Source organism: Streptomyces sp. NPDC015032 (assembly GCF_043080425.1).
Classification (GTDB): domain Bacteria; phylum Actinomycetota; class Actinomycetes; order Streptomycetales; family Streptomycetaceae; genus Streptomyces.
The window spans coordinates 1-55573 of the sequence record NZ_JBIBVN010000042.1; the positions used below are offsets into that span (position 1 = coordinate 1).

58 protein-coding genes, 1 pseudogene and 1 CRISPR repeat array (1 of these 60 cut by a window edge) are annotated in these 55573 nt (G+C 70.2%); of the genes and pseudogenes, 30 read left to right on the plus strand and 29 right to left on the minus strand.

Annotated features, from left to right (window positions below):
- Positions 1 to 97: 97 nt before the first annotated feature.
- The 20 genes from ACF08M_RS35095 to ACF08M_RS35190 all read right to left on the minus strand — a co-directional run bounded on the left by ACF08M_RS35095 (position 98) and on the right by ACF08M_RS35190 (position 17061).
- A complete protein-coding gene (locus ACF08M_RS35095; RefSeq protein WP_392189329.1) occupies positions 98 to 1171 on the minus strand; it encodes a hypothetical protein in 1074 nt (357 codons plus the stop codon).
- A gap of 94 nt (positions 1172 to 1265) precedes the next feature.
- A complete protein-coding gene (locus tag ACF08M_RS35100) occupies positions 1266 to 2072 on the minus strand; it encodes a hypothetical protein (protein ID WP_392189330.1) in 807 nt (268 codons plus the stop codon).
- Between the two features lie 93 nt (positions 2073 to 2165).
- Positions 2166 to 2693 (minus strand): hypothetical protein, encoded by a 528-nt coding sequence (locus ACF08M_RS35105; protein ID WP_392189331.1) that lies wholly within the window; start codon positions 2691 to 2693, stop codon positions 2166 to 2168.
- Between the two features lie 357 nt (positions 2694 to 3050).
- A complete protein-coding gene (locus ACF08M_RS35110) occupies positions 3051 to 3239 on the minus strand; it encodes a hypothetical protein (protein WP_392189332.1) in 189 nt (62 codons plus the stop codon).
- Positions 3240 to 3329: 90 nt separating this feature from the next.
- Positions 3330 to 5477: a chromosome segregation protein ParM gene (locus tag ACF08M_RS35115; RefSeq protein ID WP_392189333.1), complete on the minus strand. Its 2148-nt coding sequence runs from the start codon at positions 5475 to 5477 to the stop codon at positions 3330 to 3332.
- 80 nt (positions 5478 to 5557) lie between these two features.
- Complete coding sequence (locus ACF08M_RS35120) at positions 5558 to 5971, minus strand: conjugal transfer protein TraB (protein ID WP_392189334.1); 414 nt, start codon at positions 5969 to 5971, stop codon at positions 5558 to 5560.
- 16 nt (positions 5972 to 5987) lie between these two features.
- Complete coding sequence (locus tag ACF08M_RS35125; RefSeq protein ID WP_392189335.1) at positions 5988 to 8201, minus strand: ATP/GTP-binding protein; 2214 nt, start codon at positions 8199 to 8201, stop codon at positions 5988 to 5990.
- Between the two features lie 130 nt (positions 8202 to 8331).
- Positions 8332 to 8640 carry a hypothetical protein gene (locus tag ACF08M_RS35130; protein ID WP_392189336.1) on the minus strand — a complete coding sequence of 103 codons (309 nt, stop codon included), beginning with the start codon at positions 8638 to 8640 and terminating at the stop codon, positions 8332 to 8334.
- Complete coding sequence (locus ACF08M_RS35135; protein WP_392189337.1) at positions 8637 to 9113, minus strand: hypothetical protein; 477 nt, start codon at positions 9111 to 9113, stop codon at positions 8637 to 8639. Before ACF08M_RS35135 ends, ACF08M_RS35130 begins: the two co-directional genes overlap by 4 nt.
- 205 nt (positions 9114 to 9318) lie before the next feature.
- The gene (locus tag ACF08M_RS35140) at positions 9319 to 9480 is read right to left on the minus strand and encodes a hypothetical protein (RefSeq protein WP_392189338.1); all 162 of its coding nucleotides are present in this window, start codon (positions 9478 to 9480) and stop codon (positions 9319 to 9321) included.
- Between the two features lie 167 nt (positions 9481 to 9647).
- Positions 9648 to 11813, minus strand: a complete 2166-nt coding sequence (locus ACF08M_RS35145; protein ID WP_392189339.1) for a DUF2637 domain-containing protein — start codon at positions 11811 to 11813, stop codon at positions 9648 to 9650.
- A gap of 149 nt (positions 11814 to 11962) precedes the next feature.
- Positions 11963 to 12499 carry a hypothetical protein gene (locus ACF08M_RS35150; RefSeq protein WP_392189340.1) on the minus strand — a complete coding sequence of 179 codons (537 nt, stop codon included), beginning with the start codon at positions 12497 to 12499 and terminating at the stop codon, positions 11963 to 11965.
- 44 nt (positions 12500 to 12543) lie between these two features.
- The gene (locus tag ACF08M_RS35155) at positions 12544 to 12900 is read right to left on the minus strand and encodes a hypothetical protein (protein WP_392189341.1); all 357 of its coding nucleotides are present in this window, start codon (positions 12898 to 12900) and stop codon (positions 12544 to 12546) included.
- A 111-nt stretch (positions 12901 to 13011) separates the two neighbouring features.
- A complete protein-coding gene (locus tag ACF08M_RS35160) occupies positions 13012 to 13398 on the minus strand; it encodes a hypothetical protein (protein WP_392189342.1) in 387 nt (128 codons plus the stop codon).
- A 115-nt stretch (positions 13399 to 13513) separates the two neighbouring features.
- Positions 13514 to 14182, minus strand: a complete 669-nt coding sequence (locus ACF08M_RS35165) for a hypothetical protein (protein WP_392189343.1) — start codon at positions 14180 to 14182, stop codon at positions 13514 to 13516.
- 122 nt (positions 14183 to 14304) lie between these two features.
- Entirely contained in the window at positions 14305 to 14478 is a 174-nt protein-coding gene (locus ACF08M_RS35170; protein WP_392189344.1) for a hypothetical protein, read from the minus strand.
- 159 nt (positions 14479 to 14637) lie between these two features.
- Positions 14638 to 14775, minus strand: coding sequence for a hypothetical protein (locus ACF08M_RS35175; protein WP_392189345.1), 138 nt, complete (start codon positions 14773 to 14775; stop codon positions 14638 to 14640).
- Positions 14772 to 15074: a hypothetical protein gene (locus ACF08M_RS35180; RefSeq protein ID WP_392189346.1), complete on the minus strand. Its 303-nt coding sequence runs from the start codon at positions 15072 to 15074 to the stop codon at positions 14772 to 14774. The genes ACF08M_RS35175 and ACF08M_RS35180 overlap by 4 nt, the downstream gene beginning before the upstream one ends.
- Before the next feature lie 178 nt (positions 15075 to 15252).
- Entirely contained in the window at positions 15253 to 15843 is a 591-nt protein-coding gene (locus ACF08M_RS35185; RefSeq protein ID WP_392189347.1) for a WhiB family transcriptional regulator, read from the minus strand.
- Between the two features lie 102 nt (positions 15844 to 15945).
- A complete protein-coding gene (locus ACF08M_RS35190) occupies positions 15946 to 17061 on the minus strand; it encodes a hypothetical protein (protein ID WP_392189348.1) in 1116 nt (371 codons plus the stop codon).
- Positions 17062 to 17433: 372 nt separating this feature from the next.
- Here ACF08M_RS35190 and ACF08M_RS35195 point away from each other — a divergent pair, with 372 nt between their 5' ends.
- The 6 genes and pseudogenes from ACF08M_RS35195 (at position 17434) to ACF08M_RS35220 (ending at position 20964) form a co-directional block, all read left to right on the plus strand.
- The gene (locus tag ACF08M_RS35195; protein ID WP_392189349.1) at positions 17434 to 17769 is read left to right on the plus strand and encodes a GntR family transcriptional regulator; all 336 of its coding nucleotides are present in this window, start codon (positions 17434 to 17436) and stop codon (positions 17767 to 17769) included.
- A gap of 209 nt (positions 17770 to 17978) precedes the next feature.
- Positions 17979 to 18197, plus strand: a pseudogene (locus ACF08M_RS35200) (helix-turn-helix domain-containing protein); the annotation flags it as partial.
- A 213-nt stretch (positions 18198 to 18410) separates the two neighbouring features.
- Positions 18411 to 19397 carry a DNA-binding protein gene (locus ACF08M_RS35205; RefSeq protein ID WP_392189389.1) on the plus strand — a complete coding sequence of 329 codons (987 nt, stop codon included), beginning with the start codon at positions 18411 to 18413 and terminating at the stop codon, positions 19395 to 19397.
- A 40-nt stretch (positions 19398 to 19437) separates the two neighbouring features.
- On the plus strand, positions 19438 to 20115 hold the full coding sequence (locus tag ACF08M_RS35210) for a RibD family protein (RefSeq protein WP_392189350.1): 678 nt from the start codon (positions 19438 to 19440) through the stop codon (positions 20113 to 20115).
- Complete coding sequence (locus ACF08M_RS35215) at positions 20115 to 20579, plus strand: deaminase (RefSeq protein ID WP_392189351.1); 465 nt, start codon at positions 20115 to 20117, stop codon at positions 20577 to 20579. The genes ACF08M_RS35210 and ACF08M_RS35215 overlap by 1 nt, the downstream gene beginning before the upstream one ends.
- A gap of 151 nt (positions 20580 to 20730) precedes the next feature.
- Entirely contained in the window at positions 20731 to 20964 is a 234-nt protein-coding gene (locus ACF08M_RS35220) for a helix-turn-helix transcriptional regulator (protein WP_392189352.1), read from the plus strand.
- Positions 20965 to 21852: 888 nt separating this feature from the next.
- Here the strand turns inward: ACF08M_RS35220 and ACF08M_RS35225 are convergent.
- Positions 21853 to 22383 (minus strand): hypothetical protein, encoded by a 531-nt coding sequence (locus tag ACF08M_RS35225; protein WP_392189353.1) that lies wholly within the window; start codon positions 22381 to 22383, stop codon positions 21853 to 21855.
- Positions 22384 to 22484: 101 nt separating this feature from the next.
- On the opposite strand from ACF08M_RS35225, the gene ACF08M_RS35230 reads away from it, so the two are divergent.
- From ACF08M_RS35230 to cas7c, 9 genes are all read left to right on the plus strand, one after another.
- Positions 22485 to 24719: a hypothetical protein gene (locus tag ACF08M_RS35230; RefSeq protein ID WP_392189354.1), complete on the plus strand. Its 2235-nt coding sequence runs from the start codon at positions 22485 to 22487 to the stop codon at positions 24717 to 24719.
- Positions 24716 to 25555, plus strand: a complete 840-nt coding sequence (locus ACF08M_RS35235) for a DUF721 domain-containing protein (RefSeq protein WP_392189355.1) — start codon at positions 24716 to 24718, stop codon at positions 25553 to 25555. The genes ACF08M_RS35230 and ACF08M_RS35235 overlap by 4 nt, the downstream gene beginning before the upstream one ends.
- Positions 25556 to 25675: 120 nt before the next feature.
- Positions 25676 to 25942 (plus strand): hypothetical protein, encoded by a 267-nt coding sequence (locus ACF08M_RS35240; RefSeq protein WP_392189356.1) that lies wholly within the window; start codon positions 25676 to 25678, stop codon positions 25940 to 25942.
- The gene (locus ACF08M_RS35245; protein ID WP_392189357.1) at positions 25942 to 26340 is read left to right on the plus strand and encodes a hypothetical protein; all 399 of its coding nucleotides are present in this window, start codon (positions 25942 to 25944) and stop codon (positions 26338 to 26340) included. The genes ACF08M_RS35240 and ACF08M_RS35245 overlap by 1 nt, the downstream gene beginning before the upstream one ends.
- Positions 26312 to 27001 (plus strand): DUF721 domain-containing protein, encoded by a 690-nt coding sequence (locus ACF08M_RS35250; RefSeq protein WP_392189358.1) that lies wholly within the window; start codon positions 26312 to 26314, stop codon positions 26999 to 27001. Before ACF08M_RS35245 ends, ACF08M_RS35250 begins: the two co-directional genes overlap by 29 nt.
- A gap of 266 nt (positions 27002 to 27267) precedes the next feature.
- Positions 27268 to 28260: a CRISPR direct-repeat array (repeat unit 36 nt; unit sequence GTTGCGATCCTCGGCCGCCCCGAAGGGCGACCGCCA).
- A 255-nt stretch (positions 28261 to 28515) separates the two neighbouring features.
- On the plus strand, positions 28516 to 30789 hold the full coding sequence (locus ACF08M_RS35255) for a CRISPR-associated endonuclease Cas3'' (protein WP_392189359.1): 2274 nt from the start codon (positions 28516 to 28518) through the stop codon (positions 30787 to 30789).
- A gap of 492 nt (positions 30790 to 31281) precedes the next feature.
- Positions 31282 to 32046 carry a type I-C CRISPR-associated protein Cas5c gene (cas5c, locus tag ACF08M_RS35260; RefSeq protein ID WP_392189360.1) on the plus strand — a complete coding sequence of 255 codons (765 nt, stop codon included), beginning with the start codon at positions 31282 to 31284 and terminating at the stop codon, positions 32044 to 32046.
- A 3-nt stretch (positions 32047 to 32049) separates the two neighbouring features.
- Positions 32050 to 33843, plus strand: coding sequence for a type I-C CRISPR-associated protein Cas8c/Csd1 (gene cas8c, locus ACF08M_RS35265; RefSeq protein WP_392189361.1), 1794 nt, complete (start codon positions 32050 to 32052; stop codon positions 33841 to 33843).
- Between the two features lie 51 nt (positions 33844 to 33894).
- On the plus strand, positions 33895 to 34809 hold the full coding sequence (cas7c, locus tag ACF08M_RS35270; protein WP_392189362.1) for a type I-C CRISPR-associated protein Cas7/Csd2: 915 nt from the start codon (positions 33895 to 33897) through the stop codon (positions 34807 to 34809).
- Positions 34810 to 35337: 528 nt separating this feature from the next.
- Here cas7c and ACF08M_RS35275 read toward each other — a convergent pair.
- Positions 35338 to 35796 (minus strand): hypothetical protein, encoded by a 459-nt coding sequence (locus ACF08M_RS35275; RefSeq protein WP_392189363.1) that lies wholly within the window; start codon positions 35794 to 35796, stop codon positions 35338 to 35340.
- Positions 35797 to 36001: 205 nt separating this feature from the next.
- On the opposite strand from ACF08M_RS35275, the gene ACF08M_RS35280 reads away from it, so the two are divergent.
- Positions 36002 to 36256: a hypothetical protein gene (locus tag ACF08M_RS35280; protein WP_392189364.1), complete on the plus strand. Its 255-nt coding sequence runs from the start codon at positions 36002 to 36004 to the stop codon at positions 36254 to 36256.
- Positions 36253 to 36627 carry a PIN domain-containing protein gene (locus ACF08M_RS35285; RefSeq protein ID WP_392189365.1) on the plus strand — a complete coding sequence of 125 codons (375 nt, stop codon included), beginning with the start codon at positions 36253 to 36255 and terminating at the stop codon, positions 36625 to 36627. Before ACF08M_RS35280 ends, ACF08M_RS35285 begins: the two co-directional genes overlap by 4 nt.
- A gap of 99 nt (positions 36628 to 36726) precedes the next feature.
- Here ACF08M_RS35285 and ACF08M_RS35290 read toward each other — a convergent pair whose 3' ends face one another.
- Positions 36727 to 38643 (minus strand): hypothetical protein, encoded by a 1917-nt coding sequence (locus ACF08M_RS35290; RefSeq protein WP_392189366.1) that lies wholly within the window; start codon positions 38641 to 38643, stop codon positions 36727 to 36729.
- A gap of 399 nt (positions 38644 to 39042) precedes the next feature.
- On the opposite strand from ACF08M_RS35290, the gene ACF08M_RS35295 reads away from it, so the two are divergent.
- The 6 genes from ACF08M_RS35295 to ACF08M_RS35320 all read left to right on the plus strand — a co-directional run bounded on the left by ACF08M_RS35295 (position 39043) and on the right by ACF08M_RS35320 (position 43860).
- Complete coding sequence (locus ACF08M_RS35295) at positions 39043 to 39579, plus strand: hypothetical protein (RefSeq protein ID WP_392189367.1); 537 nt, start codon at positions 39043 to 39045, stop codon at positions 39577 to 39579.
- Positions 39576 to 40568: a hypothetical protein gene (locus tag ACF08M_RS35300; protein WP_392189368.1), complete on the plus strand. Its 993-nt coding sequence runs from the start codon at positions 39576 to 39578 to the stop codon at positions 40566 to 40568. The genes ACF08M_RS35295 and ACF08M_RS35300 overlap by 4 nt, the downstream gene beginning before the upstream one ends.
- 191 nt (positions 40569 to 40759) lie before the next feature.
- Entirely contained in the window at positions 40760 to 41107 is a 348-nt protein-coding gene (locus ACF08M_RS35305) for a GNAT family N-acetyltransferase (protein ID WP_392189369.1), read from the plus strand.
- Positions 41104 to 41475, plus strand: coding sequence for a hypothetical protein (locus ACF08M_RS35310; RefSeq protein ID WP_392189370.1), 372 nt, complete (start codon positions 41104 to 41106; stop codon positions 41473 to 41475). The genes ACF08M_RS35305 and ACF08M_RS35310 overlap by 4 nt, the downstream gene beginning before the upstream one ends.
- Before the next feature lie 12 nt (positions 41476 to 41487).
- Positions 41488 to 42969: a type I-E CRISPR-associated protein Cse1/CasA gene (gene casA, locus ACF08M_RS35315; RefSeq protein ID WP_392189371.1), complete on the plus strand. Its 1482-nt coding sequence runs from the start codon at positions 41488 to 41490 to the stop codon at positions 42967 to 42969.
- A gap of 36 nt (positions 42970 to 43005) precedes the next feature.
- Positions 43006 to 43860, plus strand: coding sequence for a helix-turn-helix domain-containing protein (locus tag ACF08M_RS35320; protein WP_392189372.1), 855 nt, complete (start codon positions 43006 to 43008; stop codon positions 43858 to 43860).
- A 225-nt stretch (positions 43861 to 44085) separates the two neighbouring features.
- Here the strand turns inward: ACF08M_RS35320 and ACF08M_RS35325 are convergent, their stop codons facing one another.
- The gene (locus tag ACF08M_RS35325) at positions 44086 to 44607 is read right to left on the minus strand and encodes a hypothetical protein (protein ID WP_392189373.1); all 522 of its coding nucleotides are present in this window, start codon (positions 44605 to 44607) and stop codon (positions 44086 to 44088) included.
- A gap of 233 nt (positions 44608 to 44840) precedes the next feature.
- Between ACF08M_RS35325 and ACF08M_RS35330 the strand changes: the two genes are divergently transcribed.
- A complete protein-coding gene (locus ACF08M_RS35330) occupies positions 44841 to 45125 on the plus strand; it encodes a hypothetical protein (RefSeq protein ID WP_392189374.1) in 285 nt (94 codons plus the stop codon).
- Here the strand turns inward: ACF08M_RS35330 and ACF08M_RS35335 are convergent.
- Positions 45122 to 46003, minus strand: a complete 882-nt coding sequence (locus ACF08M_RS35335) for a Ku protein (protein ID WP_392189375.1) — start codon at positions 46001 to 46003, stop codon at positions 45122 to 45124. The genes ACF08M_RS35330 and ACF08M_RS35335 overlap by 4 nt on opposite strands.
- A gap of 651 nt (positions 46004 to 46654) precedes the next feature.
- Between ACF08M_RS35335 and ACF08M_RS35340 the strand changes: the two genes are divergently transcribed.
- Genes ACF08M_RS35340 through ACF08M_RS35350 form a run of 3 tightly spaced genes read left to right on the plus strand, consistent with a single transcriptional unit; the run spans position 46655 to position 48242 of the window.
- Positions 46655 to 46813: a hypothetical protein gene (locus tag ACF08M_RS35340; protein WP_392189376.1), complete on the plus strand. Its 159-nt coding sequence runs from the start codon at positions 46655 to 46657 to the stop codon at positions 46811 to 46813.
- The gene (locus tag ACF08M_RS35345) at positions 46810 to 47379 is read left to right on the plus strand and encodes an RNA polymerase sigma factor (protein ID WP_392189377.1); all 570 of its coding nucleotides are present in this window, start codon (positions 46810 to 46812) and stop codon (positions 47377 to 47379) included. The genes ACF08M_RS35340 and ACF08M_RS35345 overlap by 4 nt, the downstream gene beginning before the upstream one ends.
- On the plus strand, positions 47376 to 48242 hold the full coding sequence (locus tag ACF08M_RS35350) for a hypothetical protein (RefSeq protein WP_392189378.1): 867 nt from the start codon (positions 47376 to 47378) through the stop codon (positions 48240 to 48242). The genes ACF08M_RS35345 and ACF08M_RS35350 overlap by 4 nt, the downstream gene beginning before the upstream one ends.
- 44 nt (positions 48243 to 48286) lie before the next feature.
- Here ACF08M_RS35350 and ACF08M_RS35355 read toward each other — a convergent pair whose 3' ends face one another.
- Together ACF08M_RS35355 and ACF08M_RS35360 are read right to left on the minus strand one after the other, a co-directional pair.
- Positions 48287 to 48622: a DUF6233 domain-containing protein gene (locus tag ACF08M_RS35355; protein ID WP_392189379.1), complete on the minus strand. Its 336-nt coding sequence runs from the start codon at positions 48620 to 48622 to the stop codon at positions 48287 to 48289.
- A 2-nt stretch (positions 48623 to 48624) separates the two neighbouring features.
- Positions 48625 to 48975, minus strand: coding sequence for a hypothetical protein (locus tag ACF08M_RS35360; protein ID WP_392189380.1), 351 nt, complete (start codon positions 48973 to 48975; stop codon positions 48625 to 48627).
- A 170-nt stretch (positions 48976 to 49145) separates the two neighbouring features.
- Here ACF08M_RS35360 and ACF08M_RS35365 point away from each other — a divergent pair, with 170 nt between their 5' ends.
- On the plus strand, positions 49146 to 49385 hold the full coding sequence (locus ACF08M_RS35365; protein WP_392189381.1) for a hypothetical protein: 240 nt from the start codon (positions 49146 to 49148) through the stop codon (positions 49383 to 49385).
- A 90-nt stretch (positions 49386 to 49475) separates the two neighbouring features.
- Here ACF08M_RS35365 and ACF08M_RS35370 read toward each other — a convergent pair whose 3' ends face one another.
- Positions 49476 to 52154 (minus strand): ATP/GTP-binding protein, encoded by a 2679-nt coding sequence (locus ACF08M_RS35370; protein WP_392189382.1) that lies wholly within the window; start codon positions 52152 to 52154, stop codon positions 49476 to 49478.
- A 93-nt stretch (positions 52155 to 52247) separates the two neighbouring features.
- Between ACF08M_RS35370 and ACF08M_RS35375 the strand changes: the two genes are divergently transcribed.
- The gene (locus ACF08M_RS35375; protein WP_392189383.1) at positions 52248 to 52604 is read left to right on the plus strand and encodes a hypothetical protein; all 357 of its coding nucleotides are present in this window, start codon (positions 52248 to 52250) and stop codon (positions 52602 to 52604) included.
- Here the strand turns inward: ACF08M_RS35375 and ACF08M_RS35380 are convergent.
- A complete protein-coding gene (locus ACF08M_RS35380; RefSeq protein WP_392189384.1) occupies positions 52562 to 54370 on the minus strand; it encodes a zeta toxin family protein in 1809 nt (602 codons plus the stop codon). The two genes, ACF08M_RS35375 and ACF08M_RS35380, sit on opposite strands and share 43 nt — an antisense overlap.
- 187 nt (positions 54371 to 54557) lie before the next feature.
- On the opposite strand from ACF08M_RS35380, the gene tap reads away from it, so the two are divergent.
- Positions 54558 to 55573 carry the beginning of a telomere-associated protein Tap gene (tap, locus tag ACF08M_RS35385; protein ID WP_392189385.1) on the plus strand. 1237 nt of this gene lie beyond the right edge of the window, so 1016 of the gene's 2253 nt are visible here — the first part of the coding sequence; its start codon is at positions 54558 to 54560; its stop codon lies off the right edge, out of view.

Sequence of the window (55573 nt, forward strand, 5' to 3'; positions counted from 1 at the left end):
AGGGCCGACAGATCCCGTTGAGGACCCTGAGTCAGTCAGGCGGTGGGTCAGACCTCGCCGGGGAACGCTCACGTACATCCTCACTGTCAGGCGGCTGTCAGGCCGGGGTGGGCGTGGCGGTGGTGTGCTTCGCGCGGCAGGCCTTGTCCTCGTCGCACCACTTCTGCGGGTCGTGGCCTGCGGCCTCGGCGGCGTCCCAGGCCCATTCGCCGATCGCGCCGTCGTCGAGCTGTTCGGCGGTTTCGGCGACCACGGCGGCGGCGAGGTGCGGGTCGGCAGTGCGCAGGGCGTCGAGGTAGCGGTAGGCGGCCCAGGCCATGACTCCTGCGGTGGCGTGCGCGGCGAACAGTTCGTCGGCGCGTTCCGCCTCGATCATGTGCTGCGTGGAGCGGAGTACCTGCTTGAGGAGTTCCTCGGTGGCGTCGCCAACGGTGCCGGGCGCTTCGTGGTGGGACCGGGGCGGGGTGGGGAGAGCGGCGTTCGGGGTGATTGCCGGGCTGGTCGTGAGGGTGTCGTGCCAGGCCGCGCGGACGTCGTCGAGGGTGATCAGGGTGTCGCTGTCGTGGCGGGCGCGGCAGGGCATCTGGGCGCCGAGGAAGTCCTCACCGGCCACGAGCAGCGGCTGCCGGTCGCCGGTGGTGCGGACGCGGACCACGGTGTCGGCGTTCTTCCACCGGGCTTGCAGCTGGGTGTCGAGCGCCGGGAACACCGGCGCGGTGTCGGCGCCGGTTTCGGGGGTCTGCTCGCTGATGCCGCGCAGCAGTCCGCGCCAGTCGATGAACTCGGCGTCGGGGTTGACTGCGATGTTGATCTCGCCGCTGGTGCTGGTGAACCGGAGCCGGTCGCCGTCCGGTGCCACGGTGACCGGGTCGTGGGAGGGCACGGTGTTGATCCACTCGCGCAGGGCGGGCAGGGCGGCGGTGGGCAGAGTGCGCGCGAACGGGACAATCGCGTTGGTGTCGGTGTCGTCTTGGTGCTCGTTGCCCGGGCTGTGGTGGCGGTAGCGGGCGGCGGCGATGGTGTACCGGTCGGTCGCGGCCGCGTACAGGAACGTGGCGTCGGCCTCCAGGCGGATGCCGTGCAGGGCGGGCGTCCGGTCGTCGTCGTCGACGTGGTCGACGGTCCGGGAGATGAGCCGGCCGAGCTGGTGCGCGTTGATGGTGACGGACACGAAGGACTCCTTGGCGGGAAGTGGTCATGCAGGCCGGTCGGCCTGTCCGGCCCTCGCCCGCACGGGGCGGGCGAGAGCCAGGCAGGGCGGCGGGTCAGCGCTTTTGGAGCGGGTGCACGTTGTCCGGGGCGTCTTCGGCGGGCGGGGCGGCCGGGGTGGGGACGTGGACCTGGGGGCGGATCTCGATGGCGGGGGCCGCGTTGTGGATGAACAGCGAGGGGCGCAGGGTCAGTCCGCGCAGCGCGACTGCGGAGGCGGCGGTCCATGCGAGGACGGCGAGCCCGGTGGTGATGGTGCGGCCGTCGGCGGGCGTGGTGCTGTAGACCATGGCGATGCTGGCGGTGCCCCACGCGGTCCAGGTGAGGCGGGCGCCGCTGCTGCGGAGGAAGCCGCCGACAAGTCCGAAGAGGCCGACCAGTTGCCAGACGGTGTAGACAGTGGAGGCGCTGATCGGGAGCGAGGCGGAGTGGGCGGCGATGTAGGAGCGGATCGGCTGGTCGACCACGGCGAACACGCTGTTGGAAGTGTCGGCGCCAACCTGGACGCGCGGTACGACGGTCAGGAGGCGGTGCGTCCTGTCGGCCAGGGCGTCGGTCGCACCGTCGAGCAGGATGATGGCCGCGCAGATTCCGGCGAGTCCGAGTGCTGCCTTCACCCAGTTCGCCATGCCGTGCCAGCCGAGCGCGGGGGCTCGGCGCAGGTCCTCCCAGTGGTCGTGGAGGAACCCGCCTGTCTCCCACGCGTGGTCCCACCATTCGCGGACAGCGGCGAGCTGCGGCCGCTTCTCCTCAAGCGCGGGCGGGGGCGGGACGTTGAGGTCCTGGTCCTGGTCGTGGTGGTGAGCCGGGCGCTCCTGGCGCTGGCCGGGGATGTTCGGGGTGCGGTCGCTGTGGTCAGCCACGGTGATGCTGCTTCCTGTTTGGTTGGTGACGGCCGGGCGGCCTGGCCCGCACCCGACCGTGTGGTGGTTCGGGTGCGAGGCAGGTGGTCCGGATCAGATGCCGCGGGCGCCGGCGAGGTCTGCGGCCTGGCCGAGCATCCGCACGGGGACGTGTCCGTCAGTTCCGCGGAAGGAGTCGTTGAAGGAGGGGACGGATTCGAAGCGGTCTCCGAACTGGTTACGGATCGCGTCCAGCAGCACCGCCATGGCGTTCATCTCCAGGCGCAGGTCGTGGTTGGCCTCGGTGCGGACCGCGCCGAACAGGCAGAGGGCGCCGTCCTCGTTCTGGAAGGTTCCGGCGCACCATCCGTTGGTGAGGATGCGCTGGTGCGCTCGTTGGAGCAGAGCTGTTACGGGTGTGGGGGAGGGGGCTGGGGGCTGGAGGGTCGGGGTGAGGGGAAGGGAGATCAGGTTGTTCAGGTCGACGGGTGTGGTGGGGATGTGGGCGGTGTTGACCTCGTGGGCGACGGCCGCTTCCTCCAGCCGGAGGGTCATCGCCGTGTTGGTGAACGCCAGGCGTTCCTCGAGGGACAGGGCCGGTGGCGTAGTGGTTGGGGTGGGGGAGAGCGTGGTGTGAGGCATCGGGGCTCCAGGCAGGACCCGTCAGCGGGCGCCACCGAAGGGGGATGTCAGTGGCGCCGGTTGACGGGCGCGGAGGGGTGACGTGGGTGGCCGGGGCTGTGTGTAACTCGCCTGCCTGGTGGCTCTGTTGCCGTCAGGCGCGCAGGGCGGGCAGCCTGTGCGGATACAGGCCGGACAGGGGAGAGGCCAGGATGGACTTCGTATTCGTGTGTGGCTGGTGTGGCGAGGAATGCGTGGTGTTCTGCGCCCGGGCGGGGTTCTGGGGGAATCGGTTCGAGGATCCCGAGGAGTTCGACTGCTGGGCCTGCGGGGGTACTAGCACGACTCCGTACAGCCCGTGGACGCCCGCGGACTGATTTACAGGCTGGAGAGCACTCCGGCGATCGAGGCGATGCCGGTGTTGATCGCTGGGGCGAGGCCGGTGGTGGCGAGGGTGAAGCCGAACAGGCTGCAGGCCAGCATGGAGCCGAAGCGGACGTGGCCGCCCTTGAGCAGGACGAACACGATGATGCCCAGCAGCACGGCGGCGGAGATGGACAGGGCCACGGCGGGGTCCTCCTTGATGAGGTCGGGTGGGGGCCGGCCGTGCTCGGGCAGGCCGGCCCCCACCGGTGACGGGGTTGGGAAGCGAGAGAGTCAGACGTTGTTGAGGCTCTTGATGGCCTCCAGCGCCTGGCGGGGCGAGGTGATCTGGGCCTCGCGGCTGCTGCCGGACTTCGGCCCGCGCTTGCCGCCACCGCCCTTGCCGCCACCGCCGCCGCGACGGCGGGAGCTGCCGTCGTCGTCGCCGTCGTCGTCCTTGGGCTCGGGCCAGAACTCGCCGGGACGCACGGGCTCGTTCCAGTCGAACCACAGGCCGCGCTTGGTCAGCTCGCTGACCTCGTGGTCGGTGAGGCGGTTGACCTCGTCGGGGAACAGGTCGGCGAGGTCGGTGTCGAAGTCCGCGTAGAGCGAGCGCATGAGGACCGCGCGGCCGTTGTCGAGGACTATGACTGCGACGCCGCCGGTGGAGACGCCGTTCTCGGGGTCGGCCTCGCCCTTCATGGCCCGCTCGATCGCGGAGCCTTCGTTGCGGGAGTAGCGGGCCGGGATGGTCGGCACGTCGTAGGCGTTCTCCATCGTGCCCTCCGCCGCCTTGCGGGTGGCGCCGGGGCTGCCCATGTTGAAGATGGTCGGCCGGCTGTTCTGCCGCAGGTTGTCCTTCATCTCGGTGGAGAACCCGTTGTGCGCGAACGGCGACTGACCGGCCGGGTTGAAGCCGATCCCGTACTTCAGGCCGGTGACCGTGAGATCGTCCCCGTCTTTCTGGATGAACTCCCCGAAGTCCCCGTCCTGGGCCGCGGTCATGAACTCGTCCGCGTACACGTTCAGCTGCCGGTAGGGGCAGCGCGGGTCGCCGGGCTTGTAGTCGTGCGGCTGGCCGTCGTGCGGCCAGGGCATGTCCGCCCTGATCTCGCACAGGGCCTTCGCCGCGCGCAGGGAGCGGGCCATCCACAGTGCGTTGGAGCCCTGCCGGTCGATGTACCGGCCGAGGACGGTGGTCTTCTCGTCCTTGCGGACGGTGGAGAGCCACACCACCTGGCCGTCCAGGGACTGGGCGGCCATGTTGATCGCGAAGAACTGGGTCTTGCCCGACCGGGACACCCCGAGGATCAGGCCGTGGGCCGCGGCGTTCTTGTCGTACTGGAACACCATGTTCTTCACCGGCTGGCCGGTGATGGTGAACCCGCACACGTACATGCCCTTGGCGTCCGGGGTGAGCAGTTCGCGGGTGGCGGGGAAGATCGCGGACAGCGGGGGCTTGTCGAAGGCGCTGATGAGGAACTCGGTGCCGTCGATCAGGACGAACACGCAGGAGTCGTCCTCGGGCAGGGACAGGCCGCGGCAGACCTTCGCCAGGTCGATGCGCGGGGAGGTCGTGGCGTCGGCCATCTTCGCCCGGTAGAAGGTGACCCCGCGTACGGCGTCGCGGGTCTTGTGGACCAGCTCGGAGCCGGGGGCGCCGCCCTTGGGCGAGCCGACCTTGTCCGTCCAGCGCTCCTGGTCGGTGGGGGCCTTGCGGCGGCGCTGGTTGGCGTCGGGGGTGAGGTGGGCCTCCATCCAGCCAGGCCCACCCTGCCGTCCGGGCTGGATCGCCACCGGGGAGAGGGACACATCGCTCTCGTCGATGAAGAACGCGGCGGCGACGGCGGCCTCGGTAAGGCCGGTGATGGGCCGTCCGGTCTCCGAGGCGCGCAGCAGGAGCGTGCAGTCGTTGCGCATCGCAGGGTGCCGGGTGGCGCTGACGATGTGGGTGCGGGCGGGCATCCCCGCGCGCTCCCACAGCATCCGCGCGTCGCGGGTCACCAGGTCGGCTCCGTCGTCCGGCACCGCAGCGGGCTCCGGGGCTTCGGCGGGCACCATCTGCGCGGCCGGAGCGGCGAGGGCGGGGCGGTGGCGGCGGCGGGCGTGCCGGGAGAACGGCATCACCAGGTAGCCGGCCGCCGCCCATCCGGCGGCGAGCAGCCCGTCCATCCACCACGGGCCCCAGCCCGTGGTGGTCTTGGCGGTGACGTCGATGGCGGCGGCCAGGACCAGCGGACTCCAGCGCAGGATCTTGCGCCCGGCGCCGTGCTCATCGTCGCTCTTGGCGGCCAGGATCCAGCCGCCGATCCCGGCGGCGCCGGCCAGTTGCACGATCTGGTTGACGGGGCTGTCGGGGTAGACGTTGGGGGCCACGGCCAGCACGGGCGCGGCGAGGGTGTAGGCGAGACGTTCGAGCACGACACTGCGCGGCGTGGACACCGGTGTCACTCCATTCGGAAGCGGGCACGGGCGGCCCCGCTGGTGCGGGGCCGCCCGTGGCAGGGGGAGGGGTGAGGGGGTCAGCGGGTGAAGAAGGCCGGCTTGGGTGTCTTCTCCGACCGGTTGGACCGGATGTCGTCCAGCGTCTGGTAGAGCTTGGCGTGGAGTCGCTTGGCCTGGTACGTCTCGGTGGCGACCTCGCGGGCGCTGTCCCCGAGGTCCTTGACCGAGTTGGCGGCGGCGCCCAGCGCGTCGGCGACCTGGTCGGTCAGAACGACGAACTTCGAGTCCAGGTCCGCGTTGTCGATGGCGATGGCGGTGCCCCTGGCCCGTGCGGCGTTGACCCTCATGTCCCGGCGCAGCGCCTCCAGGTCGTCGGCGAGGGAATCCAGCGCTCTGCCGAACTTGCGGAGTTTGGCCTGGACGGCCTTGTAGCGGTTTTCGCCGCTGGCCGGGACGGGCGCCCTGCTGCCCTGTCGTACGAGATCACTCATGAGCGGTTTCTCCGGATCAGTCGTGGTGGGCGGCCGCGGAGGTGTACTGCAGGCCTACGTCTTCCTTGGCAGCCATGTCCTCGCCGTAGACGCGGGCGACTTGGGTGGCCGCGAGCCTGGCGGCCTCCTTGGCGAGACCGCAGTCCGCCGCGCAGCGTCGGGCCTGGAGTTTCATGCGGCCCGCGGAGTCGGCCAGGTCGGCGATCTTGTCGGTGACGCGGGTGTCGATGTTGTGGTCGTCGACCAGGTCGGCGGCCATGTCCCGCAGGGCGTCGGCGATCTTGCCGAGTGTCTCCGCGAGGGCTTCGGCCCGTTCCTGGTGCGACGCGGCCGCGATGGCGATGTTCGCCATCGTCACCAGGTACTCGTCGAACGTGATGTCCGTACGGTGCTGGGCGGCCAACCCGCCCTGTCCGGACGGCTTGCTGACCGATGCGCTGCTCACGCTGCTCCCTTCCGTGCTGGTGGGCCGGCTGGTGCCGGGCCGTGCGGTGTGTTTCTCCGGGGCGGGCGGCAGGCCCTTGACGCCGGTCGTCATCGCGGCCGGGCCGTCGGGGACGATGTCCGCGTCGACGATGTCGTCGCTGGCGGCCTTGCTGTCGGGGCGCGGCGGGCGGGTGGGGTGATCGGGCCACTCCACCGTCGGGGTGGGCTCCGGTCCGAACCGGCCGTCCGAGGAGTCCCCGGACCGGCCGCGCCGACCGGTGCGACCCGTACGTCCGGCCCGCCCGGCGCCGCGCCTCGTGCGGCGGGTGCGGCCCCGTCGTCCGGCCCGGCCCGAACCGCCGGCGCGACGGCGGAACCGGCGGCGCTTCTTCGAGCCGCCAGACGCCCCGTCAGCGGCCTTGTCGTCCTTGCTGGACTCATCGGCCGTCGGGGTGTCCTTCCCGGCACTGGAGGCCCCGTCAGGGGCTTCCTTGGCGGCCTTGTCGTCCTTGCCGTCGGTGCCCTTTCCCTTGGCGTCCTTGTCCTTGGTCAGGTTCACCTTCTCCGTGGCGGCCGTCTTGGCGTCCTTCGCGTCGGCGGCGGCCTTCGCTTCGGCGCGGCGCTTGTCGAAGCGGCGCTGGGCTTCCTCGCCGACGGCCTGGCCCAAGGTGGTGCGGCCCGTGTCGGCCGACGTCGCGGCTTCCCGCTTCGCCTTCCGTGCCGCCTCCCGCTCCGCCTTCTTCGCCCGGCGGTCCTGCCATTCCTGCTGCCGGTTGGCGCGGGCCTGGTCGCGGTTCTTGCTCCGGTCGGCGATGCCGGCGCTGTGTCCGGCGCTGCGCCGCTCCTGCCGTCCGGCCTGGCGGGTCGCAGCGCGATCGGCGCGGCCGCGGGCCCGCTCGGCACGGGCGTTGGACGCCTGGCCGTGCTGCGCCCGGCCGCCGCCGTCGCCCTTCGAGCTGTTGCCCTTGCCGGAGCCGCCAGGGCCGCTGTGGGAGCCCTTCGAGCCCCCTCCCGGCCCGGAGCGACCGGCGCCGCCTGAACGGTGGCCAGAGGACCGGTCAGGGCCCTTGCCGCCGCCCTTGCCGCCGCCGACCGCCCCGGACCCCGAACGCCCGGCGGTCCCGCCGGAGTTGGAACCGCGCGAGCCCGGCCCCTTCGAGCCGGACCCCTTCGAGCCGGGCCCCGAACTGTTGCGGGGTCCGCCTCCGCCGCCGCCGCGCGTGGACCCGCCGCCGCTCGCCTTCGAGCGGCCCTTGTCCGCTCCCAGCCCGGAGCTGGAGGACTTCATGCGGTCGGCATCCGCCTTTCCGCGGGCCGCCGCCTTGTCGCCCTTCGCCTTCATCATCGCGGTGTGGAGCTTTCCGTTCTGCTCCATCATCGCGACTTCCTGCGCGGTGCGACCCTCCAGCAGTGCAGCCTTCCGTGCTATTTCAGCCTCACGGAAAGGCGCTTCGCTTTCGTGGTTGTACCGCGCCATTTCCAAGCGCAGTTCCAGCCAGTCACCGAGACGGTCGGCAAGAGAACGAGGCTGGACGTATTCGCCTTCCTCGTATTCACCGTCATCTTCTCCAATTTCCGGCGGGGAAATTCCCTCGGAACGCAATGCCGTTGCCGGGTCCGGCGCGGCCGGAGTCATCGGCAACTGCATCGTCGTCTCTTCCGGCGACTCCGGGGGCGCGGCAGGAATGTCCTCCGGCGGCGGAATGGTGTCGCCGTAATCCGCGATCGGCGGCGGCACGTATGAGGACTCGCCGCGCCAGGGGCCGCGGACCAGGATCCCGTTCGGGTCATCCACGTCGGACACGGAGCACCTCCTTCCAGGGGGTTGACAGCGGGTGGGGTCTCGTGTGCACGCGTGTGCACGTGCACGTGTGCACGCATTACGCGAGACGAAGGCCCCGCCGGAGTGCAGCGGGGCCTTCATTGGTGGGTGCTCAGCTGCGCGGCGGGTGCTTGGTCACGACCTGCTCCGCGTACTGCAGCAGGTCGTTCCAGATCCGCTCGTCGCCCTCCACCCGCTGGTCCAGCGCCGCGATGAACAGGCGGCAGACCAACGCGAATCCGGAGTAGACGCCCGGCCTGTTCGCCTTGACGTCCTTGGCCATTCGGGATCGTGCCAGGCGGAGCCAGAATTCCATCTGCCCCGCCTCGCCGCGAGATTCGCGGGCTTTCCTCGCCTCTTCCTTCAGCCAGTTCTGACGCTGCTCTGCGGAGCGTTCAGCGCTACTGAGGGGGCGGTTCACGCCGACTCCCTGTCACCCAGGTCGTAAATCGACGTGGGACCACCATACCCGGAATTCTGACCCTGTCCACCCTGCTGCGGCGGACTCTGCGGAGCAGCCTGGAGCGGCGGTGCATTCTTCCGCCTCTTTTCCAGCTCCTTTTCCTTCCTTTTCGTGGCCGTATTCGCAACCGCCTCGTCGTGAGCCCGGCGCTTGAATGCGCTCTTTTCCAGGCCCTTGGTGACACCCTCGACGTGCTTGAGGACGTCCTTGAGGGCCCGTTCCACGGGCTGGGCGCGCATCCAGGCGTCGAACCAGCGGTCGCCCTCGACGTGGGTGTCGCGGCAGTGGACGCGGGTCTCCAGGGCCAGGGCCTCCAGGTTCCTGCCGATGTCCAGCAGGACCCGCTGAACATCCGCCAGGTACCGGGCGGTCGCCTCCGGGTTCTGCGCCACATCGCGCAGGGGTGCGTGATTCGGGTCGTTGCTGTGCATGCGGAAGACCTCCAGGTCTCGGGGTTGGGGCAGGAGAGAAGTCCTTGGTCCCCGAGGCTGTTGCGCGGGGTGGGGTGGTACTCGATTCGTACCTGGCCCGCTGTCCCCGCTCGGGGCGCGGTGCGGGCGAGCGGCCTGCTGGCCGTGGCCGCCACCGGTCCGCGCTCGGGTGTGAGCGGGGCCGGTGGCGACCATGGCCAGCAGGTCAGCGCCGCTTTCGCGGCAACAGACGGGGGTGGCACCACCAGCAGCCCGACCCGTGGTCGTACAGGCTGCGGGAGTGGGCCAGCAGGAACGGCGTGGCCAGCATCGTGGCGAGGGCGATCAGGCTGAGGATCACGCCGATCGCGTACTCCAGATTGCTCATGTCGAGTTCCTCTCAACTCAATGGACGTTCCGTCATTGCTCGGGAAGGGGCGGGCGAGCGGCCTGACGCTCGCGCTCACACACCGGTCCGCGCTCGGGGTGCGAGCGCGGGCCGGTGGCGACCGTGAGCGTCAGGTGGTGAGCGCCTCGCGCTCACCAGGCGCTCACCTATGCGCCCGGTGTGGCCTCTTCGACCTGAGCGCGCAGGCGCTGGGCGGTCGGGCGGGAGACCGGGGTGTCGGACAGACCCGCGTCGGTGAGCGCGTCGCGGATCTCCTTCCACTCGGGGCGGCGCCCGAGCTCGGTGTAGAGGAGACGGATGCGAGCGTGGCGGCGCTCGGTGAGCGCGTCACTCTCGCTGCGCGTACGAGCGCTCTCCGCTCGGTGAGCGTCGTCGTCCTCCGTGTCGCGCTCGCCCTCGTGAGCGCCGGAGGTGAGCGCCGGGCGCTCACGCTCACCGCGCGTCTCCTCAGAGGCGAGCGCGCTCATGTCCGGGCGAGCGTGCTCGCTCTCCTCCACCCGTTCGACGGTGAGCGCGTCCTCAGGGGTGAGCGTGTCGGCGAGCGCGGCGGGCGCCTCACCGAGCTTGAGCGTCATCCGCTTGTCCAGCGGAGCCTTCCAGCGCCACAGCCAACCGAACTCTTCCTTGAGCTGCGCTCGCAGGTACGTCTGCTCCTGGAGGCGGGTGAGCGCCTCCTCGTAGGAGGTGATCTCCCACAGGATCATCCGGCGGCGAAGCCGGGCAGTCGGGATCGGGGCGAGGATCCAGCGGCTGCGGCGCACCGTCTCCATGCGCTTCTTGCCGGTGACGGCGCCGATCCGCGTGCCGTACACGTGCGAGGCGATCTCGGAGAAGATCACCCAGAGCAGCGTGAGGGCTGCGTGCCCGATGCGGCCGCCGGCGGTGTGCGACGCCTGCCAGTTCAGGTAGACCGTCACCGCTGTCAGCGCGCGGGGCACCCAGCGGATCCAGCGGAGCTCCATGCCCATCCGGATGAGGATGAGGTTGGCGCCGGTGAACGCCGGGATGGCGACGTCGATGCCGACGGGGAGCAGCCACGGCCAGTCCCAGCCCCACGTCGCGGCCTTGGTCTCCAGCGCGGTGTAGGAGGAGAGCAGCCCGAGGGTGGAGACCGTCGCGGCCGCCAGGACGATCCCGACGACCAGCACCAGCTCCTGGCCGGACAGCGGCGGCACCCCGCCGGCGGGCCGGGCGTCATCGCGGGCCTTGCGCCGCTTGGCGCGCAACTCGGTCCGGATCTCCCGGCGCCGCGCCCGCCGGACGGTGCGCTGCGTCGCCGCTTCCAGGACCCGGTCCGCTTCGGCCAGGGCCTGGGCGGCGGCGGCCTGGTCGGCCGTGGTCTTCGCCGCTGCCTCCCGGGCCGTCTCCGCGTCCGTCTCGGCCTGCTCGCGCAGCCGGGCAACGTCCCTGTCGGCGGCTGCCCGCAGCTCCTCAACGGAGGTACGTGCGTCGGCCAGGGCGCGGTCGGCGTCGGCACGAAGGCCGGCGGCCACCTTCTCGGCCCCGGCCCGGACCTGCACGGCCTGGCCGTCCGCGCTCTCGCGCAGCCGGTCGGCCTCGCCCCGCGCCCGCTCCAGCACCTGTTCGGCGTCGGTGGTGGCCCGGGTGCGGGTCTCAACCGCGGTGCGCTCCGCGCCGGCCAGCAGCTCGGTGCGCACGTTCTCCGCGTCGGCGAGGACCTTCGCGGTGGCCTGCGCGGCCTCGGTGCGAACCTGCTCCGCCTGCGCGGCCGCCGTGTCGGTGACCTCCTGCGCCTGGCGGCCCGCGTCGGCGAGCAGCTGCTCGACAGTCACCTTGGCGTCGGCAAGGACCTTCTCGGCCTCACCGGCCGCGGTCGCCGCGACGGTGTCGGCCTGACGGCGCGCGTCGGCGAGCAGCTGCTCCGCCGTCGCTTCGGCGGAGGCGCGGACCTGGTCGGCGTCGGCGGCCGCCGTGGTGGCGGCCTCCGTACGGACCCGGTCGGCTTCCTTCATCACGTCGGCGATGATCTGCGCCTGCTCAGCGTTGACCGCCTCGGTGATCGAGGCGGCCTCCGTACGGGCGCCGTCCAGCAGTTCGGCGGCGAGCGCCTGGCCGTCGGCGACGATACGGGCCGCGTCATCGGCGGCCAGGTCCCGGATGTCGGCGGCGCGGTCGGCGGCGTCAGCCACGACCGGGTCGGCCTCCGGGTGCACCACCGGCACGGTGGTCTCGGGGGCGGCGGCCTGGGCGGGAATGGAGGCCGGCGTCGCAGGGGCCTTGGCGCGCCCGGCGCGGGGCTTCGTGTTCACCGCGGGATGGCGCCTGCGGCGGGTGGCGGTCTTGGGGGCCACGGGTGTCCTCTCTCTTCCGGGCGCCTCCCTACAGAAGGGGCACCGTGGAACTACGGCGGTGGGTAGGGTTGCGACCAGGCCCTCCGAGGCCCCGGCAGCTTGAATGCCGGGGACTCGGAGGGCCGTTGTGCTGGGCCGGGGCCTGGTGGTCAGGCGGCCGGGGCCGGGTCGCCGTAGGTGCGGGCGAACGTCGCGGCAGCCGCGAGCAGCCCGAAGACTTCCTCGACCGTGCGGGCGGGGTGCTGGTCCCAGTCGCTGTAGTCGGCGTAGGGCGCGCCGGTCAGGGCCCGGATGAGCAGGCTGAAAATCTCGCGCAATGCCGCCCGGGTGTCGGTGCTGAAGCGGTGGCCGGGGTCAGTTGTCACTGCATGGGCCATCGCGTGGCTGATGCTGCGCCCGGCCGTGAAGGTGGGGTTCCAGCCCGCGGTGCGCAGGATGGTGGTGGTGGCCTCCGCGTGGGCGGCGATCTGTTCGCCGGTGAGCGGCATGCCGCTGTTGCCCCAGCGCAGCCAGTCGGTGTAGCCGTCGGTCAGTTCCCAGGCGCGCTCGATCAGCGAGGCCGGGGTGCTGGACGGCATGGAGGCCGCGATCGTGCCGGCGACGAATACCTCGATGTCCCGGATGAACTCCCGTCCGGTCGCCTCGAGGTCCTGGTTGTGGTTCAGTCCGCGGTTGAGCTCGAACATGTTGTTCCTTTCGGTCTGGGTCTTCCGGGCTTTCCGGCTCCCCGTCAGCGGGGAAGTTCAGGGCGGCGGGACGTGGTCGCGTCCTGCTGGGTGAGCCAGGCGATGGCGGCTGCGGTCATGGCGTCGGCCGCGCCGTGGGGGTTGAGCGGGGCGGTGTCGATGTCGCGCATCGCGTCGACGGACGGCAGGAGCCGCATGTACTCCGGGTTCGCGAAGAAGATCGGGCTGCCCGACGGCAGCGGCACCAGGTCGTAGGTGTCACCCAGGCAGACCCGGTCGACGCGGCAGACGAAGGTGTGGCCGGCCTGCCCGGTCCAGAACATTTCCGGGTCGCGGTACAGGACGAACTGGCCCCGATGGAACTTGATCGCGGGGGTGGTGCTCTGGGCGCTGTCGCGCACGGCAACTCCTTGGCGGGTCAGATGGTCCGGACTGTCCGGCTCCCCGCCGCCCTGCCCGTGCCGTCGAACGAGACGGCGCGGGCAGGGGGAGGCAGTCGGCAGGCCAGCGCATCAGCGGATCCAGCGGCCGTCCTTGATGACCTGGCGGCCGTCCTTGAGCGTGAGGTCGGTGATGAAGGACGACATGGTGGTGCCGTCCATGGCGCGGCGGGTGTAGTCGGTGGCCCACACGTCTTCGCCATCCCGGGTTCCGAAGAGGCGGACCTCAGTGGCGTAGGCGGGTTCCAGGGCGGTCGCCGCGCTCTCGGCCCGGGACTCGCTGGGCAGCACAAGCGTTCCGCAGTTGTCGTTGAGGCCGATCAGGAAGAGGTCGTGCAGTTCGAAGCCGCGCACGTCGAGGATGCTCAGAATCGGCTCGGTCGAGCCGTGGGTGAAGACTGTGCTCGGGTGGGACTTCACCCAGCGGCTCTCACCGAACTTGCGCATGTCGAAGGCCATCGGGAACTCCTGTTTCGTCGTGTGGTCCGGACTGTCCGGCTCCCCGTCACCGCCCGACCCGCCCGACCCGGCCGCCACGGTGGTGGACGGCTGGTGCGGGCGGATCAGGCAGCCGTCAGGCAGCGGCGCGGCCGGCGAGCAAGGCAACCGTCTGCAGGTGGTCGCGCTGCTCCTTGATCGCTGCGGCCGTCTGCCTGACGAGCGGGGTTCCGCGGTAGTCGGGGTAGTCACCGGCGTAGCCGATGACCCAGCCGGTGGGGTCGAGACCGGCGCGCGCGTACGCCTCGTGGCGGGGGATGTGGTTGCCGAGGAACTTCTCGTTGACCGCGACGATGGCGGCGGCCTGCTCGTCCCACGCTCGTGCGGCCTCCAGCGCCTGGTCTTGCGCGGTGACCAGCGCGGACACTGCGGCGTGCCAGTGGGTGTCCGCGGTGGTGGCCAGGGCCGCGAAGGACTCGTCCATGCGCGTGCGGGCCTGAAGGGAATCGCTCCAGGCACGGGTGGCGGTGGGGCGCAGGGCGGCGAGTGCGCGGACGTATCCAGCGTCGTACCAGAGGCTGTGGGCCTCGCGGTACTCCTCCTCCAGCAGGTCGCGGGCGGCGTCGGTCAGGCGGGTATCGGTCCGCACCTCGCGGGGCAGGACGGGCTCCTTCTCCAACCCGGTGAACGCGGCGAAGGTGAAGAACACCGTGTTGTACTCGGTCTTGTCCACGCTCTGGAAGTGGAGGTGGTGGTAGGCGGCGGCCTGCTCGGCGGTCTGCTGCACGTCGTAAAGGCTGATCATGATCGGGGCCTCCATGGATTTCCGTGGGTTGTCCGGGCTGTCCGGCTCCCAGTCACCGCCCGTACCGGGCCGCCGTGGGTGCGGCGGCCGGTGCGGGCGGATCAGGCAACTTGCAGACCAGGTCAGCGGCGACCGATCGGCTTGCCGGACTCGATGTACTTCTTCGCGCGCTGCATCTCGTCGACGGTGAGGGTCTGGTTGATCAGGGACCGGGTGTCGGCATCGGCCGGGGCGACCATGGCGGCGGCCACGGCGATCGCGGCGCATTCCCGGTCGGACTTCTTCTTCCCGAACATGTGGATCTCCTTTGGATACGGGTGGGTGTGGCTGCCCGTCGGGCGGGCAACCGGCCGGGGAAAGGAGCACGGGATGGGCCGCGAAGTCGTGGCCCATCCCGCGTCACGGACGGCGCGGGCCGGAGCCGCGCAAGCACAGGTGTCAGCTGTGCCGGACTCTCACTTGCCGTTGAGTCCGAGCACCGACTCGGCGTGTCGCCGCAGGGCTTCTTCGGCCTGCTGGCGGGCTTCCTCCGCCTTGGCCGCGGCCTCGGCGGCCGCGGCCGCGGCCGCCTGCTGGTCCTCGAGGGCGCTCATGCGGCGTACCCCCCAACCTGCTCGCTCGCCTTGAAGACAATGTCGGCGGTGGTCATGCGCAGGGCGGGCTGGCGGTCGTACGCGCCGGGGACCATGTCGGCGTAGGTCCGGCGGGCGCGGCGGCCGCCCATCCGGGCCCGGTCGTCACCGTCGACGACGAGGCGACGGACAAGCCGGTGGAAACTGGTGTCGGTCTCGTCGCGTTCGTAGCCGCTGCCGTTGTGTCCGCTGCTGTCGTCCTCGCGCCGGATGTCGTCACCAATGACTCCGGCACGCGGGGGAGTTGCCATAATGCTCATGCGGATCAGATCTCCTTGCTCGGAGGATCCGTGCTGGCCCCCGGCACATGTGGCGTTCCAGCGCCGTGTCGGGGGTCGCCCCGTTTGGGGCGGCGCACGTTGGGGGTCTCCTGTAGCCCCACGCCGACACCAGCCCGCGAACCGGCGGGCTGGGGACGACGTGCAGAACAGGAGCAGGTCAGGCTGCGGCCGGCAGGCTGTAGTCCTCGCATGCGAAGTCGAAGTCGTCGGTGACGTCAGCACCGGCCGCGTCGTAGACCGCGATGTTCCAGGCCTCGCCCCGGTCGGCAGCGCGCATGGTCATCGCCCCGATCCGCTCCACGACGTCGCGCCGCAGGCCTGTCTTGGTGACCGGTCCGGCGTCCGTGGTGTAGGCGAGCGTGTACCGCTCGCTGCGGGCTGCGGCGGTGAGCTCCAGGAGGTGCTGCCAGTCGGCCGCGGCGGCGATGGCGAGGCGGCCGGGCTGGCGAATCTCGCGGTCGACCGCCAGTTCCTGACCGGTACGGCCGCCGCGGACCAGATCGTCGCTCGCCCGGTCACCGGCCCCGTCGCGCAGCGCGAGCTCCTCGCAGGCCGGCCTGACAGGGCAACCTGCACACAGCTTCTGGGCGGCCGCCTGCTGCGCCGCCCAAATCGCGGGCGGCAGCCAGTCGTTGCGGTTGAACAAGGCGTTCCGGCCACCGCAGCGGGCGCCGGCGTCGACGGCGACCTGGAGCACGGGGCGGCGAGCGAGACGGGCGGCCTCGGGGCTAATCCGGTTGAGCGTCATAACGATTCCTTCCGTGGCGGGCTGGTGTGCGGGCAGCGTGATGAGCCCCCAGGCCGGAGTGCCTGGGGGCTCTGTGGTGGTTCTGACTGGTCGTACGAGCGGCTACCGGCGGTGCCGTTCGAGCTGCTCCTTCCTCGTCGCCAGGAGCGTGACCGCACTCATGAGGTCGGCACGCTCCCAGTCGGTGAGCTGCGGCGCGTCGGCCTTGTGAGGGTTGAGGGTCTGGATGAGCGCGGCCAGGGCGTCGTCGGTCCGCTGGAGATCGGCGTCGCCCACCTTCTTGGCGTGCTGGTCCCACTGCTGCTCGTGCAGCAGGCGCAGCCCCCATGCGCGCTGGTCGGCCCACTCCTCCTGCTGCGTCTGCCTCTGGCGGCGGAGGGGTGCGGTCCGCTGGGTGTGGGCAGCGAGCTGGGCGAGCCGGCGGCCATCGGCGCAACGGGACTCTGCGAGGGCACAGGTGGTGCAGCTCGTAATGTGCGAGTGGACGAGCTTCGGCGCGGCTTCGGCGATGCGGCGGGCACCCGCGCACCGTGACTTCGCGGGGGCGCAGGTGGTGCAGGCCGCGAGGTGCGCGCTGAGGAGCTTCGGCGCGGTCTCGGTGATGCGACGGGCATCGGCGCACCGTGACTTCGCGGGGGCGCAGGTGGTGCAGGCCGAGACGTGCGCGCTGAGGAGCTTCGGTGCGGCTGCGGCGAGACGGCGGCCGTCCGCGCAGCGGGGTGTGGTGGCGGAGCAGGTCGTGCAGCCCTTGACGTGGATCTCGTTCATCCTGCGTGCCGTCTTGTCGTCGACGAGGCCGCCGACGATTTGCATGACAGCCGGGGTGGGGCCCGCCTGGGGCTTGCGGGCGACGCGGTCGGCGCGGCGTCCGTTGGTTTCCGCGATGCCCTCTTCAAGGCGCCGGCGCCACTTCTCCTCGTCGACGTTGATGACGACTAGGCGGTGGCTGCCGGGGCAGCGGACCGGGTCCTCGGTGCCGGCGGTCTCCGTGTGGTGCGGGACGAGCTTGGCCGTGGCCCGCTCTGTCGCGGCGACGCGGATCGGGACCCAGGTCCGGCAGCTCGGGCAGACCAGCGAGATGCAGGCGGGGTCGAGGTCGTACTCGTGCGGCTGCAGGGTGGAGACGACGAGGGGGTCGAGGTGGCTGATCGTGCGGGACCGCGTCCGGCGCTTGCGCTGACGGCTGACAATCTCGACCTCAAGGAGGGCTGTGGTCATGGGGAATCTCCTCACGGACAGGCGGGGCGGATGATGCGTCGCGGGTGCTCTCTCGGCCCGTCAGGCCACGCCGGTAGGTTCCCGGACGGTCCTGACGGACTGACAGCGCATTCGCGCTGCGACGGTGCACGCAGCAGGCATGGGCCCGGAGGAGTTAGTTGCCTCAGACTCCGGGGCCACCGAAGTGGCGATCCGCTGCGATGGTGCGGTTGTGCGGTTGTGCGGTGGTGGGGACCGGTGGGGGCTTTTGCCGACCGCCTCACCTTATCGACATGCATAACTTAGCTGATACAGTTCGGGGTGTGTCAAGTGGTTCATTGATTAAGCTATGGAAGCTAGCTAAGCGAAGGAGGTCGACCTACCATGTCGCTCGTGAGCAACAACGAGGCCGTGCAGCCATACCAGCGAATCGTTCAGGACGTCCGCGACAAGATCCGCTCCGGTCGACTGACAACCGGGACGAAGCTGCCGAGTACGCGAGAGCTGGCCGACCGGTACGGCGTTGCGCCAGGCACCGTCCAGCGGGCTCTTTCCGAGCTGCGAACGGCTGGGCTGATCTACTCCCATCAAGGTCGGGGGTCCTACGTGAGCGAAACCGCAGGTGAGGCCGACCGGGACCCAGCCGGACTCGCTATCAAGGCGCTTGAGGCCCAAGTGGCGGAGCTCTCCGCCCGCCTGGACAACGTAGAGAGACGCATTGATGGTTGATCTTCCTCCGATCACCGTCGTTCTCATCTGTAGCGTCCTTTCGCCAGCTTCTGGTTCGTTCCACTGACTGTTCTATTGCTCCTCGCCCTCATCCCGGGAGGGGAACAACGGGGCCCAGCAAGGTGGCTCCATAGGCCCCATCTGAGAGAGGGTGAGGCCACCGCAACACCCGCAAATCGACAAAGAGTTATGGAAGAGGAAGGGGCAGCATGGGGCAGCAGCCGAAGGAGCTGACACCGGACGCCGGCCCCTGGCACCGATGGGGATACGAACTCCGGGAGACCCGCACCGAACGCCGCCTTTCTCAGCAGGACCTCGCCCAGACTGTGCTGTGCGACAAGGCTCACCTGGGCCGATTCGAGCGCGCGGAGCGGCCCGTACCGCGCGCCATTGCCGTCGCGGTCGACAACGCGCTCAATGCGGGCGGCGCGTTAGTCCGCGGCTGGGATCGTGCCAACCGTGAGCAGCCCAGTGAGACGCCTCCGCATGGACTAGTACGAGGCCATGGGGCCAACCTCTTGGTTCATGGGGCCAGGCAACCGTCGGACCTGGTCACGGGCCTGTCTGTGCAGGCAGGCTCAGAGGTTGACGACACGGACACGGTCGTCGTCCCCTGCCGAATCCACGGAAGGATCAGCTTCGTGCCTGTACCCCGCCGAGTCGTCCTCGCTTCCGGCCTTACTGGACTCGCCGCAACCGCGCTCCCCGTTCCAACAGCAGCCGCCGACGCCCTAGCCGCCGACATGAACTCGCCTGTCGAGCACTACGCGCAGCTCCGCCGCGTAATGATCCAGACTGACAACCTGATCGGTCCTCGGCACGTCCTGCCTGCGCTCCAACAACATCTCACCCAACTCGCAGCACGCCGCCGGGCCGCGCGCGGCGTCGATGCCGCCCAGCTCCTCGCCCTGGAGACCCGGTACGAGGAGCTCGCCGGATGGCTCGCCCAAGACATCGGCGACGAACGCACTGCCCACGGCCACACCGCGAAGGCCCTGGACGCCTCACACATCACCGGCGACAGCGACCTGACCGCCTACATCCTCGGTCGGAAAGCCCAGCTCGCCATCGACACCGGCCACCCCGCAGACGCCCTAGGGCTCGCGACCGCCGCCCGGAGAACCGCTCGTCCCGGCAGCCGCCTTGAGGTCATCGCAGTCATGCACCAGGCCCACGCCCACGCCGTCCTCGGCGATGCCACCGAGGCTCTGAGGGAGTACGACACAGCGCTCACGCTCCTCGGTCGAGCGCACAGCGACGGTGTCTGGGGCTCCTGGCTCGACGAGGCATATGTCAACACTGCCCGCGCCCGCTCGCTCGCCGCACTCGGCCAGTACGAGCAGGCCGCCATCGGCTTTGACGCCGCCATTGCCGCCCTGCCTATCGCCTACCGGCGCGACCGCGGCGTCTATCTGGCCCGTGCCGCCCGTGCCCACGCCGGAGCCGGAAGCCCGACCCTCGCCGCCCAGATCGGCCTTCAAGCCGTGGGAATCGCCGCGGAGACCGGGTCCGCTCGCATCATCAGCCAGCTCGACCGCCTCGACCAGACACTCGCCCCCACCAACCGCGAGCAGGGCGTGGCAGAGTTCCGAGCCGCCCTCGACAAGATCGTCCTGCACCAAGCCTGACCACCCACCAGATCCTCCACCGCGTTCTCGGAGCCGCCTCATGTCCCGCCCGTACGTACTTCTCTCCGCCGCGACAAGCGTCGACGGCTACCTGGACGACACCAGCTCCGACCGGCTGCTGCTCTCCAACGCTGACGACTTCGACCGTGTGGACGAGGTGCGCGCCTCCTGCGACGCGATCCTGATCGGCGCGACGACCATGCGGCGGGATAACCCCCGCCTGTTGGTCAACTCCGAGGAGCGCCGCGCGAAGCGGATCGCGGAGGGCCGGTCGGAGTACCCGCTGAAGGTGACGGTGACCGCCTCCGGCGACCTCAACGCAGATCTGAAGTTCTGGCACTTCGGCGGCCAGAAGCTGGTCTTCACGGTCGACTCCGCCGTGGACAAGGTGAAGGCGACGCTCGCGGACCTCGCGGACGTGGTCAGCGTCGGCCCTGAGCTCGACTGGGGCCTGGTCCTCGACGAGCTCGGCCGCCGCGGCGTCGGCCGGCTCATGGTGGAGGGCGGCGGCACGATCCACACCCAGCTCATGGCCCAGGACCTGGCCGACGAAGTCCACCTCGCCGTCGCGCCACTGCTCGTGGGCCAGGCCGATGCCCCGAAGTTCCTGGGCACCGCCGACTACCCGGGCGGGTCGACCGCCCGTATGCGGCTGCTGGAGGCCCGCGCGATCGGCGACGTCGTGCTGCTCCGCTACGCCCCAAAGGAGCGCAGCTGATGCACACTCCCGATCGGGACGAGGACCTCCGCTGGATGCGGCGCGCGATCGGCCTCGCCGCACTGTGCCCCCCGGCCACCGGGGCGTACTCGGTGGGCGCGGTCATCGTTGCCGAGGGCGGCACCGAGCTCGCGGCCGGCTACTCGCGCGAGGCCGATCCGCGTGAACACGCGGAGGAGGCCGCCCTCGCGAAGCTCCCGGCGGGCGACCCGCGGCTGGCCACGGCGACGATCTACTCGTCCCTGGAGCCGTGCTCCCAACGGAGCGCAGATCGTACTCCGTGCACGCAGCGGATCCTCGAGGCCGGGATCCCGCGCGTCGTCATCGCCTGGCGCGAACCGCCGTTGTTCGTTGCCGACTGCGTGGGGGTCGAGCAGCTCGCCGAGGCGGGCGTGGACGTCGTGGAGCTGCCGGAACTCGCGGAGGCCGCACGCGCCGCGAACTCGCATCTGGGGCTCTCGTGACCACGCCTGTCCGTAATCTCGGCATCGCCGTTTCGTTGGCGGCAGGCCAGGCGCTTCCCTCACAAAGAGATCCAGTGATGTATGGTTTCGGAGAACATCAGGTGGGATGGAGGCTGCCATGTCGGATCCGCTGCGTCGAGACGATGCCCTAGTGGATGCTGACACGCTGCCTCCGCCGCACATTCGTCGGCAGCTGCGCATCGCCGCGAACCTCACTCAGGAGGAAGTCGCCGAGGCCCTCGGCGTCAGGCGCCTCGCCGTCGTCGGATGGGAAGCCGGCCGCACGCAGCCCCACCGCGGCAACCGCCTGAAGTACGCGGAGTTCCTCCGCGGCCTGGCCAAGGAGCACCCGGCCGTTGCCCAGGGAGGTCCGCGTGAGGACTGACCTCGGTCCCGGTTTCGGGTACGCCGACTCCGCCTTCGGTTTCGAGGGGGCCGGGGTGACGTAGCCGCCACCGGCCGCGCGCGCCAAACGAGTGGACTGCAATCCGCTCCGGCCTCGCGCGGCCCTTCGCGCCGACCATCAGGTCGGCCGCCCAGTCCCCGGTTCGCACCCGGCTCTGGGCTCCAGCTCATCGAGCTGGGTTCAGCAATCCATTCGCACCACCCGGTCCGCGAGGACCAAGCAGCAACCGCAGCGGCCCCCCTGCAAGGGGGCTTCTGCACCGTTCCGCCGACCCCTGCAAGGGCCCTTGGAACATCCGTTCGAATCACGCAAAGGAAAGGACTCGCCTCTGGTTCTTCGTCCGGTGCCCGCTCCTCACGGAGGGGGCTCGGTATCTCCCAGTTCGCCCGTCGGCCGTCCCGCGTTGCGGGGTGGTCCGGCTCGCTTATGAGAGTTGGTGTCCTCGCCATAGTGCCCGATCTGGTGTCCCCTGAAAAGTCGAGCCCCGCCCGTTTCAGCACGGTTCGCACCTTTGGCGCGTTTCACGTGACGGAACAGGTGTCCCTTATTTCCCAGTTCGCGGCTTCTGAACAGGAAGTGGCTCTTCCTGTAGGAAGCCACGAGCTGATCGTTTCGCCTGGGTCTGTCCAGCCGTTCCTCAGCAGAGTCCACCGGCGCTCACTTCCCGTCCAGCGGGACGGCGTCAAGGTTCTCGCCCACCGTGCGGGAGCGCGGGGAGTGACCCGGGCTGAGCAGACTTTGTCCACAGGCTGCCTGGTGCAGGGTCGGCGGGTGGATGACGAATCGCATGTTCTGCCTGCTCAGGGGGGTGTCCGCTTTGGCGTGTACACCGGCCCGATGACGACACAGATGGCTCCGGCTCTCGGCTCAGTCGGCGGTGGCCTCCAGCGGCGTGTCCGCTTTCTTCTCGACGAACACCCAGCGGTCGTTTCTACCCGTTCCGGGTGGAACGGTCATCCACAGGGATCCGTCGTCGGCAATCAGGAGCACTCCCCGCGCGTGGAGAGTGTGCAGGTGCTCTCGGGCCTCTTCTGGTGGGATGCCCATGGTTTCGGCGAGGCCGGTCGCAAGGTCTGTCCGGACCACGAACTGATCGAGCTGGCGCGCGGCCATGAGCGGAACGCGCGGCCCGTAGGTCCTGCGGTACTCCAGCATGAATCGCATGCCGAGAGCCGCATCGGAGTCCGGCCCGAAGTCGTCGTTGACCTTGTTCATCACCGCTTCGTCCGTACCGTTCGGCGTGTCCCACTCCCGGTAGTGGAGGCCGGGCGGTTTGAGGTCGTAGAGGTACTGCGGACGGGCTGGCCTTACGGGGCGTGGGCCAATGCGTTGGGCTGCTGCGGCCCGGCGTGCGGCTTCGCCAGCGCGACGGGCGGCGGAGTTCTTCTTGGCTGCCATGACCCGCACAACGATCGGATCAGCAGCAGGTTCCCGTTCACCCCGGTGTGCCGCGTGGACGGGGGTGCGTTCCTGTGATGTCGAGGGCGACGCTCGTCGCAATGCAGCCGGACCCGTCCGACGACTCCCTGGATAGCTCTGCGGGCATTCCTCGGCAGCGGGCCGCGCTGCGGTCGGTGCCGGCCTCCGGGCAGACAGGCGACGGCTCGGAAAACCCGCTGCGTCTGGGTCGGAAGATGCGGCTGCGGCTGCTCGCTGCGGTCCAGGCGCTGCTGGCGGACCCTTCGATCGCCGGGCAGTCGGACGTGGCGAGGCTCGCGGCAGTGGTGCTGTATGCGAAGTCGCGGGCCCCGAAGGGCAACAAGAACGACAACGTGACGTCGATTTGGGTCGCGGAGCTGGGCCGATGGATGGGCGTGGGCGAGTCCACGGTCAACCGCCGGGCGCTGCCGCCGCTGCGTGCGTCTGACGGGCTGCACACCGAAGTGGTGCGGAACGAGGAGGGTCACCCGACCGGGCTGAGGTGCCTGGTGATGCCGTTGTGGCGGGCCCGCACGCATGGCGGTGCCGGGCATCCGCTGGCGCTGAACAAGGCGGAGCTCGCGACGCTGCTGCGCCTGATCGAGGCGCTGTTCGGGCACGGCTGGACGCCGGAGGACAAGGAACCGACGCCGCCGGGGCTGCTGGCCGGCCGTACGGGCAAGGGGGCGGCGACCGACCGGCTCGGGCTGCTGCTGATGGTGCTGAACACGAGGGCGTCGGGCTGGCTGCAGCTGTGCGGCGGCTCGGTGAAGGCGAAGGAGGGGCGGGGGGCGGCGACGCTGGCCCGGCTGCTGGGCTGCTCGCCCTCGGGGGCCCGGAAGGTCCTGGCACGGCTGACGGAGGCCGGTGTCGTGGCGCGGCAGCGCAAGGCGACGTCGACGCGGATGAACGGCCGGGCCCGGCTCATGCTGCTGCCGGTGGCCCGTGCGTACGGCCGCACGCCGGCCTCTGTGGAGGCGGTTTCGGGCTCCGACACCGTGTTTTCGGCGCGTCCCGATGGTGCAGTCGGAGATCATGCTCCGGCCGATGCTGCTGGTGCCCTTGGTACGTCTGGGATCGGCGGTGCTGAGGGCACTGGGGACGCGGAGATTCAGGAGCGCCCCGATAGTGCAGAGCTCCACGCACACCACGCTTCTGGGGTTACTCCCGTAGTTCCTCCGCAGCTTGATTGTGGTTTTTCCGGCGAAGGCCGTGGTGGGTTCGGTGGTCTGCCGGACCGTGCGTGCGAGCGCGAGGGCCAGGCCGTGGACGGCGATGCCGCTGCCCGGCTGACGCTGGTCGACGACGAGGGTGGCCCGCTGCGCGGGGAAAAGCCGAAGAAGTCCCCGGTCGTTGAAGGCCGGAAGGGCGGGTTCGGAGCGGTGGCCGGCGGCAGCGTGCGAGCCGTAAAGGGCCAGGGTCAGGGCAGGCAGCAACAGGGAAGGGTGGCTCTGCCGTCGCTGGATGTGCGGGCCGTCCTGGCTCCGGTCCGGCTGGTCTGGGCTCGCCTGGAGCGTCCGGCCGTCCGGCGCCTGGTGGAGGCCGCGGCCCGTACCGAGCTGGCCCGGGTGGTCGGGTTCGCCGGGCCCGCCGACGCGCCGCAGATCCTCGCCGACCGGCTCGCCCGGCGCCTGGAGAGCCAGATGCGGCTGGGCGGTCCGATCACGGATCCGGTGGGCTGGCTGATCGGCCGGGGCCTGCCGCAGCTCCGGCTGTGTGCGGAGCCGCGGTGCGATGAGGGCGCTCTGCTCGACTCCGGTCGGGACTGCCCGCGCTGCGAGGACCGGCAGGTCGACAGCCGTGCCACCCGCCACGCGGTCGCGGCCGCCGTCGACGCCGCGATGCCCGGAGCCTCCGAGACCGAGCGGCGGGCGGCCACCGACCGGCAGCTGCACGAGACCGTGACGGCCAGGGCGTGGGCGAAGGCGTACGAGTGGGAGCAGTGCCGCGCCCAGCAGGCCGAAGCGAAGGCGGCCCGCGTCGAAGCAGCCGCCGCGCAGCCGGCCGACGACGCCCCGGCCGCGCCGGTGGCACCGGTTGTACTGCCCGCACCCCGCCCGGTCGCCGCCGCTCCGGTCCTGTTCGCCGACGTCGACGACGACCAGGAGCTGGTCCTCGAGGACCTGACCCCCGACCAGGTGCGCGACTGGCGGGTGCGGGCGATGAAGGACCACCAGGTCGTCTTCGACCACATCGACCGCTACGGCGAGCCGTCGGCCAGGCGCCTGTTCAGCAACCAGCTGGTCAACGAAGCCCAGCACCTCTCCAGGCTCGGGCACCTGAACCTCGGCTACTCCACCTGGGGGCAGGCGTGAGCGGCAGCGAGGTGTCCGGCGTCGACCTCGCGCGCCAGGCCTTGATCGCGGCCCGGGAAGCGGCGAAGAAGGACGGCGCCACCCGCCAGAAACCGAAGCGGCGCACCGGCACCGCCGCACGACGCGATGGCCGCGAGCCGCTCGGGCTGGGGAGCGCGATCGGCATGATGATGACCGAGCGCGGCATGGCCGCCCCGGCCGCCGGCGGCAGCGTCCTCGCCCACTTCGACACCATCCTCGCCGCGGCCGTGCCCGAACTCGCCGACCGCGTCCAGGCCGTGGCGTTCGACGCGGACACCGGCCGCCTGGACGTCGTCCCCGATGCCCCCGCGTACGGCACGAAGCTGCGCTGGAGCGCGCTGAAGGTGATCGCGGCGGCCAACGAAACGGTGCCAGGCTCGAACGTCCGCGCGCTGCGCGTCCTGGCACCCGCGTTCGTGAAGGCCGGCCCCACCGCGGCGGTCACCACCCCGGCCGGGCAGTCGGCCGCGCCCGCCGTGCCGGTGGAGCGCCGGACACCGCCGGACGGCTACCGCCTCGCGATCGAGGCACACCGCCAGGCCACCCGGCCGTCCCGGGCCGACCCGCACGTCGCGGCAGCGGTGGAGCGGCAGACCGCCGCGATGCGGGCACTGGCCCGGCGCGCGTTCCCCGAGCCGCCCGCAGCGCCGGACGACGTGCCGGCCCCGATCGAGCAGGCCCGCGCCCAGCGCCGCCACCAGGCAGTGGCGACCGAGGCCGCCGCGCTGCGCCGGGCCCGGTCCGAACGCGCGGCCCGGGAAGCCGGGACGACGGCCATCGTCCCGCGACCGGCTGCCCTGCGCACCACCGCCTGAGTGCGCGGCAACAGCGTCTGCTCGGCCATTGCGGGTGCCGGACTGGATAGCTCGGAGCATATGAGCGGGTACGTCAGGACTGCTCCCGCACCCGTCCTCTACTCGCAGTAGAGTGTGGGTATGGCAGACGAAACGAGCATCAAGGTGAGCGCGGCCACGCGTGACCGGCTGTCCGCGCTGGCGACCGAGCACGGCACCACGATCCGGCAGCTCGTCGAAGAGCTCGCCGAGGGCCGGCCGACCCAGGCCGAGTACGCGGAGCGAGCCGAACAAGCCCGCGCCGAACTCGCCTCCGTCCTGGGCACCGCCCCCAGCGAGCAGGCCGAGACGAAAGCCCGCAGCCTCCTCCAGCGCCTCGGCGCCCGCCAGGACCCGGCGGCCGCATAGTGGGGCCCATCGCGGTCGTCCTCGACCACACGACCGCCACCGCACTCCACGACCCCAAGGACCCGCACAACGAGGCCGTCGCCGCGTTCTACGTCCAGGCCTCCGGCGGCCTGGGCACCCTTTACGCCCCGGTCCTCTCCCTCACAGTCGGCGACACCGAACGGCCCGGCCTCCTCACCTACATCCACGGGCTGCGGTTCATCACGATCGAGCCTTTCGACACCGCCGCCGCGCTCACCGCCACCGAACTGCTGCACGCCGGGCACCCCTGGGCGGCCGTCCACGCCATCCACGCCGCCCGCCCCAGCGCCGACTTTCCGGCCGGCCGCTTCCTCCTCACCCTCACACCTGGGCTGTACGAAGGAACCGGTGTCCAGGCCGTCCACCCCGACCAGTAGAACGCCCGGCAGGGAAGGCATCGCCCGCCAGCAGGTCACGGCCGCCAACAAGGCGGCGGGCCGGATCGTCAGGTCCAGCTCCATCGCCGTCGCCGGCGTGGCGGCGGCGGCCAGGAAAGGGGCCGGCCAGAAGACGAAGAAGAAGCAGCGGATCGTCACGACGGTGCGGCGCGACGGGCGCGAGCTGATGGGCCTGGGTACCGCGATCGGCGCGCTGGTCATCGAGCGGGCCTGGGAGCTCCCGGCCGCTGGCGCTTCCCTGCGCGAGCGGTGGGCAGCTATCGCCCCCGAGCTCGCCGGGCACGTCGCCGCCGTGGCGTACGACCCGGACCCCGGCCGGCTCACCGTGTGCCCGGAGTCGTCGGCCTGGGCGGCGAAGGCCCGCCTGGAGCAGCCCCGCTCATCGCGGCCGCCAACAAGGCCGCAGGCCGGGCCGTGGTGCGCGCTCTGCGGATCCTGCCGCCCGGCGCCGTCCCCGCACCCGGTCCGGCCGATGTCGCCCCGGCGGACCCGGCCCCGTCCGTGCCCACCGGTCCGGCGAAGACCAGGGAGACAGCGTGCGAGGGATACCGCCGTGCGCGGGCCGCGCACCAGGAGGTCACCGCGCCGTCCCGGGTGGACTCAGGCATCGCGGAGGCGGTGGAGCGGCAGACCAGGGTGATGCGCGAGCTGTCCCGCAGGGCGTTCCCCGAGACCGACGTTGTTCCGGACGATGCGCCGGCCCCGATCGCGGCGGCTCGTACCGAGCGCCGTCGCCAGGCCGACCCCTGCGCCGGGCCCGTACAGAGTGTGCGGCGAGGGAGGCCAGAACGGTGGCCGCGCTCCCGCAGTCGGCTCCGCAGGGGAGAACCGCGTGAGGGGAGTACCGAGCGACTGATCCCGCCCCCAAACTGGCCGCACACCCGCGCCCCCGATCCGTCCCGGCTCGTTGCGATCCTCGGCCGCCCCGAAGGGCGACCGCCACCCGCGGCGGCGCCATGGATGAGGACGTTGCCGAGGCTGTTGCGATCCTCGGCCGCCCCGAAGGGCGACCGCCACTCGGACGGCCGCTCTGCGCGGGCCCGTCGGTGGCCGGTTGCGATCCTCGGCCGCCCCGAAGGGCGACCGCCACTCGAGTCCGCCGACGTACCGCCCCTGGCCGAGAAGACGTTGCGATCCTCGGCCGCCCCGAAGGGCGACCGCCACCCGGACGTGGCGAAGCTGGCGGCCGTGGTGCTGCTGGCGTTGCGATCCTCGGCCGCCCCGAAGGGCGACCGCCACTTCGCCGGACGCTCCGCAACGACCGCAAACAAGGTGTTGCGATCCTCGGCCGCCCCGAAGGGCGACCGCCACGGGACGGCGCCCGTTCGCTCGTGCGCCAGCACTCGGAGTTGCGATCCTCGGCCGCCCCGAAGGGCGACCGCCATAACAGCGTCGCTGCCGAGTACGGCATCAGCGTCAACGGGTTGCGATCCTCGGCCGCCCCGAAGGGCGACCGCCACTCCAACGTGTTCGTCGACGCTGACGGCAAGGTCGTTGTTGCGATCCTCGGCCGCCCCGAAGGGCGACCGCCACGCCGTGTAGCCGCAAGTTCGCGCGAGCCTCCAGTGGTTGCGATCCTCGGCCGCCCCGAAGGGCGACCGCCACCCGGGGGCCCATTCCGGGCCGTGAACGTCTGCTGCCGGTTGCGATCCTCGGCCGCCCCGAAGGGCGACCGCCACGTGGTGCTCATGGCGTGGGTCCTTCCGGGGGTGAAAGTTGCGATCCTCGGCCGCCCCGAAGGGCGACCGCCACCATCCGGGGTCGACGCCGACACGAGCGGGGTCACGGTGTTGCGATCCTCGGCCGCCCCGAAGGGCGACCGCCACGAGCGCGTCCCCGATCAAGGCCCGCTCCGCGTCGGTGTTGCGATCCTCGGCCGCCCCGAAGGGCGACCGCCACGCTGAATGACCTGCGGATTCACTATAGAGGGCGGGTTCATGCTGAGAGGAGGGAGTGCTGATATGCGCACGAAGTGGGCATTTTTCTTCGGTGTGATAGGCGTGTCGTGTGTGTGCTTGGGGTTCCGAAGTGCCAAAGCGGTTCGTGGCGGGGCCGTACTCGCGCCTGCGTCGGTCTCACGTGTCCATGGCCGTGTCAGTGGCTCATCTTAGGGTGGCGGTTTCTGATTAAGGCGGTTCGAACCTCGGGGGATCAATGCCGGAGCGTGAGTTGTTCGCCCACAGCCGTAGTCCGCAGTCGGGGTGCCGGCACCGCCTGGAGGACCATCTGCGTGGCTCAGCGGCCTTGGCCCGAGCCTTCGCCGAGGCTTTTGGTGCTGGTGAGGTGGCTGGGTACTTGGCGCTGGTTCATGACGTTGGGAAGGGGTGCTGCGCCTGGCAGGACCGCTTGGTCTTTCATGCCGAGCCGATGGGCAAGCCGGTAGGGATTCCTCACAAAGAGGCCGGCACTGTGCTTGCTGTGCGGGCGGTGGGGCGTCAGCTTGCCGCTGTGGTGCAAGGGCATCATGGAGGGCTGCCGGACCAGGGCAAGATCAAGGATGTGCTGGCCGAGTTACGAGGGGCTGGGCAGGACGCGGATCGTGCCCGGGAGGCGACAGGGGCCGTGGCCCGGGTGGTGCCAGAGATCTTGCGGGACGACCGGATTCTGCCGCCGGCCTGGCTCGCTGGGCTTGAGTCGCCGAACAGGAGGGCGCTCGCCCTGGATATTTTCACTCGCATGGTGTTCAGCTGTGTGGTCGACGCGGACTACCTCGATACCGCAGCCCACTTCGCCGGCGGGAAGCCGCGCGTGGCCGTGCGCGCGGACATGGGGGAGTTGCTGAAACGTTTTGAACGGCGGAGAGCGCGGTTGCTCGCCCGGCGTGAGGCGTCCCCGGTGGACGAGCTGCGGGAGCGGGTATATGAGGAGGCGCTGACGGCGGCTGCGGGTGTGCCGGGGATGTATGTGCTGCATGTGCCGACGGGCGGGGCGAAGACGATCGCGGCGGGTGGGTTCGCGCTGCGGCACGCGGCTGAGCACGGCCTGGGGCGCGTGGTGTTCGCTGTTCCGTACATCAGCATCACGCAGCAGAACGCTGACGTGTACCGCGATCTGCTCGATCCTTCTGAGGGCAGCGAAGACGGGCCTGTTGTGCTGGAGCACCACAGTTCAGTAGAGCTGGACGAGGAGGACGGTGCGGGGGCCTGGGCGCGTCTGGCGGCCGAGAACTGGGATGCGCCGGTTGTGGTGACGACGACGGTGCAGCTGTTCCAGTCCTTGTTCGCGCGGAAGCCTTCCGCGATGCGGAAGCTGCACCGGTTGGCGGGGTCGGTCATCGTGCTGGACGAGGTCCAGGCGCTCCCTGACCGGTTGCTGATTCCGATCTTGAGCGTGTTGCGTGGTCTGGTGGAGCACTTCGGGGCGTCGGTGGTGCTGGTGTCCGCGACGCAGCCGTCGTTCTGGTCTCTGGCACAGTTGGAAGGGCTTCCGCGTCGCGGCTTGGTGGAGGACGTGACAGGGCTGTTCGAGGCGCTGCGGCGGGTTCGGTATGAGTGGCGTCTGGGGCCGGAGTTGGCGTGGGAGTCGATCGCGGGGGAGATCGCGTCTGAGGGCGGGGATCGGGTTCTGGCGATCGTGAACACGACGCGGGACTCGGCGCGGCTGCATCGCCTTCTGTCGGGGGCGGGTGATGGCGGGGTGGGGGTGGCGGCTCCGGTGTGGCACTTGTCGACGAGGATGACCGCTGGGCACCGGCGTGAGGTGATCAGGCATGTGCGGGGTGAGCTTGAGGCCGGGCGTCCGGTGCACGTGGTGTCTACGTCGTTGATTGAGGCGGGGGTGGATGTGGACTTTCCTCGGGTGTACCGGGCGTGGGCGCCGGCAGAGGCGCTGCAGCAGGCGGCGGGCCGTTGTAACCGTGATGGTCGTTTGTTGGAGGGGGGCACGGTTGTGGTGTTCCGGCCGGTTGACGGCGGTGTCCCGAAAGATTTGTCGTACAAGGCGGCCCTGGACGCGAGCGCGGAGTTTTTTGGGCCGGATACGTCAGCTCCGGATGATCTGGATGCCCTGGGCCTCTATTACGAGAAGCGCTGGGCGCTGCAGGGCACTGATGGGCGGTCGATGGGGGAGGGGATCCAGGAGCTGCGTCGGAGGTGGGACTTTCCTGCTGTTGCGGACGAATTCCAGATGATTGACAACAGGTATGCCCAGTCGGTCGTCGTGATCCGTCCGGAGAAGTCGGATGAGGAGCGGGACATCATTGAGTCGGACGTCGCTCTGTTGCGTGGCCGCTTCCCGTCGGGGCCGGGGCCGTTGCGTCGTCTGCAGCCGCACATGGCGACTTTGCCGAGGCACGAGGTCGCTGCTGCGCTGCGCGCGGGGCTGGCCGAGCCGGTGATCGGTGATCTTGTGGTGTGGCGGGGGTACTACGATCCGGTGCGCGGGCTGGACGCGGATGATCCTGAGGACCGGGGCGGCTATGTATTTTGAGTTGGCGGTGCGGGCACGTTGCTCGTCGGTGCGTGCGACGGTGGGCTGGAAGCTCGCTCGGCGGGCTCCGGGTGGCTGACCATGTCTGATTGTTGGTCGAGGATCGCAATATCTTGATCGTTTGGCATGCTGCTGCCTGTCGGGGCGGTGGACGAAGGCTCCAGTTTTCGTCCACCGCTCTCTGTGTTCTCTGGGTGATTGGACTCCCCGCGCTTGGTGCAGCAGAGGTGATCACCGTCGTCGTGGTGTTGATCTTCCGTCTGGCACACCATGCCCGAGCTGACCTCAGGTTTCGGTTCGGCAGATAGCACGCCAAAGCCCTTGTGAGCAGCGGTATTTCCGTTTCCGAGGTGGATTGTCAGCGCCTCCGCCTACAGTACGGAATCACTAGGGGGCAGGCAGTGATCTGATGTCCCGTTGGTTCCGTGTGCCGTCGCCGGGCCTGCTCAAGTCCAGGTCCGGCAGGGGGACTGTCAGGAATGGATGCGACGGATGAGAACGACGGTGCCCGCAGTCGGCAGGTTAGGGCGCGGCAACGAGGGTTGGGCTTTCCCTGATCTGGTGGTGGAGGTCTGGGGCGGCGCGGCGTGCTTCACGCGGCCGGAGCTGAAAGCCGAGCGGGTCAGCTATCAGGTGATGACGCCATCCGCGGCCAGGGGGGTGCTGGAGGCGATCTTCTGGAAGCCCCAGTTCCGGTATGTGGTGCGGAAGATCGAGGTGCTGCGGCCGGTGAGCTGGCTGCGGGTGCGCCGCAACGAGGTGAAGTCGGTGGTCAGCGCCCAGGAGGTGCGGAAGCTTCAGTCCGACCGGCGCTACCGGTACGACGTCGAGACGGACCGGGACCAGCGCAGCACGTTGGCCTTGCGGGATGTCCGTTACCGGATTCATGCGCAGATCGTGGTGGCTCCCGAGGCTTTGGCCGGGTCGGCGAAGTATCCGCCCGCGTCGGAGGAGAAGTACCGCGAGCAGCTGCGCCGCAGGGTGGAGCGGGGTGCCTGTTTCTCGGAGCCGTTTCTCGGCTGCCGGGAGTTCACCGCGTCGTTCGGCAAGCCCGATCCGCGGCAGCGGGTGGTGGAGTTCAGCGAGGAGCTCGGGGTGATGCTCCACTCGATCGCGTACGGGCCGCAGGGGGAGCGCTACCGGTGGTTCCGTGCTTCCGTCGTCGACGGGGTCCTGGAGGTGCCGGAGGAACCGTTGCCGGACGATGCGGTGGCCATGCCGCTGGCCGTGTGGCGGGCCGATGGAGCGGAGGGCTGAGCGGTGCTGTTACAGCGTTTGACCGAGTACGGGGACCGGATCGCCGGGGAACTGCCCGCTGAGTTTTACCGCGAGAAGCAGATTCACTGGGTGCTGGACATTGCCGCGGACGGTCTGAGTGCGAAGCTCCTGAGCCGCAAGGTGTCGGGGCGTCAGCGCGACCAGGCACTGATCATGCCAGTGCCGTACGTACAGCGGTCGGGTACGAAGGTGCCGCCCTACCTGCTGGTGGATACGGCTGAGTTCGTGCTCGGGGTGCCGAAGGCAGCCAAGGACGGCAGTGTCACGGAGAAGGACCGAGACGAGGCGTCGCGCCGGCATGACGCCTACCGCGGCCTCGTTCTGCGCTGGGCGTCGTCTGCGGACGGTGAGCCCGCGGCGGAGGCGGCCAGGACGTTCTTCACCGCCGGGCCGGTGGCGCTCGACCTCCCGGAGGGGGTCGAGGCGAAGGACACAGTCGCGGTCATGGCCGGCACCTGCTGGCTGCATCAGCTGGGGTCGGTGCAGCAGCTGTGGGGGCAGGAAGTGCGGGCCCGCAAGGGCGGTGCCGCGGATCGTACGGGGCTGTGTCTGGTGTGCGGTGAGTACCGCGCGCTGCTGGCGACGATCCCGGAGCCCGTGAAGAAGGGGGCGATCCCGACCGCGGGCGGCAGTAACGAAGGTCAGCTCATCAGCATCAACACCGCGGCTCAGGGCCGCGAGGGCCTGACCCAGCTGGTGAACACCCCCGTATGCCACCGGTGCGGCGGCCGAGCCATGGCGGTCCTGAACCACCTTGTCGCCTCGGACCGGCACCGGCGCCGCTTCCGGGACGACGGAGTGCTCCTGTGGTGGACGAAGCAGACTGAACCCGACTCCGCGCTCGCAATGTTCTTCGACGACCAGCCGGAAGCCGCCGACATCGAGCACCTCGTCGATTCGATGACCACCACCCCCGGCCCCGCCGCTGCGGAACGGGCGGACACCGACGCCTTCTACGGCCTGTCCCTCGGTCTGAACAACGCGCGCCTCGTCGTCCGCGACTGGATCGACGTCCCCCTGCCCGTGGCGAAGACGAACCTGGCTGCCTGGTACGCCGACCACGGAGTCTGGGACGGATGGACCGGACGGACCCGCTACTTCCCGCTCTGGCAGCTGGCCCTCTCCTGCGGCCGCTGGCAGGGGGAACGCTACGCACCCGACAGCACCCCCCACGGCCTGGAGGCAGACCTCCTCCACAGCGCCCTGCACGGCACCCGCCCGCCTGCCCGAGCTCTCCCACTGCTCCTGCAACGCGTCCACGCCGACCAGCGCGTCGATCCGCCGCGCCTGGCACTGCTGCGCCTGCTCCTCAACCGTTCCCCCGACCCCCAGGACCACCTGATGCCACAGCTCGACAAGGACAGCACCGATCCCGCCTACCTCTGCGGCCGGCTCTTCGCCGTTCTTGAATCCGTGCAGGACGAGGCACTCCCGGACATCAACACCACCCTGCGAGACAAGTACTTCAGTGCCGCGGTCGCCGCACCCAGCATCACCCTGCGCCGGCTATTCGCCGACTCCGGAGCCCACTTCCAGCGACTGCGCCGGGACAAGCCCGCCGCCCGGTACGCGCTAGAGAAGCGCCTTTTCGAGATCTACAGCAAGGTGAGCGACGACCTTCCCGGCCACCTCACCGACGTCCAGCAGGGCCGCTTCATCATCGGCTACTCCCACCAGCGCCACGAGGACCTGGCAAGGAAGCAGGCCGCCAAGGAACGCAGGCTCGCCACTGTTCCCGCTCAGGCCGCACCCGCCCAGGACACCGCTTCCGCCTGACCCGGCAACCCCGCACACCATCACGAACCCGTTCAAGGAGATCTTCCTGTCATGACCGCTGCCCACCTGGACCCCGCCCGCAAGCACGACTTCGTCTTCCTCATCGAGGCCGTCGACTCCAACGCCAACGGCGACCCCGACAACGGCGGCCTGCCCCGCACCGACCCGGTCAGCGGCCACGGCCTGATCACCGACGTCGCGATCAAGCGGAAGATCCGCAACACCGTCGCCCTCATCAACTCCCACGAACCCCGCGAGGGCTACGAGATCTACGTCGAAGCCGGCACCGCACTCAACAGCCAGCACGAACGCGCCTACACCGCCGGCGCCGCGAGCGACCAGAAGTCCGCGCAGGAATGGATGTGCCGCAACTTCTTCGACGTACGCATGTTCGGCGCCGTCATGACGACCGGCAAACGCGACAAGCAGGCCGGACGCGTCCAAGGCCCCCTCCAGATCGGGTTCTCCCGCTCCATCGACCGCATCACCCCCATCGACATCGGAATCACCCGCGTCACCCCCACCAAAGAAGAAGACGTCAAGGCCTGGAACGAACGCGGAGAGGGCCAAGACGCCAAAAACAAGGGCAAGGAGACCGAGATGGGCTCCAAACACATCGTGCCCTACGCCCTCTACCGCGGCACCGGCCACTTCAGCGCCCCACTCGCCCGCCGCACCGGCGTCACCTCCGACGACCTCGCCCTCTTCTGGCGCGCCTTCGAAATCATGCTGGAACACGACCGCGCCGCCGCCCGCGCCAACCTCGCCCTACGCGGCCTGTACGTCTTCACCCACGACGATGCCTTCGGCCGCGCCCCCTCCCACGAGCTGTTCGAACGGATCACCGTCAAGGCCCGCGACGACGTCAGCGCACGCAGCTTCTCCGACTACGGCACCGTCGAGGCACGTGACGCCAATCTCCCGCCCGGCGTCACCCTCACCACCCTCATCCCGCGCCCTGTCTGATGACGACACGCAGGTCACACCCAAGTGAAATGTCCGCATTGATTGCATATTGGTGTCCTGTTTTGGGGAGTAAGGATCTCAGCATTCATCGTTTCCGCTGGTCATCCAGTGGCGGTCGGCCTTCGGGTCGGCCGGGGATCGCAACATCGTTTCCGCTGGTCATCCAGGGTGGCGGTCGGCCTGTGGCGGTCGGCCTTCGGGTCGGCCGAGGATCGCAACTTCGCCCGCCGGTCACTCCTGCGTACCGCCATCCGCGTGGCGGTCGGCCTTCGGGTCGGCCGAGGATCGCAACATCAATGCCTCTCCTCAACCTTGGGAAGTCCCTGAGGTGGCGGTCGGCCTTCGGGTCGGCCGAGGATCGCAACTTCTGGGTGATGCCCTGGATGCGCTTTTCGCCCGCGAGTGGCGGTCGGCCTTCGGGTCGGCCGAGGATCGCAACCCCTCTCCGCCCGGATGCGCCCGGAGACTCCGCCGCGTGGCGGTCGGCCTTCGGGTCGGCCGAGGATCGCAACTTAAGCAGCCGCTGGATCAGCTCGCTCGTGGCGGGGGGTGGCGGTCGGCCTTCGGGGCGGCCGAGGATCGCAACGTCGTCACGCGCCCGCGCCACGGCGATGCCGTCTGGGTGGCGGTCGGCCTTCGGCCGAGGAGCGGGAGACGGTGCGTGTCGCACAGGTCCGGTACAACCAGGAGCAGGCCGCACTCCAGCGTGAACTGGAGGAGCGGCACGCGACGCGCCAGGCTCAGCGGGAAAAGGAACAGCGCGAGCAGACGGAGCAGCAGCTGGCGGAGCAGCGCGAGCACGACAAGGCCGCCCGACGGGAGCGGGTGGGGCGGGCGTTGGCCGTGCAGCGTGAACAAGAGGAGGCAGCGGCCTTGCTCCTCGCCCAGGCCCAGGGAGTCGTGTCCGCTGTGCCGCAGCTGCCGGTGCTTGCCCGGCAGGGGCTTCTGCTTGGCCGTGTAGAACGCGGAGGTCCCGATCAGCTGCACCAGCGCAAGGAACGTTCACCACCCGCTGATCCAGCCAAGCCCCGCGGCCACGCACAGCAGCACCGCACACGCCGCGTGGGCCCACAACGCCACCGTGAGGGTGACGGGCTGCGGGGATGGTGGGTGCCCTCGTCGGCATCCGTGAGAAGGGCGTGGAGGGCTTGAGTGCCCACCCACGTGTTCTACCGGCGGTAGAATCGGGGGTATGAGCAAGCCAACGAGCATCAAGACCAGTGAGGCCATCCGTGACCGGCTGCGGCTGCTGGCAGAGGAACGCGGCACGACGATCACCGACCTGATCGAGGAGCTCGCGTCGAAGGAGCTCACTTCGGCCGAGCGCGAGGAACGTGCTGTCGAGGCGGCCCGTGAGCTCAGCATCGAGTACACCGAGCAGGTCCAGCAGGCCGGGCAGGACGCCTGGGCGAAGATCCGCGCCCATCAGGGCGGCGCCGCCGCGTGAACCTGACGGTCGTCCTGGACCACACCGCTCTGGCCGCTCTGTACCGTGCGGATCCCTTCTTCACCGGCCTGTACATCGAAGCCTCCCGCGGAACCGGCCGCGTCATCGTCCCGTCGCTGTCGGTCCTCGCTGCGGAGCGGCAGGTCACGGGCGCGGGCCGGCACGCGGCGTCCCTGCGGTTCGCGGAGAACGTCCCGTTCACCACCGGGCACGCGGTGGACGCGATGGACTGGAGGAACGTGGACTGGCCGGTGGTGCACGCGGCTGCGATCGCCTGGCACGCGGTGAAGGCAGGGGAGCCGCTCACGGTCCTGTCGCTCGAGCCCGAGCTGTACGCCGGTACCGGCATTACTCCGTTGAACCCCACCTGAACCCGCTCTTGGAAGGGGGGCTGCTTCCCGCGGGGGCCTGGCCCAGCCGGTTCAGGGCGCTGTGGCGGAACTCCGGCAGGGCCTCCTCCACCGTCGGTTTCAGCGGGAGCGCCGGTCGGTGAAGACCTGTGCGGCGTCGGCTTCGACGACGTCGCGCAGGTCCTCGTCGTCGTCCGGGGCGTGAAGGCCGAGCGCGGTGAGGACGTGCCGGTAGTACTGGTAGGCGAAGTGCGGGTCGCCCGCTGCCAGCAGGGATGACAGGAGTGGCTCGTCGTCGGCCGTGGATCGGTCGACCTGGACCAGTACCTGGACGCGTTCGCTGTTGTTCAGGGAGGGCAGCGCGGAGCCGAGCTGGCGCTCCAGCCGGCTCCAGCTGGTCGATGTCCGTTCCCTGGCCGCCTTCTTCAGGGCTCCCCGGACAGCCGCCACAGTGGGCACGAGATGCGCCGGCAGCGTGGCAGGGCCCGTGATGGTGTCCGGCTGCGGCTGTGTGGCCGGGGGCTTCTTGGGGGCGTCCGGCCCTTCTGCGGGGACGGCGACCTTTTCTGCCCATTCATTCACTTTGTTCTGCTCAGCCGGGGACAGAATGTCTCCGGCCTCCTTCGCCGCAACCACGAGCTCCTCGACAAGCTCCTGCAGTTGTTCAGTGGACAGTGCCTCACGGCGTAGACGGCCGGTGATGCTCTGAACCCGCCCTCGCGCCCTGTTGCGCGCTTTGCGACCCAGGGCCTGCGTCACGGGCTGCTCTTTCCGCTCCTGAGCCTCTGCCTCGCGACGCATCCGCCGCTCGCGCCGCTCCTCACGCGCTGTCGTTTGGCGCGCTCTGCGTTCCTCCTCGGCTGCGGCTTGGCGCGCTTCTTGCGTCCGGGCCTCTGCCGCACGCGATTCTTTTGCCGCACGCCGTTCCCGGGCAGCACGACGAAGCGCTTCTTCGAGGAACGCGTCGGCTGCCTGGAGAGTTGCGGCCTCTTGCGGTGTGGCCGCCGCGTCGCCCAGAAGAAGCTTTCTGGCCTGGGGAATCAGCGTTGAGACGTTGCGGTCGTGTCCGTACCGGATGGCTTCGTCAAGTCGGTCGAAGAGCCGTCGGCGGGTCCGGTCCTGCTGGTGGATCCAGTCGTTCGCGTGGTCGATCGCGCGTTGCAGGTGTTCGAGGGCCTGTCCCTCGCAGCGAGGTAACTGGAGCCGTGCTGTGTCCCGCAGCTGGCGGGCGGCGTCGGTCTCCTGCTTGTGCACGGCGTGGTAAATGAGCCGGGTCAGGGCGCCGATCTGCACCGGCCCCTCAGCCTTCTCGGTGCGCGGCTGCGGCACCGGGGCCTGGGCTTTGGCGGCGCGTGTGGCCTCGAGGCATGTGACAACGGGGGTGATGAGCCGGCCGTGCTCGTCGACGGTGCATTCCGCCAGCTCGAAGTCCCAGTCGGTGCCCACATACGGGAGCTCGGTGCCGAGCATCATGACCCGCTGGTTGCCCTCGCTGACGAACTTGACCCGGTGGACGTAGCCCCGGCGCGCCAGGGTGCGGTGGTCGATGGGGACGCCGGGACCCAGGATGATGTCGCCTGCCTCCGTGGCGTCCCAGTCGGGCGGCGTGGCGGGGTCCATGTGCAGCAGCAGCGTGTGCCCGTCCAGTTCGATCTCCACGAGGGAGCCGACCGGGGCGTCGTCCCGGTCGATGTAGCGGTAGCGCGGGGTGCGCCCCTGGCCGCGCAGCCACGCCTGGGTGGCCGTACGCACGTACAGGTGGTCCGCGCTCGCGACGTCTCGGGAGCGGCGCCCGCATTCGGGCAGCAGCCCGTCGGGGTCGGGGAAGTGAGCGAAGTGGCTGACGCGGACGTTGCCCCGCCGCGTCAGGAGCTGGCCGCCGCACCCGCCCAGCAGGACCCCGCACCAGAACGTCGTCTCGGAGAACTCCTCTCGGAACTCGTCGAGCTCGTCAGCATCCGTCGGGCAGACCACCGGATCATCGGACTCGGGATCCTCCAGAACGGCCGTCTGGATCTGCCGGTTGTCAACGCCCATCGCCAGCCCCTTCGCCAGCACAACCCGCCTCTCCCGCCCGCACGAGAGCGTCCTGCGGACGCGAGAAGAGGTAGATCGCTACCAGCTGTTCAGCCTATCGAGCGTCACGGAGAGTCGCGCCGGAATGCCGGAAACGTAGTCAACGCGACGGACCACCTCCACCGTTCGCCCTGGCCGTCGGCGTCCGCGCTGCTCGGCTCGTCCCTTGTTGTGGGCGGAATCAGTGGGCGGGCCGACCGAATGAGCTCAGCCTGGCAACTGGCCCGAACTCCTGGTTCAGGCCGTGATGGTGGGGTTCGCGCCATCCTTCGTCAAGATCCAGCGGGCCCGTGCGGCTGTCGCCATACTCGTTCCGCCCGCCTCCGGAAAGCAGGGGAGGGCTCGGAGCGAGGGGGGCCGGTGGGCGAAGCGCGGACGGAACACGAGGTGCACCAGGAGCACCAGAAGCTGGTACGTGCTCTGGCCGATCAGCACGCTCGTACCGACGTCCAGGACCACGGCGAGGGTGTTCCGGACGAGGCGTTCGACATCCTGATGGAGCGCGCGCAGGCGCTGATGGCGTACGAGCAGCAGATGCCGGCCCTGCTGGCCGAACCACAACGCCTGCGCAGCCAGAAGGTCATCTTCTGGTCCTGGCGGGCCCAGAGCGCGGTAGCGATCGCTCTGATCCTCGTCTTCCGCCTGCTGGGGTACTCGGACTGGTGGTACGCCCTGGTCGTGCCGCACCTGGTGGGCACCTTCTGCGGCTGGCCGCTCGAAGCGACCGTGAAAAACCATCTCGCCCGCCGTAACGCGTCCATCGCTCTGCACGCGGTGGGGGCGCTGCTCGTCCTGGTCGTCCTGGGCGTCCTGTCGCCCTGGTTCATCGTCGCCTTCCTGATCGGCTGGGCCGTTGTGGGCACAGCTGTCGCGGACGGACAGGAGGCGGGGAAGTGAGCGACGCTCTGGACTCCCAGTTCCGGGACACCGAGCGGCGGGTCCGCGATACCGACCGGCGAGTAAGCGATCTCGACAGCCGGCTGGACGATCTGGAGGGCGAGCACGAGCGGTTGAAGTCCCGGTTCGGCTATACCGAGGACCTGGACCACGAGCTGCGTTCCCTTCGCGACGACATCTCCGGCCTGGAGACCACGACCGAGGAAGTCGACGGCCGGGTCGACGAACTCGATGACCGCGTCAAGGCCGCGGAGCGGACGGTGAAGAGGCTCACCCAGCACGTGCGGCTGCTGGAAGGCCAGATCATGGCTGTCGGGAACGTCCCTCCCGCGGACCTGGACACCTTCACCAAGGACCAGCGCACCCTGGCCGCCACGATGGAGTCCGGGTGGGACGCCGCCGACGTCCTCCTCACCAGCACCCTCCGCACCCACCACCAGAACCGGGTGCAACGCTTCCACGACGCCCAGGCCCGGCACCAGGCGACCCGTGAGGAAGCCGTCGCCCTGGTCGGCACGCTGCTCTCCACCCCCTACAACACCCAGCCCCATGCCAAGGCCGCCACCAAGCTGCGCTCCGTCATCGCGCGCGAGGCGACCGAGCACCAGGGCCTTGCCCGGCAGGCTTCCGAGGCACGCACGTCCACCGCGGCCCTCGCCGCGGACCGGGCGGCCACCGCCGACAAACAGCCGGCCATCGCCGCCGGCCAGCGCGCGGGGCAACGCCTCACCCTGGCGCTACGCAGCACTCTGGCCGACGCCGTCAGCAACCGCCTGCTCCTGCCCGCGTGGTTCGCCACCGTCCTCGGCCCGGCCCCACCAGCACGAAACACCGAACGCTGGCTCGAGTGCGCGACCCGCGTCCTGCTCTACCGCCTCACCTACCACGTCGACGACCAGGTCCTCGCCCTCGGCCCCTGCCCCGACCCCGAAGACGAACACCAACATCAGTGGTGGGAGGAACTGACCACCGAGCTCCGCTCCTGGTGACCGTACTCTCCCGTGGTGACCGGGAGGCTGCCCGGACACCATCTCAACGACCCCCGCCCCGGCCGGTTCCGTCCGTCACGGCTGGTTGCGCCAGTGGCCCAATCGGATCGCCGGAAGAAGCCCCACCACCCCGTGTAGACGACTCTACATTTTAGTGTAGAGTCGTCTACACGAAAGGAAGGGGGGCGACTATGAACGACATCCACTACCGCACGGGCAGCTACTACAGCGAGCCGGGGACCAACCACATCTGGGAGTCCTTCGGTCCGGGCGGTGACGTCATCGCCGAGCTGTACGTGTCCACCGAGCGGGCCGAGGTCATGAACATCTGGGTCCACGAGGACCACCGGGGTCAGGGCTTGGCCCGCGCCCTGTACGAGGCCGCCAGTGCTCGGATGGACATCTTCCATGCCCCGCCCGCGCACCGGACCCCCGAGGGCGACGCGTTCGCCGAGGCGGTCGGCGGACCGGTTGTCGCCCCCTACCCGTGTGACTGCTACGCCTGCGACACCGCGGGCACCGAGGAGGAGACGGAGTGAAGAGGATCCAGGAGTACGAGATGCGAGCGTGGCTCGGGGACGGCCATGGCCTGAACGACGGTCAGGTTGCCGAGCTCATGCGTATCTCGGACGAGATCAGTGAGCGCTACCCGGACCCTGACGACCAGGACCTGCGGGACGCCGCGCTGGGCACCGCCTACCGGCTGATGACCGGCGACACCGGCGTCGTGGAGGAGTACGCCGAAACCCTGTCCCGCGCCCGGCAGATGGAGGCATGCGCCCTGGCAGCACTGGAACAGGGGGCACGGACTCTCGTTCCGGCCAAGCACGAGACGGAGAAGAACTACGCGATCCGCGCGGGGGTCGACCGCATGACGGTCCGCCGCCGCTGGCTCGGAAAGAAGTAGGGAACCACGCAGATGAATGCCTTCCCCCTGACCACCAGCGGATGGATTCCGGTCTGGGACCGCGACGCGCACAGCGTCCGCGAGGTCGGCATGACCGAGGCCCTGGTCCGCGCGCACCGGCTCGTCCTGCCGGCGAGCGGCGAGGACGGCATCGTGCTGCTGCGGCTGCTGGCCGCGGCCCTCGATGCGGCCTGCGGCCCGGCCACCCAGGAGGAGTGGGACACGCTGTGGCGGTCCGAGACCCTGGACACCGACACGGTCACCGCCTACATGCACACCTGGGCCGGTCACCTGGACTTGTTCGACCCTCAGCAGCCCGCCTTCCAGTGCGCCGCCCTGAACACCCCCAACCGGGATGCCTCCCAGCTCTCGCCGGGCGCGCTCGGCGGGGAGAACAGCTTCAGGATGTTCGCGTTCTCCGCCAGCCCGGAGGACCACCCCGACTGGACGCCCGCGCAGGCCGCCCGGCACCTGCTCGTGTTACTTGCCTACGACGTCGCCGGAATCAAGACGGCCGCACCCGGCGACCCCACGGCCAAGAGCGGCAAGGTGTACGGAGCGAAGCCGGGAATGCTCGGCCAGCTGACCCACCTGCATCTCGAAGGGGCCACGCTCAAGGACACCCTGCTGCTGAACCTGCCCCCGCGCCCCCGCGCCCCCGGTGATGCCCCGGTGTGGGAGCGGCCCTCTCCCGGAGCACACGCCCAGCAGCGCCCTGCTCAGGGCCGGTTGGACTGGCTGACCTGGCCCTCCCGCCGGGTCCGCCTCTTCACCCAGGACACGGACAACGGCTGCATGGTCACCGGGTTCGCGGTACACGAGGGCGACCGTCTGCCCCCGGGTGCCTCCCTCGGCGACGCGGCACAGGACTGCGACCCGATGACCGTGTGGAGGCTCGCCGCCGACAGCGAGACCATGGTGCCCCAGGACCGGTGGCTGGACGCCGGGGGACAGCCCAAGCCGTGGGCCGCGGCACACACCCTACGCACCCGACACATCCGCGGCTCCCACTGCGCCGTGGTCGACCACCTCGCCGACGCGGCGGAACGCGGCACCCTGCCGGCGGACCTCTCCGTGCGCGCGGTGATGTCCATGACCCAGCACGCAACCGTCCACCGCTCGAACGTCTCCGGCGTCGTGACCGAGCTCTTCCCGCTGGGCACGGCCCATCAGGTCAGCAGCTCAGAAGGCCGCGACTACCTGCACGGCCGGGCCTTCTTCGCCGACGCTCTGACCGAGCGCCTGACCGCGTGCGCCTCCCGCATCCTGTGCCTCCCGAAAGCTGACATCGCGGCCCGGCTGGCTCTGCCTGGCCTGGACCGCGACTGGCAGCGCATGATCCAGGACTCCGTCACCGACCCCGAGGGAGCCAGAAGGAACTGGGCGCGCGCCTTCTATGAGGCGGCCGACGCGTGGATCGAGGAACAGCCCTGCCGGTTCGAGGGCGGCCGCGAGCAGCTCATGACCGAGTACCGCCAGTCACGCACGCAGTAACCCGCCACCCCAGACCAGGCACAGGAGAAGAGCAACATGCTCAGCGATATCCGCTTCCGCCTCAAGGAGATCCGCTCCAACTACCAGCTGGAGGTCCGGGTACCTCACTACCCGCGCTTCGTCGCCGCCGCACGACTGCTCGGGGGAATCCTCATCAAAACGAGCGACAGCAGCGAGCACTGGCACTTCGCCCCCAGCGTCGAGGCCCGCGTCCGCGAGCTGTGCATCAGCACGTGGGGAACCGACGGCACCCTGCACAAGAACAGCGACCTCGTCACCCTGCACTGGCAACCCGACGACCTGCGCTGGGACAAGGAGGCGTGGCTGGCCGGGCGGCTCATCGCCCTGCGCCCCTACCGCGACAGCAGTGTGCAGCTCGGCTGGGGCGTCACCGTCGTACAAGGCGGATTCCCAGGCCGGGGCGGCTCCATCAAGAACCCCGCCCTGGACCCGCACGACGACACCATCGTAGAGATCCTCCACGTGCCGCGAGGCATCGCCGAGATCACCCGGAGGGACACCCCGAACGTCACGATCGTCGAGCCGGAGACCCCCGGCCAGCCCGTCTCGCACGCCGCCCTGCGAGCACGCCGCGACGAGCTGCTGGACGAACTCGCCATCCTCAACCAGGTACTGGCGGACAAGAAGGGGCCAGCCGCCGAACCGCTGCCGTGCCGGTGCGGCAGCCACGAATGCCCTCCCGACGGATACACCACCGCAGAAATCGCCGAGATCGCACCCGTCACCAGGCAGACCGTGATCCAGTGGTGCAAGAACGGCACCCTGCCCGCAGTCAAGTACGGAAAGAACTGGATCGTGCTGCGCCCGCTTCCCAAGTACGTTCGCGGCATCGAACTGCCGGCAGCCCCCCAGCCCGGCACTGACCGGTAAAGGCGCGTCGCCGATTATGTGAGCGCGTGGACTCCAGACGTCCGATCGCGCACGTCGCAGCGGAAACCGGGATCTCCCGCCGCTGCCTGGCCAAGTGGTACGCACGCTGGCGCGCACGGCGAGAGCTGGCTGCCCGATCACTCCTCCCGCCCTGCCACGAGCCCGGACCGGGGAGGACAGCGCGGACCTGGTGGAGGTGTTGCGGCGGCAGACCAAGTCCTCCAGTCACAGCCCTTCCGCCAACCGTTGGATCGCCCTCCAGCGTGGGGCGTCGTCATCAGGGACGTCCGGAGACGAGAAGTGGAAAGGCACGTTGAGGTGGCCGGCCAGCGCCTGGCCGGCCACGGCGGCAGCGACGCCAGGAGGAGGGCCGTCAGGTCGGTTGTAGACGGTCGCCAGGTGGCCCTCCCCCTCCGGGGCGTCCAGGACCGCGATCAGGAGCACGAACCAGTCGTGGGCTGTATCGCCGTCCCACAGCGCTTCCACCGCTGCCACACGGCCGGGGAAGGCCGCGGCGCGGGCTGCGAGCGAAGGGAGGTCCAGCGGATCGGGTGGCGTGCGCTGCACGCGGTCGCCCAGGGCCTCGTATCGCGCGTGTACCACCCGTTCGGCTTCGTGCAGGCCCACCCCCAGCGGGCGCAGCGCCTCCCAGACGGACCTGACCGCCGACAGTCGGCGGTCGCGCAGCACGTCGACATCGACCTCTCGGCGGATCCGTTCCTCCAAGTAGCCCCACCATCCGCTCACTGGGCCTCCAGCCGGCATCTCAGGGCGCGCGTCATAGGTGTGAACGTACGTCAGGGCTCGGTGCTCGCCCCGCCGTTCCCTTCGTGGCGCTGTCGAATCTCGGACAAAGCCACTGCGCCAAATCCTGGCCAGTTGACAGGCGATGGCGCCAAGCGCGCCCGCCGTGTATACCTGCCCCGGACCGAATCCCTCAGTTCGCCCGCAGAGGTTCACCAGCCCTTACCGTGCCGCGTATGGCACCCGATACCTCCACCACGACCGCACCCGCGCTAACCGCGCGGGCCGAGTACGACACCGACTGGCACGTCTACATCGACGACCCTGCCCAGGGCCCACTCGGCTACTGCACCGGCACCGGGCCCGACGAGCCGTTCGACCCCGACGCCGCCAACCGGGCCCTGAAGCAGGGCGGCTGGCACGTCACGAGCCCCTGGACGGAGACGTCGCCGACCGACGACGCCCCCTACACCGCGACCGTCGAGAAGGCCGGCCCCCTGCCGGAGGTCTCGGAGGATTAGGCGCGCTTGGGCTTCGTCCGCTTCTTCACCGGGGGCTTCCCCGCCGCCTTCTTGCGGGGTTTCATCTCGTGGATGTCGGCGTGCTCGCCGGTCTCGCCGCGGGCCTCCCGGGCCTTCTGCACGCTCGCGTTCAGGGCCGCCATCAGATCGACGACACCAGCGTCCGCACGTCCCTCCCCGGCCGGCGGCGCCGGCTCCTTGCCCTCGGTCTTGGCCTCGATGAGTTCTTCCAGCGCGTCGCGGTAGTGATCGCGGAACTGGCCGACGTCGTCGGTCGTCATCGAGTCGATCAGCTCCATCGCCCGGGCGAGTTCGTCCTCGTCCACGCCGACTGCCTTCTTCGCCGGGACGAGCTCGGCAGGGGAGCGCACTTCGTCCGGCCACCTCAAGGAGTGCAGCACGAGGGCCTCGCCGCGGATGGTGAGCAGCCCCAGACGCTCGCGGTCGTGCCAGGCGAACTTCGCGACGGCCGCCTTCGAGGCCCGCCCCAGGGCCTGGCGGAGCAATGTGTACGGCTTGGCGGCGACGGATCCCGCGGCCGCGAGGTAGTAGCTGTCGCCGATCCTCACCGGGTCGATGGAGGCGCGGTCGACGAACGCGACGATCTCGATCGCCCTCGCTGTGGGCAGCGGCATCTCGTCGAGCTCCTCGTCCGTGACAGGGATGACTTGGTCCCGGAGTTCGTACCCCTTGCCGATGTCTTCCTGTCCGAGGACCTCGCCGTCGATTTCGCAGACCTTCCGGGTGCGGATCCGGCCCATGTCGGCGAGGTGGACCTGACGGAACCGGACTGCGTGGTCCTCGGTTGCGGCCGAGACCCGGACGGGGATCGTGACCAGGCCGAAGCTGATGGCGCCGGTCCAGATCGTGGCTGGCATGCGGGCCTCCCGCCAGTTCGGTCTTCCTGTATTCCGATCGTGGTCGTGGTGCGGGGCCGGCGCATCCTCGCGGCCCGGATGAAGCTGCGAGAGGTGACAGCCGGGCGGCCTCGGCAGCAACCTCCTTCGCTGCCCTCAGCGCTCGGTTCGGCGTGTAGAAGATCGAGTAATGCCGCGCCGGCCGCTCGCGCGGCCGCGACGGTCGTGAGCCGCTCGGGCTGGGCATCGTGATCACGATGGTGCGGAATGGTCGTCCCGGCCGCCAGCGCGCCTCTCGTCCAGTTCGACGGCGTTCTCACCGCGGCCGCGTCCAACGGGTCGGTGACGCGACGCCCTCGACGGATGGGTGAGGCAGGTCACGTTACGCTTCCCTCTTCGTTTGCTGAGTTTCCGCAAATTTCCTTTACTGGGCCGGGGTTCTGCGTGTTCGCTGCTGGGAGGGGTGGCGTCCAGGGTGGCGCAGGGTGGCTAAATTCCGCCGGATGGGCGGCGGTGAACTGGTATGCGTCACCAGATATTCGCTCTCGGTAACTTTCTTCGGGTTGCCGCTGCACACGTCGGGGTCGACGGACGTCGTTGTGAGTGGAGGCACGCAACAGTGCACTCCAGGACCCGTCCGCGGGCCCTGCCCCAAGGAAGGAACCATCACCTGTGAACAGTCAACTCGCTGCGGATTTGCTCACTTTGGCCGTAGCGTTCCGAGTGTTCGGCCGTGACGCCGTTGCTCTCCTGCGCCGGATCGCGGTCGCCGGAGTAAAAGCCGGCGTGTCGGAGATCAGCCGCTGCGACGTGGAAAGGGATGTGTGGTGACCACGAACTGGACTCCTGATCCCGGCACTCCGCCCTCGATGGCCAGGCAGCGCCCGGATCTCGCCTTCGCCGCTTTCCATCAGATGAACCGGCCGGAGTACGTCCGCTACGCGCAGACCCTCCTGCACAACCGGCACGACGCCGAAGAAGCGACCGACAGCGCGTTCGAGCAGATCTACCGCAGGTGGGACCAGATCCTTCTCAAGGACAGCCCGGCTGCCTATGCCTGGACCGTCCTGCGGAACAAGGTCATCGACCACGCCCGGGCCCGGGACCGCCGCCCTCCCTTGATCGACGACGCCGCTTTCGACACCGTTGCCCTGCGCGACGCGGTCGACCCCATGGGCCAGGTCACCGAGACGCTCGCTCTCTTCAGGGCCTTACGGCAGCTCACCGAGCGACAGCACGACGTGATGGTCATGTTCTACCTCAACGGTCTTTCCGCACCCGAGGTCGCATCCGTCCTCGGCATGACCAGCGCCACCGTCCGTTCCACCGTCCGGCATTCCCTGCGCCGCCTTCACGAGATCCTCGGCCCCGATCACACCGCGGAAGGACTCCGATGACGTCCCACATCGAGGCGTTCCTCTCCCGGGCGCGGCTCGTCACCACTCCCTACAGCCAGGAAGACATCGACGCCGCCGAAGCCCGGCTCCTCGCACGAGTGCAAGCGCCCACCGTCCCGCGTCAAGCCCCCGCTCCCGCACCGGCGAGCATCCCGGAGACTCCGGAACAACACGCGGCCCAGAACCTGCAGACCCTGTGCAAGACGGTAGTCACCCGCACTGGCCTGCGCACCCTGGACGAGTTCATCACGCCGCACCTGCCCGAACCGCCCGGCGCACGCATGCTCGGATGCATACTGCAGCTCGCCGAAGCCGAGGAAGACGCCCGCTTCTGGTGGCAGTACGCCGCCGGCGCGGGCGACCCCGCCTCTTCGTACTGCCTCTACCTCCACCACCTGGCGCTCGGAGAACAGGGCGAGGCGCTGTGGTGGCGCCACCAGACCGAACTCGTCCAAGAGTCCCTCCCCGCCACGGACACCATCATCAACGCTCCCGCCGAGCCCGCAAGCGACGTGCCCGCCGCGGTTACCGCCGCGCTCACCGAAGTCACGTCCACCAGCGCGAACCTACTGCCCACCGTCCTTCGTATACTCGGCGCCCTCAAAGCCGAGCCCGACCCCATGCCGGCCGCTGTCGACGCTGTCCTCGACTACGTCCCCGCCGCCATCGGCTACGTCGACGACTTCGACCTCCCCATCACCGACCCCGACTTCACCGACCGCATCCGAACCCTGACCGCCGACACCACGCCAGCCCCCGCCCACCCCATTCGCAACCACCTCCAACGCCGCCCCAGAAGAACCGGGCCCGGCATCTCCGGAGCACGCCGTCACGTCATGAGGAGCTCGTGGGCCTGGGGGTGACAATCCACCGAGGTGCCGCAGCAGGCCGTGCTCCGGACGGCTGGCTACTCATCTGTGAAGTCCGCCTCCGGAGTGCAGATCTCGCACATCACCATGTACGGCTCACGGGTTGCGAGGCGTGCCTCCGTGCGGTTCAGGCGCTGCCCTGGACGGGGATAGACGGCGCAGTCGCCCCGGTGCAGCACCGGGGGCGCGTCTCCTCGTTTCGGGTGCACCTTCCATGACGGCTCCGCGTGTACCTGCTCGGCCTGGCGCAGCCTCTCGGCCTCTTGGCTCTCAAGGCTCCGGATCCGCGTGCGAACCTGCCGCAGCTGCCACTCCAGCCATTGTTCGAGGACCCGGTTCTTGTCCAGGTCCGATATGGCTTCGAGGCCAGGCACGACTACGCCGCCTCGTCCTTGGTGGGCTCGTGGGCGTGCTGCAGCGCCATGCGGGCGTCGACCAGTTCCGGGCCGCTCAGCGACTGCCAGTACTCGTGTGTGGCCACCTCGATGCTCAGCCGGAGGAGTTCCGCCTGGAACCGCACCACTTCCGCGGCCTGCTGCGGCGTGTACCCGGGAGAGTCCTCCTTGCGGGACTGGTAGGAGGAGTGGAGCTGCTTGTCCCCTTCCCAGCCGGGCATCGGCTCCGCCGACCACGGCAAAGTGGTGGCGTACTGCTTGTATGCGGCGCGGGTCTCGAGGAGAGCAAGCTGGGCTGCGCGGAGATCCTGGGGGAAGTTGTACTTGGACACACCGAGATGCTACATCTGTTCGAATTTCGGGCGTCAAAGGCCGCGCCGCGCATCCCCCGAACGTGCGATGGCCAGCGGGTCCGGCCCTTCACGACTCGGTTTCCGAGGCCCGCGATATCGTGAGGCTTCTGATGTCTGTCGTTTTTCATGATCTGGCGGGAGCATGCCGCGTGCCTGAGGACCCCATCGCACAGAGCGAGCTCGCTGCGCTGACCCGGCGTTTCGAAGAGGTCGCGGGGAAGACCGACCGCGAGTTCGGGATCATCAAGTCCGACCTGACCGCGGTACGCCTGCAGATCGGCAACCTGGACCAGAAGATCGAAGCTCTCGACAAGAAGATCGACCGGAACCAGGCCCAGATCATCGAGCTGCTCACTCAGCTTGTGGGTCGGCGCCCCCACGCCGGCTGACTTTCTCCGGGCCCGGCGCCCGGTTCTTGCCCGTACATGGCGACGGCCCCGACCAGGCGCATCTGGTCGGGGCCGTCGCGCACGCGCAGGTCAGCTTCCAGTGAGCAGGTGCTCCTGCCGGGCCTGGACCAGGCCGCGCCATGCGGAGCGGACGTCGTCGTCGCTCTTGGTCCAGCGGGTGGTCGAGGGCCCCGGCAGGGGCAGGGCGGCCATGAAGTGGGCGATGTCGGTGAAGTAGGCGAAGTCGCCGGTCGCGGTGAGTTCGCTCAGTCGGCTGATAGTGGCGGCCAGGTCCTGCTCCTCGCCGCGGACAGCGTGGTGGAAGGCGAGGGCGAGCTCCACGAAGCGGTGGAGGAAGGGGAGCCCGGCGGCCTCGATGTCGGCATGCAGGCCCTGGGCACGGTCGGTGGCGCCGTCGGTTCCGGCGTCCTTGACCAGGGCGACGACCTGGGCGAGGAGGGTGTTGGAGCGCTGATCGAGGCCGTCCAGGAGCTGGTGGGCGAGAGCGAGCTCGTCGCCGGCGCGGCCGGGGTCGGCGAAGGAGAGCGCGAGAGCAAGGCGGACCTGCGTCATGGCGCGCTCGCCGACGGCATTGTGCTGCTCGGCTTCGGCGCGGCCGGCTTCGAAGGCGGCGACGGCCTGGGCGGTATCGGCGTGGGACCAGTGGATGTCGCCGAGGACGCGGTGGTGGCGGCCTTTCCAGCCCAGGGTGGGGATGGCGGCCAGGGCGGTGGGGAAGTCGCCGGCGAGGCGGGCCAGGTTGGCAAGTCCCCGGCGGGCCTTGAGCGCGAGGCGGCCGTCGGTGTCGGCGACCTGCTGCATGCCGGTGCGGGCGGCGTCGTTCTGGCTGAGGTCCTTGTACGCCTTGGCCCGGTAGTACAGGGCCATCTCGGTCAGTTCGGCGGGCAGCAGGCCGGTGTCCAGGACGGCGGTGAGACGGTCGGCGGTGCGTTGGCGGTGCTCGTGCTGGCGGCGGGTGATCGCGGTGAGGAGCTCGGCCACGGCGTCGGCGGGGGTGTCCGGTACCGGGGCGGTGGGAGTGGGCAGGGCGAGGGGTTCCCAGACGGAGTCGTCGGTGTAGACGAAGGCGGCTTCGATGAGCCAGCCGAGGCCGGTCAGGTGGTGGTCGCGGGCCAGGCGCAGGCCCTGGCGCAGGCAGGCCACAAGGTGCATGCGGCTGGGTGCGAGGGCTGCGGTGTTCGTCCATTGGTCGCCGAGGGCGGCCAGGGCGCGGGTGGCCGCCCGGTGCCATTCAGCCGGTGTCCAGCGGTCGTCGCTGTGGTCGTCGTCGCGTACGGCGCTGCGGATCGCGCGGTGCAGGTGGTAGGGCCATAGGGCGTACGGATTCTCGGTGACCAGGGGCCGCTCGGCCAGGCGGCGGGCGGGGGCCTGCTGGGCAAGGCCGGCCGTTCGCGTGGCCAGGTCGAGGTCGAACGCGTCCAGCAGGCTGACGCTGCGCAGCAGGTGGCGTTCCTCTGGGGTGAGGTCGGAGAGGGTGCGGGCGAGGAGCGCGGGGAAGCTGCAGTCGAAGTCGGCGGCGGTGGGGGTGCGGCCGGTGCGCCGGATCTCCAGGAAGCGGGAGACGGCGAGGTCGAGGTGGAGGGGCAGGCCGTGGGAGCGGGCGGTGATCGAGGCCCGGATGTCGGCGCCGATAAGGGGCTGGTCGTCCTGGACCAGGCGGCGGGCGAGGTGGGTCTCGCAGTCCTCGGGGGAGAGGTCGCCGATCAGGAACTGCCGGACGGCGGGGCCGGTTGTCCGGGGCTGGGGGACCGCCAGGGAAGAGGGAACGGCGGCCAGGCCAGGCCAGGCGGCGGGGCCGGTCCAGTCGAGCTGGCCGTGCAGGCCGGGGTCGGCCCACTGCAGGCGGCTGCGGCCGCCGATGACGAAGAAGACGTTGGGCAGGAGCCAGATCAGGCGTTGCAGCAGCCGTTCGAAGTCCCGGTGGCGGTCGGCGGTGTCCTCGAAGGTGTCCAGCAGCACCACCGGCGTGAGCCGCTTCTTCGCGGGCAGCTGGTTGAGGTCCCAGGCCAGCAGGTGTGGGTAGTAGGACAGTGCCTCCAAGTCCGGGGTGGCTTCCAGCAGGGCCGCCGTCCGGGTCGCGCCGGCCAGGGCCCGGGCACGTTCCTGGCGTTCACGCAGCGCCGACACGAGCGCGGAGGTGAGCTGGCCGGCCGCCGAGCCGGCCAGTCCGGGCAGCGCCAGGGCGGCTGCGACCTCACCGACCCCGGCCTGCAACTGGCCGGGCAGCATGTTGGCGAAGCGGCCCGCCAGCCCGGAACGCCGGACGTACTCGTCCAGCGGCTCGCCGGGATGGACGTGCTCCCAGTAGTGGCGCAATGCCACATCGAAGGACGGCACGGTGCGGTCCAGGGCCCCGGCGAGCGCGAGGCGGATCGTCAGAATGACCCGCTCGAAGTCCGAGCCGGTCGACGCCGCCCGGGAAAGGTCGATCCGGATGGGCAGCACCCGGTCCGTCCAGGTGGGTGCGCCCCACTGCTCGGGGCGGTGCTCGGCAGCGGTGAGGGCTGCCTCGATCTTGCGGAGCAGGGTCGACTTCCCGACGCCGCCCACTCCGTGGAAGACGATCAGATTGCGACGGGGGGCTTCGAGGTCCTCCACGTCGAAGGACCGGTCGGCGATGTGGCGCAGGTGCTCCTCGAGCGCGGTGGCCACCAGGACCCACTGGCTGTGCCGGTCGGTGAACGCCTCCGCGACGTCGAACGCCGACGGGTCGTTGGAGCTGAACAGCGCACGCAAGTTGTCGGCCATGGTCCCCCCACAGGTGATCGTCTCAGCCCCAACCTATGCCGCCGGCAGCCGCGGGCGGGCACTGTGGCGGGCACGTCCGGCCCACGCCGGGTAATGGACGGAATACCGGCGGCGCTCAACAATGATCCTTTTGTCGTCTTCCCGTGGAAGAAGTTGGTTCTCGTGCACGATCCGGCAGACCCCTCCAGTTCCTCCGAGCCGGCCGATGCGGTCGGCCCGCAGGTCCCCGCTGATGTGGTGAGGGAGGTGATGGCCTGGTACACGCGTGAACTCCTGGCGGAGCGCCGTTCCTCCCACCCCGACCCGGAGCGGCTGGAGCACTTGCTCGCCCGGCAGCAGGAGTGCGTGCAGGACCGGGCGCGGCTGGGGGATGCCGACACGCAGGAGGCATCCCGTATCACCGCTCTCTACGCGGCCCGGCTGAAGGAGCTGGAGGCCGCTGGCCCGTAGCCGGCGTCGTTGCGGGCCCTGGGGAGGGGGAGGGCGGCCACGGGCGTGGGGCCGGTCAGTCTCCGCGGCTGGAGGTGGGCGGGCATCAGCGCTCGCGCCAGGCGGGATATCTGCTCCAGGTCGTGGCGGTAGTGCGGGAGCTCGGTGCGCAGGCGGCGCTGGAGGGCCCAGAAGCGTGCCGCCTCCTGGGAGGTGTAGGGGCGGGTCTGCTCGGCGAGCAGCACGTTAGCTGCGGCTCTCGGCCGTGACCAGGAGCCTTGAGGGGTGCGGTCGTTGCGGTAGAGGACGGTGCCGTCGCGCCGCCACACCATGACGGAGTCGGCCACCGGTTCCTGCTCGGCCGCGGCAACCGCGTCGGCGAGCACGGCGAGGTGCCGGTCGTGCCCGGAGGCGGTGGTGAACCGGCCGTGACCGCCCAGCCGGTTGACGTCGGCGCAGCGCACTGCGGTGCCCTGCCGGGAGTCGGCCGCCCGTACGGCCAGCACCACCAGTTCCACCCGGTAGCCCGCCCGCCGGTAGGCCATCGCGCTTTCCACGAAGGCGGCCGGGCTGCCGGGGGCGATCTCGATGGTCACGTCCCCGCGCCGTTCTCGTAGGGCCGCTTCGGCCATCGCCTGCCAGGCCCGGTAGTCCGCCCGGATCCGGTCCCCGGCCGTACGCGGCTCCTCGCGCAGCAGGTTGTAGTAGTCCGGGTGCATCGCTTTGAAGTCGTCGCCGCTGATCCGCGCGGGCCGGCCGCGCAGGGCCCGGCGCAGCACCTGTGCCTGACTGGTCTTGCCGGAGCCGGGCTGGCCCATGACGTATACCGCGACCGGTCGCTCCTGCGGCGTGATGCCCTCCAGGAGCGATGGCGCGATCAGCACGTCCCAGATCCACCGGTGCTCCTCGGCGGAAAGGCGGTGGTAGTCAACGCCCGGCGCCTCCCTCCTCGCCTGCGCAGTACGCCGCAGCGGCTCGGCCAGGGCGGCGGCACGCTCGCCGTCGCGTCGCACTGCCAGGGCCCAGTCCTCGGGCAGCCGGGGATCGTGCGCACGCCGGTCGGCATCGGCGAGCTGGCGGCGGAAAACACCGGTCTCCGCCGCGTCCCACGGGCGTAACCGCTCGGCCAGCAACGCCTCCCGGGCCCCGACCGGGCGGAGCCACCGGCCGTCGGGGGTGACTTCGTTGGCGTACAGGACCTCACCCGCGCGCCGCACGACGACGACACGGTCGGCCAGGCGCCCGGCCTCGATCTCGGCCAGGGCCGTGGGCAGCGCCGCCGCGCAGGCGTCGTGGTTGTCCCACCCCACGTACCGCGCCCGGCCTTCCTCGGCGAGCCGCAGGTACCGGTCCAGCACACCGAGCTGGGACACGGCCTCCGGTACTGCCAGGGCCACCACTTCGATCCGGTAGCCGGCCGCGCGGTAGGCCGCCACCGAGGCCAGCCACCCGGCCGGGTCGGCCAGGGCTTCCTCCGCCACGACGTCGTGCCGGCACGCCCGGGCGCGGGCTTCGACCTCGGCCTGCCAGGCGTACGTCTCCGGCCGCACCCGCACCCCGGCCGTCCGTACGTCCTCCGCCAGGAAGCCGGAGTAGCCGGGGTGAGCGGCCTTGTAGGCGTCCCGTTCCACCCGCACCGCACCGCCCCGCTGCTCCAGGGCTCCGTGTACCAGGTCCATCACGAGCGTCTTGCCGCTGCCGGCTTGCCCGGCCACGAACACAGCCACCGGGTGTTCCTGCGACACCGCGTCCGCCGTCAACTCCGACACGATCATCTTGGCGGACAACTCGCCGCACTCCTTCACTGACGTCTCCTGGCCGTGGTTGCGAGAGCGCGCCCCTGCGGGCCGTTCGGTATTGCCCTCATCGATCGCCCACCCTAGCACCCGTGATCGCAAAACGTGCGCGATTTGTACGGTGAAAGTATGCGCATTGTACGTTTCATGGGGTAGGGTGCTGGTCAGGAGGTAACCCATGTCCGAGTTGTTCGACGCGGTCGACGCGCTGGTCGCGTCCCGCGCCACGCTGCCGCCGCCGGCGGAGCGCAAGCGGCTGCGTGCCGCGCACGGTCTGACGATTGACGAGGTGGCAGGCGCGCTGAAGGTGCGGCGGGCCACGGTCAGCGGGTGGGAGTCCGGCAAGACCGAGCCCCGCCCGCCGGAGCGCGACGCGTATGCCCGGCTGCTGGACAAGCTCGCGGAGCTCTACCCCGCCGACGCGGCCTCGCCCGTCCAGGACGCTGCGGTGCCGGCCACGTTCACCGCCGCGCCCGCCCCGGCTCCGGAAGCACGGACTCTGTCCACAGGGCGGGCGCCCGAGGCTGCGGCCATGACTGCATCCGAGAACACCCAGACCAGCCCCGCTCCCGTCGCCGCTGCTCCGGCGGCTGCGCCGCGTCCGGCGCGCACCACCAGGCCGACGTCGTCGACGTCGCGCCGCCCGGGTGTGAAGAAGGCGGCCCCGGCGAACACCGCGGCGGGCGGCGCCGACCCGAGGTTCGAGAACGGGCCGTTGGCGGTCGTCGACGTCGAGGACGGGAAGGTGACGGCGTACTGCGTCGGCGGCCTGGTCCTGGACGTGCCCGCCAAGTCCCTGCCGTCGCTGGTGGGCTGGACGCTCAAGGAGGCGAAGCTCGGGCAGCCGAAGCTGTCCGGCCCGGGACGGCCGGCCGACCCGCTGCTCGTGCTCACCGAGGCCGCTCTGGAGCGCTACGGCCTCCCGGTCTCGTTCACGGCGGAGGAGAAGGACGCCGGTCGGATTCCGGAGGGTCACAAGGTCATCAAGCAGTTGGTGCGCGCTGACTGGAAGCTGACCAAGCGCGGGTTCGGACCGTGGGCGCGGATCTACCGTCCGGCCAGGGGTTCGGAGCGCCAGTGCGTGCAGCTGTGCATCCCGTCGTGGAACGCGCTGGACGCCCGGTTCTGGGGCGACGCCGCGCAGCTTCCGCCGGCGGAGCTCGCCCGCGTCCTGGGCGTCTACGCGTCGCGGGT

Bases quoted from the DNA above. Each gene is read 5' to 3' on its own strand.
- ACF08M_RS35105 (WP_392189331.1), bottom strand. From the start codon at position 2,693: ATGCCTCACACCACGCTCTCCCCCACCCCAACCACTACGCCACCGGCC.
- ACF08M_RS35120 (WP_392189334.1), bottom strand. From the start codon at position 5,971: ATGAGTGATCTCGTACGACAGGGCAGCAGGGCGCCCGTCCCGGCCAGC.
- ACF08M_RS35135 (WP_392189337.1), bottom strand. From the start codon at position 9,113: ATGCACAGCAACGACCCGAATCACGCACCCCTGCGCGATGTGGCGCAG.
- ACF08M_RS35140 (WP_392189338.1), bottom strand. From the start codon at position 9,480: ATGAGCAATCTGGAGTACGCGATCGGCGTGATCCTCAGCCTGATCGCC.
- ACF08M_RS35150 (WP_392189340.1), bottom strand. From the start codon at position 12,499: ATGTTCGAGCTCAACCGCGGACTGAACCACAACCAGGACCTCGAGGCG.
- ACF08M_RS35160 (WP_392189342.1), bottom strand. From the start codon at position 13,398: ATGGCCTTCGACATGCGCAAGTTCGGTGAGAGCCGCTGGGTGAAGTCC.
- ACF08M_RS35165 (WP_392189343.1), bottom strand. From the start codon at position 14,182: ATGATCAGCCTTTACGACGTGCAGCAGACCGCCGAGCAGGCCGCCGCC.
- ACF08M_RS35170 (WP_392189344.1), bottom strand. From the start codon at position 14,478: ATGTTCGGGAAGAAGAAGTCCGACCGGGAATGCGCCGCGATCGCCGTG.
- ACF08M_RS35175 (WP_392189345.1), bottom strand. From the start codon at position 14,775: ATGAGCGCCCTCGAGGACCAGCAGGCGGCCGCGGCCGCGGCCGCCGAG.
- ACF08M_RS35180 (WP_392189346.1), bottom strand. From the start codon at position 15,074: ATGAGCATTATGGCAACTCCCCCGCGTGCCGGAGTCATTGGTGACGAC.
- ACF08M_RS35185 (WP_392189347.1), bottom strand. From the start codon at position 15,843: ATGACGCTCAACCGGATTAGCCCCGAGGCCGCCCGTCTCGCTCGCCGC.
- ACF08M_RS35190 (WP_392189348.1), bottom strand. From the start codon at position 17,061: ATGACCACAGCCCTCCTTGAGGTCGAGATTGTCAGCCGTCAGCGCAAG.
- ACF08M_RS35210 (WP_392189350.1), top strand. From the start codon at position 19,438: ATGTCCCGCCCGTACGTACTTCTCTCCGCCGCGACAAGCGTCGACGGC.
- ACF08M_RS35215 (WP_392189351.1), top strand. From the start codon at position 20,115: ATGCACACTCCCGATCGGGACGAGGACCTCCGCTGGATGCGGCGCGCG.
- ACF08M_RS35225 (WP_392189353.1), bottom strand. From the start codon at position 22,383: ATGGCAGCCAAGAAGAACTCCGCCGCCCGTCGCGCTGGCGAAGCCGCA.
- ACF08M_RS35230 (WP_392189354.1), top strand. From the start codon at position 22,485: ATGCAGCCGGACCCGTCCGACGACTCCCTGGATAGCTCTGCGGGCATT.
- ACF08M_RS35240 (WP_392189356.1), top strand. From the start codon at position 25,676: ATGGCAGACGAAACGAGCATCAAGGTGAGCGCGGCCACGCGTGACCGG.
- ACF08M_RS35255 (WP_392189359.1), top strand. From the start codon at position 28,516: ATGCCGGAGCGTGAGTTGTTCGCCCACAGCCGTAGTCCGCAGTCGGGG.
- cas5c (WP_392189360.1), top strand. From the start codon at position 31,282: ATGAGAACGACGGTGCCCGCAGTCGGCAGGTTAGGGCGCGGCAACGAG.
- cas7c (WP_392189362.1), top strand. From the start codon at position 33,895: ATGACCGCTGCCCACCTGGACCCCGCCCGCAAGCACGACTTCGTCTTC.
- ACF08M_RS35280 (WP_392189364.1), top strand. From the start codon at position 36,002: ATGAGCAAGCCAACGAGCATCAAGACCAGTGAGGCCATCCGTGACCGG.
- ACF08M_RS35290 (WP_392189366.1), bottom strand. From the start codon at position 38,643: ATGGGCGTTGACAACCGGCAGATCCAGACGGCCGTTCTGGAGGATCCC.
- ACF08M_RS35305 (WP_392189369.1), top strand. From the start codon at position 40,760: ATGAACGACATCCACTACCGCACGGGCAGCTACTACAGCGAGCCGGGG.
- casA (WP_392189371.1), top strand. From the start codon at position 41,488: ATGAATGCCTTCCCCCTGACCACCAGCGGATGGATTCCGGTCTGGGAC.
- ACF08M_RS35320 (WP_392189372.1), top strand. From the start codon at position 43,006: ATGCTCAGCGATATCCGCTTCCGCCTCAAGGAGATCCGCTCCAACTAC.
- ACF08M_RS35330 (WP_392189374.1), top strand. From the start codon at position 44,841: ATGGCACCCGATACCTCCACCACGACCGCACCCGCGCTAACCGCGCGG.
- ACF08M_RS35335 (WP_392189375.1), bottom strand. From the start codon at position 46,003: ATGCCAGCCACGATCTGGACCGGCGCCATCAGCTTCGGCCTGGTCACG.
- ACF08M_RS35350 (WP_392189378.1), top strand. From the start codon at position 47,376: ATGACGTCCCACATCGAGGCGTTCCTCTCCCGGGCGCGGCTCGTCACC.
- ACF08M_RS35370 (WP_392189382.1), bottom strand. From the start codon at position 52,154: ATGGCCGACAACTTGCGTGCGCTGTTCAGCTCCAACGACCCGTCGGCG.
- ACF08M_RS35375 (WP_392189383.1), top strand. From the start codon at position 52,248: ATGGACGGAATACCGGCGGCGCTCAACAATGATCCTTTTGTCGTCTTC.